Below are 57,671 nucleotides of genomic sequence, written 5' to 3' on the forward strand. Positions count from 1 at the left end.
GACCGCGCACACCATCTGACCTACTTCATCTCCGCGAAAGGCACCCGGATTAGCCGGACCAGATGATCGATCCTCGTGCCCTCGGCTTCCTCGCCGAAACATCGCGCGAGCGCCTCAACAAGCAGTTGCCTCAACTTCTCGTCACCAATTCTTGAAATGTCCCCATTCACAGGAGCCAGCAGGACAATCGCTTCTCGAATGACATCAGTATATTCATCCTCATTGCCTGGGTAAACCAGATCCATCGGATCGGAATCATTTAGGCTCTTAGCAAGGACGGAATAGGTTTGCGGAAATCTTCGCTGCAAGATGTCCTGCACAAGCTTCTCCTCGGACTCTCCGAGGCTCCAGAACGACTCACTCAAGGTCTCTTCTTCTTGCGCGGTCATCGACGCTCCAGAATTGTTTTGAATACTGCATTTCCATTCGGCTTTATCTGGTAGGCGGCGTATCCTTTCTTGCCGAGCGGGACCAATACCCGATCAGCGCGCGCAGTGTCTGGAATCGTTCCTTCGGGAAATCCCGAGTTCTCGATCTGCTTGCCCAGATCACGGACCGCATCGCGCGCTTCACGAATCGCGGTAAAGCCAGCCCGTTCAGCGCGAGTCAGATCGACGTGCCCCATGTTACTGTTCACGACCTTCGATGGCGTGTCACCCACTCCGGGAACACCGCAGGGCCCATCCTGGTTGTGAACCAAGACCGACGTCTTGCCTGCTTGTACGTAGTAGGTGTGAATGTCTGCGACTGTCAGGTTATAGGCCCGCGCCTGATGCGCGCTTCGGAGTGCAAGCCCGCTGACCCGGACCGTTTGCCCGGTAGCGCTCAGTACCTTCTCGCCCGGCGCAAGTTCGCCTGCGCCTTCGAATCGGGCATCAGTGACCGACCAGAATGGGTGGTCCTCCGTCGTCGTGACCTTCCCACCGTCGACGAGAAGATCTGTCAGTGTGTCGTCGTGTACCCACACCTGCAATACCGTTTTAGCCGCCCGCTCGCCAGTCTTGGGATCTGTGGCGAGGACCTTGTCTCCGGGTTTGATGTCTTTGATGTTTCGGCGCGTGCCGTCGGCCATCAGGACCGCGGTTGCGCCTGCGAAACTGCGGCACAAGGTCTTCGCTGCTGCTGTCGCTGCGCCCTCGGCCGCTTGTTCGCCTGCGTGCGCTGCCGAGTTGCGGGCGGTTGTTGAGAGGAGGGAGGCGCCGCCCTTGGTGCCGATGAGGGCCTCGCCGATCACGAAGGCGACTCGGCCGGCTGCTTGGGTCTTCTCGCCTGCTGCCCAGTCTTGTTTGATGGGCGCCACCATGGCGTCCCACAGGGACTTGGGGTCACGGACAACCGTTTTGACCATGTTGGCCTGCCCTGAGCAGTCCAACAGCGGAAAGCACTGAAAGCTCATCTGGCTGGCGGCCAGCAGGCCCTTAATGGTGTCGAGACCGCCTGCGCCAATGCCGGCTTGGTAGTCAAGGAAGGCGTTCTTGCCGCGGTCGAGGTTGTGGGTGATCTTCTTGACGTGCTTGTTGAGCGCACCGCGCCAACCACCGGAGTTGTTGTTGTCGCCACCATCGCCACCGTTACTGCCGCCGTTGTCGCCGCCGGTGGTACCGCGGTCGTTCTTGGTTTCGGCAGGCGGTTTGGTGGAAGGCGGGAAGGACAACCCGCCGCCGCCCCTTCACCGCCGCTGTGATGATTGATCATTCCGGTCGGGTCGGAGACGGTGCTCGGATTGTTGTTACCGTAGGTGTAACCGGAGCACTTGAGGCGGGTCGGAGTTCTCCCTCAGCCCGTCGACACTGATGAATCGGCCGAATGGGGCCCCACCAGACGACCGAGAAGGCTCAGCGCCGAGCGGCTACTTCCCGTGTCGGCACTGGCCGGACCGACCATGCCCGCACCGCGATTCCGGACCGTCATTCGACATCTCCATCACGCCGTCCTGATGGTTACGGTCGGGCCATAGTCATCACTACCGTCACTAGACTCAACGACGAAGTCACGACCGGGGAATTGCGAAGCGGCCGCCACCTTCCAAGAAATAGCCATCTGCTGAGCAAGCTGCACCAAGGCCACGCTCTCTGTCTCGGACTTCGGCTTGAAGAGATCCCATAGATGAATGTGATTTACTACCCCCTCGACAGCTTTCCTATCGCCTTCGAATCTCTCAATCCAAGCATCAATGCCGCCCGTATCGAACACGAATTCCAGGACGACGCAGCCATTGTACTCGATAAAATCCGGCGACAGAAGCGTTGCGACCGAGCAGGCTTCAGCTATAGAAACATTCGCCAACACAAAGGTCCTGAATCCAAAGTCGCCGAAGTCAGCAACCCAATCGTCAACCTGCGGCAGGCCACTCAAGTTCATGTGCGCTCCAATCTTCTCAGAACGTATGCTACGCGATCCAACTGCCCTCAACAGTCAACACGCGGGAGATCGTCAGAACCTGCCGGGTGGGCAATGGGGTCTTGCTTGGGGAAGATCTGGCCCCTCGGATTGACATTCCGCGTAAATTTTTGGACATGCGGGGTGGGAACTCCCCTATGGCTGGCGCCGACGAGGTCGACTCGCCTGAGAATGATTCCGTCAGCATCGTAGACTGCGTAATTGCTCAGTGCACCATTCTGATTGCGGTAGAGAATCCCATTCCGCGGCCCTCCAGAATCGAACTCTCCGCCGAGCGGAAAGTCACCACCCGACCACAATTCTGCCGCACTGAGATCAATGCCAGTGCCATCTGCATTGTGAACTAGTACCGACCCTCGACCCGCGACGACAAAGTAGGTATGGATTCCCGCGACCGTCAAGTTGTAGGCCTGCGCTTGATGTGCGCTGCGAGGAACGAGCCTCGAGACCAGAACAGGACGACCATTAGCGTCGAGAAGTTTCTCACCTGCCGATAATTCGTCCGCGCGCTCGAAGCGGCCATCAGTCACCGACCAGAACGGATGGTCCTCGGTGGTCACGACCTTTCCACCATCGACCACGAGGTCCATGAGAGTGTCGTCATGTACCCATACGTGAAGAACTGTCTTCGCAGCTCGTTCACCAGTCTCAGGGTCGGTGGCGAGGACCTTGTCTCCGGGTTTGATGTCTTTGATGTTTCGGCGCGTGCCGTCGGCCATCAGGACCGCGGTTGCGCCTGCGAAACTGCGGCACAAGGTCTTCGCTGCTGCTGTCGCTGCGCCCTCGGCCGCTTGTTCGCCTGCGTGCGCTGCCGAGTTGCGGGCGGTTGTTGAGAGGAGGGAGGCGCCGCCCTTGGTGCCGATGAGGGCCTCGCCGATCACGAAGGCGACTCGGCCGGCTGCTTGGGTCTTCTCGCCTGCTGCCCAGTCTTGTTTGATGGGCGCCACCATGGCGTCCCACAGGGACTTGGGGTCACGGACAACCGTTTTGACCATGTTGGCCTGCCCTGAGCAGTCCAACAGCGGAAAGCACTGAAAGCTCATCTGGCTGGCGGCCAGCAGGCCCTTAATGGTGTCGAGACCGCCTGCGCCAATGCCGGCTTGGTAGTCAAGGAAGGCGTTCTTGCCGCGGTCGAGGTTGTGGGTGATCTTCTTGACGTGCTTGTTGAGCGCACCGCGCCAACCACCGGAGTTGTTGTTGTCGCCACCATCGCCACCGTTACTGCCGCCGTTGTCGCCGCCGGTGTCACCGTCGTTGGTACCCCTGTCGTTCTTGGTTTCGGCAGGCGGCTTGGTGGTGCTGCCGCACGGACCTGAACAGCCGACGCCGCCGCCTTTGTCTTCACGTTCCAGGAGACCGGTGGGGTCGGAGACCGTCGCAGGATTGTTGGACCCGTACGTGTATCCGAGCATTTGGTGCGGGTCGGAGGTGTCCATCACGGCATCGACGCTGATGAAGCGGCCGATGCCTGGGTCGTACTCGCGGGCTCCGATGTGAGTCAGACCCGTGAGCTTGTCTTCGGGTTTGCCTAGGAAGCCGTGCTCGTTCGGCCAGGTGACCGGTTCGGCGCCGCGGCGTTCGCCGAACGGGGTTGTGTAGCGCTTGGTGACGGCAAGCGTCCTGGAGTCGACCGCGACGCTCGAGGTGCCGTGATGGTCGGGGACCAACCACTTGAGGTCGGTGGCGCTCGCCCGAACCGCGATGACCTGGTTGTTGATCGAGTATTCGCGCTTCGAGGTGACGGCCCTCGTGGCCGTGTCGAGCGTCAGCTCCAGGGAACCTACGTACAGGGTCGTCTCACCTGGGCTCTTGCGCAGTATGAGGCCGCCGTCGGCGTCGTAGATGTACGACGTGTCGCCCGCGACGTTCTCGAGCTTCTGCAGCTTGTTCTCGGCGTCCCAGGTCAGTGCCTGAACGCCATTGTCGGGGTCGGGACGCTGGGTGGTGTTTCCACTTGCGTCATAGGCGTAGCTTGCAGTCGGTCTCGGCACCGCTCCGGTCGTGGTGACGGACTTCAGCGAATGCGGCTGTGCCGAGTTGTAGGCGTAGGTCTCCGTCGTGTTGCCCGCGGAGGTGTGATCGGTCTCGGTCTGTCGCAGACCGCTGGGAGTGTAGGTCCACGACTGCCAGTACGGCGCTGGTCCGCCGAGCCCGGCCACGGACGGCGCAGCGGCGCAGTCCGCGTTCCTGGGTGACCAGGCGTCGGTCAGTCGGGCGTGCCCGTCGTACTTGTAGCACTGGGCGTCGCCGTCGACCTTGTTGTCGTCCTTCAGGAGGTTGCCGGCCTGGTCGTAGGCGTAGTGATGGTTGGAGAACGTCTCGACATCGCCGGACGAACTCGACAGGAGCCGACGCGTCCCTTGTTCGAACTGATTGATGATGTCCATGTTCTCCGCGTTGCCGAGCTCATAGCGTTGCGGGTCACCGACATCGGTGTACTGAACCTCGTTCGTGTAGGTCGCGTCGCCGCTCTTCATCGAGAGCGGCTGCCCGAGATCGTTGTACGTGTAGTACAGCTTCTCTGTGCTCAGCGTGCCGCGACCGGGAACAGCAGTGAAGTCGACCGTCTCCGCATCAGGTCGGTAGTTGGTCGCTGTCGTGTAGGTCCCGGCGAGCTCCGGCCCTTCGGACGCCGGGATCACCAGGTGAGTCTCTTGCGGCTTGTAGAGCGCATTCCGATCGACGATCCGGGACCTGTACGCCGGACCTGTCCTGCCGTCCGTGTATCGAGTGCTCTGGAAGAGCTGGCCGAGATTGCCGGACAAGTCGTAGTCCCAACTCAGCCGCAGATTCGCGTCGACCTTCGACCCCTCGTGAACACTCACCTTGCGGTCAAGATTGTCGTAGCTGGTGATCAGCTTCGTCTGATTCGCGTTGGTCAGTGCGACAAGCCGATCGGCATTGTCGTACTCGTAGGCGGTGGCGCCCGAATCAGGGTCGGTCGACCTGATCTTGCGACCGACGAGGTCATACTCGTACGTCCAGGTCGCCCCTGCGGTGGTCAGCTTCGAGACCTTGCCACTCGGGTCGTAGTCGTACTTGCTGGAGATGAAGTCCGGCGTCACGGCCGAACCGTTGTACTCGCGCCGCTCGATCACCCAACCGCGCGAGTCCTTGATCTCGGCTGTGGCCGGAGCGCCCTTCGGCGGCAGGGTGGTGACGGTGTCACCGCCGTAGAGCATTCGCGTCGACCACTGGGGAACGGCTGCCGATGCATAGGTGGATTCGGTCGTGCGCCCCACCCCGTCGTAGGTCAGCAGGGTCTGATTGGGAACCGCCGTGTCGAGGACCACGGCAAGGCTGCCCGAGGGCGCGGCGGAGTTCCACAGGTCGTTGTTGTGAAGGACAGGTAGGCCACGAGTGTTGTACTTCGTCTCACTGATCAGCCGCCCGCCGTTAGGAGCGACCGACTGAACCTGACGGCTGCGGAGGAGCGAGTCGTAGATGGCGTAGCCGGAGAGGTAACCGTCCGCCGAGGTCTTCAGGTCGTCGGTACGCACGTACGAAGGAGCTGTTGCGGAGAGGCTGTAGGCGTACCGCATGTTGGGGAGCTTCTCGGCCGCCTTGGACTGGTTCGGCAGCCAGACAGCCGTCACTCTTCCGAGAGCGTCGTACTCCAGGTCGGTGACCTTCTTGTTCGGGTCAGTCTCCTGCTCCTTGCTGCCCCATTCCGGGCGGTAGGTGGTCTTGGTCACGAGCATGGGACTGTTGGGGTTGCCTGGGTTGATCGGGGGCGACGAGGTTGTCGTCTCCCGCAGAGCTCCGGCACCAGTCGGCGTGTAGACAGTCTGCGATGTCCGCCCCAGCGCGTCCTTTACCGCTGTCGGTCTGCCGAGTGAGTCATAAGTAGTCGTAGCAATGGTCTGATAGGTCGGCGCCCCGGCCGAGGTGTAGCCCGTCGCCCGCTCAACTGAGCGAAGCTCGCCCTTGATCGGTGCCTGGCCGAACGAGCCTTCGTCGTAGATCTTTCGCTGGTCCGAGATGAACCTGGTCTGGGACGGGTTGGCAGACCCAGCGTCGCAGCGGCCCTTCGAGACAACGGCCCGCGAAACCAGGCTTCGCAGGCCGGTCGCCGCATTCTTCGCGTAGGAGGTGACAGTGCACAACGGATCAGACTTGCCCGGCTCGCCGAGGTCCTCGGAGGTGACCGGAAGACCGGTGTCGTGGTCGAACGTCGTCGTTGCTTTGTGCACCATGTTCGGACGGCCAGCGTCGCGTGGCATCCGGACCGTCACGGCGGATGGCCTGACGAGGTTCGCGCGCCGAATGATTCTCTTCGCAACCGGAACGGTGATCAGGTCGACTGTCTGCTCCGCGGTCTCGTGGGCCCAGTAATCGGTCAGCGAGCCGGAGATCTCGGTGTTGCTGTTGATCGCCGCGTAGGTGATCGCTTCCCGGACCAGACCGGCAAGCTCCGGCGCGTCAACCTGCGAACCTCCTTGGGTATCGGGAATCGATACCGACTTGCGGGCGCCGTCGGCATTCGACCAGTCACCGTCCATGCCGCGGAAGTACGACGTCACTGTTCTCGACTTCGGGCCTTCGGCCGCGGGATCACCGGAGCTGGTCGTGACGGTCCGGAAACCTCGCCAATCGGACCAGTTACGTTCCTTCGGCGGAACCAGCGGGTTCTCCTGGTAGTGCCAGGCACCGCCACCGCCGTAGGTGTAATTGGTCACGACCGGATCGGCGCCGCCGGTGACGTCGTTGACCCTGATCTGTGTGACGACATGCCGGTGGAACCAATCGTCCATCTCCGGCGACTGCGGCGGTTGCCACCGCACCGGGTAGCAGCGCATCGCATTACTCGCCGCAGAGGCCGGCATGTGGCCGGGACTGGTCTTCGTCTCGGCAACACACTCCGGCTGGGCGTAGTTCACCGTGATCTGGGCACCGGTCTCGGTCCAGATCGTCCCGACCCGAAGCTTCCGTAGCGGGGAGATGCCGTCGAGGTCGGAGTCGACCCGGTTCGGAAGGCCGAACTCCTTGAAGCTGATCGTCAATGGGGTCGCGGCTGTTCCCGGTGCCCGTCCGGTGTGCGTCACGGATTTCAGCCACAAGGCACTTCCCGACACCTCGTCGCCGGAGGCCAGGAAGTCTTGAGTCAACTTCCAGTGGTCGACTTCCTGGTAGAGGGCCCCCTTGAACACCTTGGTGGTGACCTGTTCGAGTCGACGGCGGGAGAAGAACGACGGTCCCACCTTGGTGCAGGTCGCTCCGGCTGCACAGATCTGGTCGAACGGCACGTCGGGCCAGCGGTGCTTCGTGGTGCTGGTCAGCGATGCACAGTCCTGCAAGCACCGCTCCTGGGTGGTGAACACCACCTGCATCGGCGCATTCAATGACATGGCCGCCGCACGCTGCCCGTACAGAATCTTCGTCGGGTACCCACCACGGATATAAGGCTTCGAAGCTGAGGTCGCGCCGTTCTTCGCGTAGTAGTTGGTTTCCTTCTCGTACCACAGCGACATCGAGTTGCCGTGCGTGTCTTCGACGTAGTCGAGGTTCCAGCGCCAGGCCTGGTTGTCACAGAACGAACTGGCGAAGCCCGCTGTGGAGTTGCACGGTTCGTCTTTGTCGTCTCCGGCGACCGGAGCCGTCCAGACCGAGTTCGTCACCGGGTCGTTGGCCCCCGGCAGGACATGCTCGCGGCCGAAGTAGTACTTAGTCCCGTCGAGCGTGGTGACCACCCACGACTCTTTGTCGTTGTCACCGTTCGCGGTCGGGTTGACGACCTTCTCGATCTTCGAGCCGTCGTCGTTCTTGAGCCGCCAGCCGTTGTCGCCCTTGACGAGCTCACCGCCTTGCCCGTTGAGTGCGAGCGTCGCGTTCTCGTACTTCCAGCACAAGTCGTACTTGCCGGTCTGGCCGTCGTCGTTGCACGACGCGTACTTGCGTTCGATGTAGGACTGGCTCAGGTCGAAGCCCTCACCGATCCACGAAGGCTGGTTGTTCGACGCCGCAGTACGACCGTCGACGGACTGCGCCGAATAGTCGATCGAAAGGCTCGGAGCCGGACCAGCTGGCGCCGGTGGCACCCGCAGCGGGTAGTTCCAGGTGAAGTCACCACTGTTCCGCCCGGCCGACCAGGATGCGGCAGGCGACAGCGCAGTGGCCGAGTAATCACCGGTGCTCGAAGCGGATGCCGCCGTCACAGCCATTACTCGCTCGTCGGTTCCGAGTGCGACCGGCGCGGTGAGCGTCTTGTGCTCTTGGTGATTGACCGAGCCGGCGACGGGGCGGGGAGCCGAACAGCCCGCCTTCGCTGGCGTCGTGAGGGCGCATTTGGGTAGTGAGACAAGCTGGAGTCGCGATGCCCAATCGCCGCCGCCGGCGTGTGCAAAACCTGAATAGTCGACCGTCAGCTCGGCCGGCGATTCCCCCGACTGCCCGTCCGCACGGGCGACGGTGAGCAGGAACCCCGATACATCAGCAGCGTCCGCCTTCGAACGGTCGAGAACCTTCAGACGCGCGGTGGCCGGCGTCAGGGCGCCAACCTTGGTCCGGTCGGCATGAGCGCTCAATCGAACAACACCATTGGATACAGGCGTCTTCAGGACGCCCGAGACCCCGGAGAGCCGCACTGTTCGATCGCTCGGCTCCGGCCAGGTCGGCGGCACCGGCGCCGGCCCGGTGCGCATCGCCGCTGCTCGATCCTCCTCGGACTTCTTCGCCGCGGCCGGGTCCATCGACTGGACCTTCGCATCTTGCCGGTCGGCGAGCCCAGGCAGCGCGGAGCCCTGCGAGTCGGCTCGCGCGCTGGTGTCTTGGGCGGTCAGGACCGTCGTCAGCAACGCGGCTGCCGAGATCACGAAAACAGAACCTCTGAGTCGTTTCGACATATCGGTCTCCTCTCAGCCGGCCGTCGCCGAACAGCTCTCGCTGCCAAGCTCGGGGAATTCTCTGCAGACCGCACTGTCCGTCAGCGGACCGACGTACATCCGGAGGTCGTCGACGAGACCGGCGAACTCGGTCTCGGCCGCACGGCCTTTTCCGACGACCGTGCTCCCCTGTCGGTACGGCGAGGTGTGGTCGCGGTCCGATTCGGCCTTCGGCTTGTTGTTCACCGTGAGGGTGATCCGGCCCAGACGATCCTGGTTCGCCCAACCAGGCAGGTTGGCGTCGTAGGTTGCCACAAGAAGCTGCCATTCAGTCGACACGACCTCATGAAGCGCCTTCGAAATCGCAGGTGGGTCTTCGCCAGCTCCGTCGGCACGCGCTCGGGTGAACTTCCACTGGCCTTGGAAGCCGTCGTCACCCGGATCCCACTCCAGCCGCCAGGCGTCGCGATCGCCGCCTGCCTGGCGGGCGACCACAGCGGGCTCCGAAGGGTCGGAGAGTTTGACCCAGACAGCCACAGAGAACGTCGTCCCGGCGTCCACGACCGGACGCGGCAACGAGAGTGCCTCGCCGGCGGATCCGCTGAACCGGAGTACTCTGCCGCGATCGTCATCCTCGACAAACGCCGTGGATTGATCCCCAGTCGCACCGAATCCGGACATCACCATGTTGGCGCCGTAGACCGACTCCTCGGTGCGCCACACCTGATCGGCCCCTTGCGAGGCCCCGTCGAGCCGCCACCGGGCAGCTTGGCTTACGACGGTCGCTGAATCTGCCTGGACATTCGTCAGGCCCATCACAGCCGCCTCGCCCATTGCACGGTTCCAGATCTGGACCCGATCGATCGAACCCGGGAACCAGTTCTTGAACACGTCGTTGTACTGGCCCCTGCCGACGCTGATCGGTCCGGTAGCTTTCCAGGCCTTGTCCGGCGATATCGCGACATCACCCTGTGTCTGGAGGCGCCCATTGACGTAAAGCTGCATCCGATCGGTCGCACTGTCGTAGACACCCGTTAGATGAGTCCAGGCACCAAGCACCGCAGGCTCGTCGGATGAAACCTTCACAATCACCGGATTCAACGCGTCCGTGGCCATCCGTTGGAACACCCATTGCTTGGCCGCGGCCGAATAGGTGAGCTGGAAAGCACTCGCGATGTTGCCCGCAGCACCGACGACGACCGCATCGGCAGGTGTCCACAGACGAGCCCAGGCGGACACGGTGAAGCTCTTCGACGTATCAACAGTCGCTGTCGGAGTCTCGGCATAGTCGTCGACACCGTCGAAGCGAATGGACTTTCCATCGCGCCCGGCGTCGTCGAACGCTCCACCGCCGTACACAGTCAGCGGATGTGCAGGCATGGCCTTGTCGACAGCTGTCGTTCCAGCACCATCGTCGAATGACCAGTCACTTACCGGTGGCGAAGCACTCTGGACGTTGATCAGAAAGACTGCGGGCCTGCCGACGTGTCCCGCGGGATCGTAGCTGAGCACAGTCAGCATGTTCCTGTTTCCCTGTGGTGGAATCAGAACCTTCGTGACTGTATGTCCGCTGACAGAGCGACGTGGCTCGCCGTCGAACCAGTACTCATGGCGGACCACATCTGTGGCGTTCCCTTTGAAGGTGAAGCTGACGCCGGCACCGAACGGGGCGGTTTCAGGACAGGTGGGCGCCATATGGCAGTTGTCTATGACGGTGGCGCCATACTTTGCCGTGACGTCCGGCGGAGGTGGGGCCTTGCGATCGACCCTGAAGTAGCACGAGCCTCGGTAGCCGGAGTAAAGGGTCTCCAGGCCGGGGATCGGGTACACCGTTCGGGCTCGGAAGTGGTAGGTCGCGCCCTCGAGGAAGATGTTGGCCGCCTCCGTGTTCGGGATCGAGATCTTTTGGACGGTGCCTGGGAGGTCGGGGCCGAGCCTCCTGGACCAGTGCAGGCGGCCGGTACTGCTGAAGATCTCGAGGTCGGAATAGAGGCGGGCGTTGGGCTCATTGACGCGGCCCTGGAGGATCGGCTCGACGGCGAACTGGAGGCTGAATGAGCCGACGTTCACCGGAGCTGCCGCGGTGTCGCAGCCGGTGGCGGGGTCGGTGAGGCCGAGCTGGCGGGGAACATCCGGCGGTGTCACGTACGAGACGCGAAGGATGCTGTCCGACTTGAACTGCTTCCAGGCCAGGCCGTCGGTTTCGTTGGTGGCACTGAGACGGAAGGTCGCGGTGCCGTACCCCCTGGCGGCGGTGTCGGCGATTGCTCCGGTCACCGCGAATTCGACATAGCCGTCTGGGCAGGCCGAGCTGTAGCCCTTGGCGAAGGTCTTTCTCGTCGCCTCCATCTGGACACCTGGCTGGTTGTTCCAGGTCGTGCGCGTCGTGATCGTGGTGGTGCGGCTGACCGTGACCGATCTCTCTGCACAACTCGCAGAGTGCGTCTCATAGGTCTTCATGATCGCTTCGGTGATCTTCTTGCCGCGGAACTGGGCGGTGTCGTACTGGAAGAACGAGCGGACGATCTTGTTCTGTTCGTAGGACTCGTAGCCGACACCGAGGCTGTGGCTGGTCTTGAAGAACGAGGTGGTCGGGTAGAGCTCCCAAGCGGCAGCCCAGGATTGACGGCCGACGGGCTTCGTTTCCGGGTCCAGAACAACTGGGTAGACAGTCGATGAGGCTGTCAGGAGGGCTGCGTTGGGGACCATGGTCAGGCCGTTCGCATCCCCACGGAGTTCCATCTCGGCCGAGTGGGCGCCGGCGGGACCTTCCTCAACGAGCTGAGCTGACTGACGCGGTACGGCGATCTTTCCTTGCGGAGTCGATTTCGCCGAGTCCCACATGATCGCGTCGCCTGCTGTCAGGACCAGGCGGCCGTCGGCGGCGACGTATGCCGGACCTTCGGGGCGGTTCGTCCGCAGTGACAGGCCTGCGGTCACGACGGGGAAGTGGATCGACTTCAGCGCGGGGTTGGTCGCGGCTTCGCGGGTCTTGACGACCAGGTTGTAGCTGAAACCTTCGGAGGTGGCGTCCAGGACCAGGTCGACGCCCTGCAGAACCTCGGCGTACGTCGCGGTCGATCCGGCCAGAGTCGGACGCGGGAGGGTCCAGGGCGAGTTCAGTGTCCAGGTTCCTTCCTTGACGCCCATCTTCCCGATCCGGCCGGCTCCGCCACCGGAGAGCGAGATCTCGGACGCTGCGGCCTTGGGCCCGACCGACCCGTCGGCGCGGAACTCCAGCGTGGTGTCGATCGCACGCCAGGCACCGTCGCGCTTGACCCGAACCGGACCGTTCGACACCTCGGCGGTAAAGGAACCATCTGGATTGGCGAACGTCAGCGATGTCTCCGTCGTCCGGTCGGCAACCTCGACCGGCGCGTTGCCAGCGACAGCGAACCTGGCCGCCTCATCGGCATCGCGGCCGACCTTGGGCACCGGCGGCGGCGCGGCAACCGCCGGAAGCACGTGCAGATTAGTTGTCAGCACGGCCAATGCCGCCAATACGACTACTGAAGTCCGGCCGCGCCATAGGCATGCCGAAGCAGCACGAGATCCCCGCCTCACGTTCCCCACCCCACTGTCAGTTACATCATCCCGAGGCTGGTCACCCTAGGTCGTCCGGGTGAACACCAACAGCGACAACCCATACAAACGACCCATACAACTGGGGTTAGTCGCGGGTGTTCGGGTCGTCGTAGTCGGTGCAGACCTACGCTGGTCCGCTGGCCGGTGTAGATGCGGACGACGACGGTTCCCGGCATCCTGGCGTATCCAGGCGGTTCTCCACCGGGGCGCCTCGGAAGGTGGCGGTCACTGTCGGAGAAGCCGGCGGGGCGCGCCAGCCTGCCTCCGGGAACGGAGCGTGTCTACGAAGTTGCACCAAGCTGCAGCGGCGGAGCCGTTGTCGGCAGTAGTTCCATCCTTGCGGCGATGTCAGCCGCCGCCGTTCTCGCCTGATCGTCAGTCAGTGTGCCCTCTGCTGGTTCTCCGGTACCTACCCAGTAGTCGTCGGACAGGTAGTGCTCGGCCGAGGTCTTGTAGAAGGGCAGGCACACGGTCATGAATTCATGGGCCGTGAGCCTGCCTTCAGCGACGGCCTGGGCTAGAACGTGGAGTGCTTGCATGGTTGCCATTGCGGGTGTCCCTTCCCCCGAGCAGGGGTCCTTCGGCGCGATAGATTGCGGCTATGGGACGGGACGTGCGGGTTGTGTATCGGAAGTTCGACGAGAGTTTGCATTGGCATCAGTGGATGGAGTTTCTTGGGGAGGATGAGTACGGGGTTTGGCTGGGTGGGCGGGTGGGGGCGGTTTCGCAGCGGGGGCATGAGCTGAGGGTGACGGCGGAGGAGGCTCATGTGCAGTTGTTTCCGCGGGGGAAGTGGTTCACGGCGATTTTCAATGATGCGCCGCGGATGACGGAGATTTACTGCGATGTCACTACGCCGGTGGAGTTCTCGGACGATCGGGTGACGATGATCGATCTGGATCTTGATGTGATCAAGCGGCGGGACGGGACTGTGCTGGTGGATGACGAGGACGAGTTCGCCGAGCATCAGGTGAAGTACGGGTATCCGGCCGGGATTGTTGAGCAGGCGCAGGCTTCTTGTGACTGGCTGGTGAAGGCGGTGGCTGATGATGAGCCGTTCACCAGCGTCTACAAGACCTACTTGGATATGGTGCGGTAGCTGACGGTTGTGTTCTTCAGGAGGAGGGCGCCGGGGAGTGGGGCGCGTTGGCCGGCGAACATGTCTGCTACTGGGGAGACCGTGAGGTAGAGGTTCTGGCCGGCTGGTACGTCGACCGCGATCGCGGGGAGTTCGATGGTACGGCGGATGCCGTGGGCTGCTCGTTTTTCGCGCAGTGGCATGGTGTTGTGCTGGATGACGCGGGCGGTCAGGGGGCTGGTGCCAACGCTCAGGGCGAGGAACGCTGGAGTACGCGGCACGATGGTGTAGACGTTGGCGGAGACGCGTGGGGTGCCGGCGACGGTGAGCGGGCCGGCGGCGATCTTCACGTTGACGGGGACGCCGACGCCGGTCGGGGTGGCGATCTTGCCCAGTCGGCGCGAGGTGTTTGCAACCAAACTACGTTGCGTCAGGCAACGACCGTCGGCGGTGGAGAGGTGGTACTCGCCGAAGCCGGTGAGGCCGGTCGACTCCCCCAATAACCGAAGGCGAAGGAAGCGCAGGGCCAGGTCGGCGAAGTTCGGGGAGCCGAGGGCGATCGAGCACGGGTCGCCGGCGGTGCCGTAGCCGGGCGGTACGACGGAAGGCAGTGCGTGGCCGCCGTTGTAGCCGACGAGGAGCGAGCGGGCCCGGGCGCGTGGGGTGAGGGCCCGGTCGAAGATGGACAGGCCCTCGTTGAGGTTGAACAGGTTGTCGGTGATGCCCTGCTCGAGAAGGACCGGTATGTCGAGTTTGCGGCCCTGGGCGACGTGCCACGCCGGCCCGTTGTGGGCGAAGAAGCGGTCGAGCTCCCGGCCCGCCTTGCCCGTGGGCCAGGCCCCGGTCGCGACCAGGGTGAGAAAGGCCTTGCCGATCGACGGCGGCAGGTTCTTGCCGCCGGTCGCGTAGAGGCTGGTCAGCCACATCGTCCGCGCGGTCTCGGAGGGTGCGAGGGAGCGCTTGAGATCCCACCAGGTGATCTCGGGTGCGAGTGCGTCGAAACGGGTCCGGCCCGAGTCGCGGAGCTCCGTGAACGCGCCGGCGAGCTGGTAGCCGCCGCCGTACGAGCCGCCGATGGCACCGATCAGCGGGTCACCCGGTCGTTGCTTGGTCACCCAATCCAGGCCCGCGACAAAGTCGATCAGCTTGACGACGTCGCGGCCCTCGTAGTCGGGGTTCATCACGTGTGCGACGCCGGTGCTCTCGCCGAAGCTGCGCTGGTCGAAGCTCAGTACGCCGAAGCCCGCGTCCAGGTGCGCCCGGAACTGCCGGATGTCCGTGGTCCGCGAACCACCCCAGCCGTGGCTGCTGAAGATCAGCGGCACGGTGTGGGTCGCCGAGGCCACGGCGGGTTTGAAGAGCGAGTAGCAGATCCGCACCGGCACCGAAGTCCCCGGCTCGGGGACCGACGGGACACAGCCGGTGGTCACGGTGTCCTCGGCGACAGCAGCTACGGCAGGGGCTGGGGCCAGCAGGCCGCCCAGCAAGAGGACAGCGGCGGCAAGTCGCATGTGATCACTCCCCGTGGTGGACGGATCTCGCTTCGCACACGCTAGACGACAGTGGCCACCGTCGCCAGTACGAACTGAGACACTGTGCTCCGTGCATATCGCGATCGAGATCGTTGCCCTCGTCGCCGTGGTCGCGGGCGGGGCCGCGCTGGCTCGGCGGATCGGGTTGTCGGCTCCCCTGCTGCTCGTGGTGATCGGGGTCGCCGCGTCCTATCTGCCCTTCGTCCCGCGGGTCGAGCTGGAGCCCGAGGTGGTACTGATCGGGTTCCTGCCCCCGCTGCTGTACTCCGCGGCGATCAAGACCAGCCTGGTCGACTTCACCAAGCACCGCCGGTCGATCGGCCTCCTATCGGTCGGGCTCGTCGCCTTCACCGCGGTCGGTGTCGGCCTGGTCGCCTGGTGGCTGCTCAACCTCGTGGCCGACTCCCAGGGCTACGAACCGCTCCCACTGTGGGCCGCGTTCGCGATCGGCGCGGTCATCGCGCCGCCGGACGCGGTCGCCGCGACCGCGATCGCCAAACGGGTGGGTCTCCCCCGGCGCGTGGTCACGATCCTCGAGGGCGAGAGCCTGGTCAACGACGCGACCGCGCTCGTCATCCTCCGTACGGCGATCGGCGCGGCACTGGTCGTCCCGACCGTGCTCCACGTCGGCCTCGACTTCCTCCGCGCGGCCGGTGGTGGCGTCGCGATCGGCCTGGTGGTGGCGATCGTGCTGGCCAAGATCCGCAAGCGGTTCACCGACCCGGTGCTGGACACCACGCTCAGCCTGACCGCGCCGTTCATCGCGTACGTCGCGGCCGAGAACCACACCATCCACGCGTCCGGCGTACTGGCCGTGGTCGTCTGCGGCCTGATCCTCGGGCACAAGGCGCCGATCATCCAGTCGGCCAAGTCGCGGATCTCGGAGCGGACCAACTGGCGCACCTTCCAGTTCCTGCTCGAGAACACGGTCTTCCTGCTGATCGGCCTGCAGACCCGGTGGATCCTCGACGATCTCGCCGAGAGCCCGCTGCCGGCCTGGCTGATCGCCACCTCGACGGTCGCGGTCTTCCTGGCCACCATCCTGCTCCGGCCGATCTGGGTCATCCCGACCACCTACCTGTCCCGCCGGATCCTCGGCCGGTCCCGTCCTGGCCCGGTCTCGTTCAGTGCGCTGATCGTCGTCTGCTGGGCCGGCATGCGCGGCGTGGTCACACTGGCCGCGGTCTTCACCCTGCCGGAGGACACCCCGCACCGCGAGGTCCTCGTCTTCATGGCCCTGGCCGTCACCGGTGGCACGCTGCTCCTGCAGGGCTCGACACTCCCCTGGCTGGTACGGCGTTTGCAGCTGCCCGGACCGGATCCCGCAGAGGACGCGCTGCAGGAGGCCGCCGTACTGCAAGGTGCGCATCGGGCCGCGATCGAGAAGCTCGACGAGATCAGTAGGCCGGATGATCCCGAGGCCGTTCTCGCGCTTCTGCGCCAGCGTGGGGAGTCACGCGCGCTGGCCGCGTGGGAGCGGCTGGGGCGTCCGGAAACCGAGTACGAGACGCCGAGCGAGGCGTACCGGCGGTTGCGGATGGCGATGCTGGAGGCCGAGCGGGCCCACATCCTCAAGGTCCGCGACGGCGGCCTGGTCGCCGATGAGGTCCTGCAGCGCGCGCAGTCCGTGCTCGACATCGAAGAGTCGCTGCTGGATCGCGACGAGGACGACGACGTCGGCGGCCGCTCCGAGGACCTGCGTCCGCCGGCCTCGGCTACTGGCGACTGCGCGCACCTCATCGACGCGCCTGCGGTGGTCACTCCGAACACGCCTGAGGGTTGTGAGGAGTGTCTGGCCGAGGGCGGTTCCTGGGTGCATCTGCGGTTGTGTCTGGAGTGCGGCCATGTCGGCTGCTGTGATTCTTCGGAGATGAAGCATGGGAGCAAGCACTACGACGAGACCAAGCACCCGGTGATGCGCAGCTTCGAACCCGGTGAGAACTGGCGTTGGTGCTTCGTGGACGAGAAGCTCGGCTGATGGCGGACTGTCTGTTCTGCTCGATCATCGCCGGTACGACGCCGGCGCACATCGTCCTGGACACACCGGACATCGTCGGCTTCCTCGACATCCGGCCGGTGTTCAAGGGGCACACGCTGATCGTGCCGCGTGAGCACGTGCCGACGATGGTCGAGCTGACCGATGAGCTGTCCGTGCCGCTGTTCGGTGCGGCGCGGTCGGTCGCCGCGGCGGTCCGGACGGCGTATGGCGCGCAGGGGTCGTTTGTTGCCGTCAACAACGTTGTGTCCCAGTCCGTCCCCCATCTCCACGTGCACGTCGTGCCGCGGACGAAGGGGGACGGACTACGCGGATTCTTCTGGCCGCGGACGAAGTACGCCGACGATGCCGAAGCCGCCGAGTACGCCGCCAAGCTGCGGAACGTGCTCTAGGGGCGAGCGGTCTCCCACGCAACGGTGTCCTCGAAGGCCAACGCGCGCGCAGCAGCCGGGGTCGGCGGGGTTTCGGCGGTGAGGTGGAGACCCGGCTTGCGGTCCTCGATCGTGAACTGGGCCCGCGTGTACGCCGCAGCCTCGTGGTCCCGGACCGTCCGCAGCGTGCGGAAGTCGGCGACCATCGACTCGCGTGTGATCGTCGTGTTCACGTAACCGCGCAGGTTGTTCTGGAACCGCAGGTGCGGATTCCACTGCAGCCACGGGTGCGCCGTCGTACCGGAGTCGGCGCCGTCGCCACCGGTTGAGATCGACGAGCAGACGAGCTCCGATCCGACCGCCGGTGCCGCCGGGTCGTCGTAGTTCAGCTTCAGATCCGAAGCCCAGTGGGCGTGCACATCACCAGTCAGTACGACGGCATTGCGCACCCGAGCGTCGACCCAGCCGCGGGTGATCCGGTCGCGGGAGGCGACGTACCCGTCCCAGGAGTCCATCGACGTCACCTTCAGCGGGCCCTGGTTGTTGTCGCGCTGCGCGAAGAACACCTGCTGCCCGAGGATGTCCCAGCGGGCCTCGGACCGGCGGAAGCCGTCGATCAGCCACTTCTCCTGCCGCTCCCCCGTGATGGACCGCTTCGGATCCACCGCCGCCGGGCAGTCCTTGTAGCCGTCACCGCAGCCCTGGTCGTCGCGGTACTGCCGGGTGTCGAGCATGTGGAACGTTGCCAGCTCACCCCACTTCACCCGCCGGAAGAGCTGCATGTCGATCCCGCGCGGCTTCGACGACGCGCGCAGCGGCATGTTCTCGTAGTACGCCTGGAAGGCCGCGGCCCGACGGTCCAGGAACCCTTTCTCGGGCTTCTCCGGGATCTCGTCGGCCCAGTTGTTGTCGAGCTCGTGGTCGTCCCAGACGACCAGCCAGGGCGCGACCGCGTGCGCGGCCTGCAGATCCGGGTCGGACTTGTACTGCGCGTGCCGCTGCCGGTACGACGCCAGGTCCGTGGTCTCGGGGCCGTCGTGATCACGGACATTCCCGCCGGGCGCGACGTACGTGTTCTTCGTGTACTCGTACTGGTAGTCGCCCAGGTGCAGCACCAGGTCCGGCCGGTCCTCGGCCAGCCGCCGGTACGCCGTGAAGTAGCCGTGCTCGAACTGCGAACACGAGACGAACGACATCGACAGCTCGTGCGGTGTGGTCCCGCGAGCCGGAGAGGTCAGCGTGCGGCCGGTCGCCGACACGTAGCCCTCGGCACGGAACCGGTAGTAGTACTCCCGGCCCGGCTGCAGACCCTGGACGGTCACATGGACCGCGTGGGCGTGCTCCGGCCGCGCGAACGCAACACCGGCCCGGACCGTGTGGTGGAAGCGCCGGTCGGTCGCTACCTGCCATTGAACGGCGTACGCACGCTTCGGCATCCCGCCGAGTCCGTCCGGCGCGGTCGGGTCGACAGCGAGCCGGGTCCACAGCACGAACCCGTCGGGCCACGGGTCACCGCTCGCGATACCGAGCGTGAACGGATCCTGCCGGACGGGCGTCGCCGCCGCGGTGGCCGGAGCGGTCAGGCCGGCGACCACCGCGCTGGACGCCAGACCGGCTTTCAGGACTGATCTTCGCGAAGTCTCCATGCGGCGAACGCTTCCCACCGAGGACTGCCAGTGGTTGACCACCAGATGGCCAGTGCGTGACAGAAATTGACTCAAGACGTATTTAAGGCTGGCTGAAGATGCTCCGGCACGATGTGACCGCGGTCAAACCTGACCGCTGACGAGGGGGTCGTCATGGGGTGGATCCGGTGCGGGCTGTTCGCTGCGGGACTGCTGATCGTCGCGTCCTGTACGACGGGGACGGGCAGCACGCCGACCGAGACACCAAGTGGTGAGTCACGGCGCGTGATCGTCACCCTGGCCGGTTCGTTCCGGCCCGAGGGTGACCTGGGGGATCAGGCGCGTCGTGCGCAACGCACCGCGATCAGGGCCGCACAGGACGCCGTACTGGCCGAGGTCCCAACGGCACAGGTGATCCGGCGGTACGAGGCCGTACCGCAACTGGCCTTGGTCGTCGACGCGACCGCCCTCGAACGGCTGCAGCACTCACCGCGAGTCGCGGCTGTGCAGGAGGACACCGCGCAGCAGCCCAGCTGAGCGGCATCACAACAATGGGGGAACCACGATGTATGTCCGAAGACTGTTCGTTGCCCTGGCCCTGGCCGGTCTGGCAGCGAGCATCACGCAACTCCCGGCGCAAGCCGCGTCCGATCCGACCACACCCACTGAACAGGCGCTGATCGACAAGGCGGATCGCGAAGGCAGCACGCGCGTGATCGTCAAGGTCGACCAGATCGCCGACAAACAAGCGGTTCTCGACAACATCGACCAGGGTACGGCGGAGCAGAACCGGACCTACCGGTCGTTCCCGCTGCTCGCTCTCGACGCCGACAAGGCGGCGCTGAGTGAGCTGGCCGCCGACCCGAACGTCGTGTCGATCCAGGAGGACAAGGTCGGGTCGCCCACCCTGGGCGGGAGTATCCCGTTCATCCGGGCCAACACGGTGCACCAGCTCGGGTTCACGGGCGCCGGGCAGACCGTTGCGATCCTTGACACCGGCATCGACCGGGATCACCCGTACTTCGGCAGCCGGATCGTGTCCGAGGCCTGCTACTCCAGCACGAACGGCGCCAACGAGGTCTCGCTCTGCCCGAACGGCACGGCCAGTCAGACCGGCGCCGGATCCGCCGATGCCGAGACGGCGAACTGCCTCGACGGTACGAACAACATCTGCGACCACGGCACGCATGTCGCCGGGATCGCCGCCGGCGCGTCGGCCGGGGTGACCGGTGCTCCGGGCAACGGTGTGGCTCCGGGCGCGAACATCATCGCGATCCAGATCTACCACCGCAGCAACACCGGCTGCGACGGCAACCCGCCGTGCGTCCGGTTCTACACGTCGGACTTCATCGCCGGTATGCAGCGCGTCTACGACCTGCGCAACACCTTCACCATCGCTTCGGCGAACCTCAGCGGCGGTGACGACACCAACCAGGCGACGGCCTGCGACGGTAACGCCTCGAAGGCATCGATCGACCTGCTGCTCTCGGTCGGCATCACGACGACCATCTCGGCGGGCAACGAGTCGCACCAGAACGGTGTCGGCGCACCCGCGTGTGTCTCGACCGCAGTCACGGTCGGCGCGATCGGAGTCAATGGCAGCGGCAACGAGGTCGATAGTCCCGCCGGCTACTCGAACCGTGGTCCGCGGCTCGACCTGTTCGCTCCCGGTACGTCGGTGCGCTCATCGATCCCGGACGACACCTGGGCCAACTTCGACGGTACGTCGATGGCAGCTCCGCATGTGGCCGGGGCGTTCGCGGCCCTGCGGCACGCCTACCCGAACGCCACCGCAGCCACCCTGCTCGGGTATCTGCGGGACACCGGGGTCAACATCACCTACGCGACCAGCCCGACGACCAACGCGACCACACCGCGGATCGACCTGCTGGGCTCCCTGCAGCAGGGCAACAACCCGCCGACCATCAGCGCCGACCACAACACCGTGACGGTCAACGAGGGTACGACGGCCAGCAACGCCGGCGGCTTCGGTGATCCCGAAGGTCGGCCGGTCGCGCTGTCCGCTTCCAGCGGGAACGTCGCCAACGTCGGTGGCGGTCGCTGGTCCTGGACTGCCAGCACCAGTGACGGTCCCACGCAGAGTCGCGATGTCACCATCACCGCGACCGACGACAAGGGCGAGACCGCGACCACGACGTTCCGGCTGAACGTCAACAACGTTGCTCCCAGCATCGTCATCGCGCCCGGACAGCCGGGTTCGACGACGGAAGGCGCGTCGTACGGGGTCAACGCGACGTACTCGGATCCGGGCACTCTGGACACCCACACGGCCCAGATCGAATGGGGTGACGGTACGACGACGGGTGTGCCGGCCACGCTCGGCCAGGTCGGCGGCAGCCACACGTACGCCGACAACGGCAACTACACCGTCAAGGTCACCGTGACCGATGACGACGGTGGCACGAGCTCGGCGTCGTTCCCGGTGGTGGTCAGCAACGTGGCTCCGGTCGTGACGATCGATCCGGCGCAGGTGAAGACGATCACCGAGGGCTCGACGTTGGCTGCGAAGGCGTCGTTCGTGGATCCCGGTTCGGCTGACACGCACACGGCGAGCATCGACTGGGGCTTCGGCGCTCCGACCGCTGGTTCGCTGCTGGGGACGACCGTCACCGGAAGCCGGGCGTACGGCGACAACGGCTCGTTCACTGTCGGGGTCAAGGTGACCGACGACGACGGTGGCAGCGGTACGGCGACCTTCCCGGTGCAGGTGACGAACGTGGCACCGACCGCGGTGATCGACGAATCCGGGGCGACGGTGGTGAACGGCGTACCGACGTTCATCGCGCACAGCGGGCAGCCGGTGACGTTCAAGGGCCGGTCGACCGACCCGGGCAGCGACGACCTCGCGCTCAGCTGGAGCTGGGGTGACGGACCGCCCGCGCCGGACGTGACGACGAACTACCTGGTCAACCCGCCGGGATCCGACCAGACACCGAGCCCGTCGCTGCAGCCACGCGATGTGACCGACACCAAGGCGCACACGTTCGGATCGGCCTGTAACTACGACGTGGGCCTCGGCGCACGCGACGACGACGGCGGTTCGAGTGCGGACTCGGCCAAGGTCATCGTGCAGGGCAACGCGCACCTGACCCGGATCGCACCGCTGTGGTACCTGCAGACCCGTCCCGGGCTGCGGATCCCGCCGGTCGACCTGCCGGTGAGCACGATCAACTGCTACCTGCAGGTGGCGCAGCACATGAGCCCGGTCTTCTCCGAGGCGCGTGACGTCTCGACGATGGCGAAGGCACATGCCGTCCTCAACATCCAGTTGCTGAACCCGAAGGCCGAGTTCGACCGGCAGGCGTTGACCGCCTGGCTCAACTTCGCCGACGGTTCGTTCGACCTCGGCAGCGGGGTGGACACCAACCTGGATCTGCAGCCGGACAGCACGTTCGGTGCAGTGATGGCGCAGGCCGAGGCGATCCGCCTCAACCCGGCGTCGACCAACCACCAGATCCGGCAGCAGATCCTGCTGCTGGAGAAGCTCAACACCTTAGGGTTCTAACTCAATGGGCGGTCCAGCCTCTCACTGAGTTTGACCAAGGCACGCTCAACGGCGACCCGGACTGTCTGGTCCGGGTCGCCTGCCAGCGCCTCGACCGCTTCCGCATGCTCGTACTCCCCCGCTGCACCGATAGCCCGTACGGCGGCCGCGCGCACCCGCGGCAACTCGTGCTCCAGCATCGGGAGCAGCGCATCGACCAACTGGCCGAGCTCTCGCTGCGCAGTGATCCGGGCGACGTGCTCACGCACTCGCCAGGCCGGATCGTCCGCCACCGCCAGCAGCGCATCCACCACGTCGTCCCGCCAGACGTAGAGAAACACTCGCGCGGCCCAGACCCGGATCCAGTAGTAGTTGACTGGGTCGACCGGCTGACTCCAGCCACCCGGATTCGCCGAGCCGGTCAAGGCGACCAGCTTCGGCAGGTCTTCGCCGTACGCCGCTTCGCCAGGGATCTCGCCTATCAGGAACGCGACCGCCCAGTCGATCACCGTGTCCTCGCCGTGCGCGGCAACAGCTGCCTGCACAACCTCACGCGGATGGTCCGGAGTCATGCGCCCAGTAAATCCCGTCGCACCGACAATTCCCGCGACCGGTCGGCCCTCTGTCAGGTCAGCAGCTGGGCCCAGTCGTCGAGTTCGCGCAGGATGCGCGGCAGGTGCTCGGCGGCGTCGAGGAGTGAGCGGGTGCAGAAGGCAACCTGCTCCGCGCTCTCGTCGCGGTGCCCCAGCGCGACCCACAGGCACCAGGCGGTGAAGCTGAGGTGCCCGATGAGCAGGCCTGCGAAGGCGGTCGGGTCGGCAGGCCCGGCCGGGCCACCGGCGTCGCGGTAGGACCCGATCAGCGCGCGGATGATCCGGGGGTCGCCGCCCGCGATGCTCTGCTCGTCGGGAGCGGCCAGCCGGACGGCGTTGTTCGCCGCGTCCCACCAGGAGACGTCGGCCGTCGCCGACTCCCAGTCGATCAGCACCAGCCCGCTCGGGGTGGCGAGAATGTTGGCCCGGGCGGCGTCCCCGTGCGTCATCCGCAGTGGCGGACGATTCCGCAGCGCGTCGGCGATCAGGTCGGCCGAGTCCTCGGCCACCCCGAGTACGGCACGAGCAGCCCGGCCCAGCGCCGGGTCGGCCTTCCCCTCGGCCTCGCGGACCCAGTCGCGCCACTCGTCCAACGGGAAGACTTCCGAGGCATCGGCGTCCGGGTCGCCCGCGACATCCAACCGCGCGATCCCGGCCAGCACGCCGCCGAGCCAAGTAGCCAGCTCCTCGTCGGGAACGCGGACTTCCCTCAGATCCCGGCCGTCGACCCACTCGGTCACCCGGACGAGGTCCCCGCCCGGCGGCGCGTACCAGAAGCCCACGCTCGGCTCGGGCGGCTGGACGGGGTGCGGCATCGGGATGCCGGCAGCTGCGGCGGCGCTCTCCAGCCGGTGCACGGTCCAGGCCTTCCTACGCTGCCATTCGGACAGGTCGGCGCGGTCGGCGGAGCCGAGGCGGTCGTACTTCACCACCCAGCGCCCACTCGTCGTCGACACAACTCGAGTGACGGCGGGGCGGTCCCCGTTGGCCAGCGGGCGGTCCTCGAGGACGGCTCCGAGGCCGAACGCGTCGGCGACCTGCTCGGCGTTGATCGGCATCCGGGGAGTGTGCCACGCGCCGTACCGTCGGGGCGACGCTATTTCGACCCACCAGAAATGACCTGAGACGCGGCGCATACTGCCGGACATGGACAAGGTATGACGTCTCCCCCGAGTCCGCCCGTCCCGATACCGATCAGGGTGCGGCCGACGGCCGAGGACGAGTTCCGGGAGCTTTTCGAGCAGAACTTTCGGGAGCTGCTCGGCTATGCGCTGCGTCGCTGCGGCTCCCCCGACGACGCCGCGGACGTCGTGGCCGACACCATGCTGGTTGCCTGGCGCCGGTTCGATGAGGTGCCGGCCGACGGTACGGCGAGGCTCTGGCTGTACGGCGTCGCCCGCCGGGTGCTCGCGAATCACCGGCGCGGGGTGCAGCGGCGGGACCGGCTCGGTGAGCGACTGCGGGTGGAACTGCAGGACGTCGTACCGGACCACGCCGGCGAGGTCGAGGCGAACGCCGTACTGATGGCTGCCCTGGACGGGCTGAGTGACAACGATCGTGAGCTGTTGATGCTCACCACGTGGGAGAACCTCGAGCCGCAGGAGGCGGCCGTGGTGCTCGACGTACCGGCCCGGGTGGTTCGGACCCGGTTGCACCGGGCCCGCGGGCGGTTGCGGAAGCGATTGGGAGACGCGTTCGCCGATCACGGACATGAACGGGATGACAGAACATTGCGACCAGCTCAGGAGGAGCGATGAACGACCGCGAACTCGACCGGCTGGTCGCAGGGGCCAACCCGTTCGGCGACGACAGCGTCCGGCACCTGCCGACCGACCGCGCCGAGTCCGAACTGCTGGAGGAGATCTTGACCACCACCGAACCCGCCACCCGGCTGCGGCCGAGCCGGCGCCGCCGGATCGCTCTCGGCGCCGCCGCCGCGGTCGCCATCGCGGCAGCCGTCGCCGTCGTGGGCTCCGTACTGCCCAAGGACAGTCCGGTCGCGCCGTTCGTGGCCCCGCAGCCGGCGTACGCCGCGGAGCTCCGTGCGATCGCCGAGGCCAACGAGCGGATCCTGATCGACGACCCGGCCTGGAAGATCAGCGAGGTCACCGAGCTCACCAAGGATTCGGGTGATCTGGAGTTCGCCAACGGAGACAAGACCTTCGAACTCACCTGGTACCCGGCCAAGCAGTACAAGTCCCGCTTCGACGGCTGGGCCCATGACGCGATCAGCCGCACCGAGGTCCAGGTGCTCGGGCAGAAGGGCACGCTGTTCCGCCACGCCGCGCCGCCCCCTGGAGGCCCGACTCCGGCCACGGAAGTGGGCAGCAACGGCGAGCAGCACTACCGCCCCATCATCTTCATGCTGCCCCCGAAGGGCGCGACGTACGTCCAGTTCCGCGCCGATCTCGGCTCCGAGGAGGCGTACCGGGAGATCCTCGGCAAGCTGAAGAAGGTCGACGTCAACACCTGGCTCGGCGCGATGCCCGAGTCGGTCGTTAAGCCGGAGAAGCTTCGGGCGGCGGTCGACGGCATGCTCGCCCAGGTCACGGTACCGAAGGGCTTCAACAAGGCGCCGCTGTACAAGGAGACCGTGATCGGGCGGTACCAACTCGGCGCTCGAGTGACCGCCGCGGCGTCCTGTGCGTGGCTCGACCAGTGGGCCGCCGCGACGAAGTCCGGTGACAAGGCCAAGGCAGCCGAGGCTGTGAAGGCCATGCAGGGCAGCAAGTCCTGGAAGATCCTGCACGAGATGAAGGCCGAGGGCTGGTTCCACGAGTCCGTCTGGAGCTACGCCGACGAGATCGCCGGCAAGGTCAAGCCGGGGTCCAAGACCGGCAAACCCGCCTACGGCTACGAGGAAGGCCTCGACTGCAAGCGATTCCGCTAAACGAAAAAGGGCCGACCGGATTGCAGTCCGGTCGGCCCTTCCGTTTGATCAGTTGGCGATCAGGGAGCGCAGCACGTATTGCAGGATGCCGCCGTTGCGGTAGTAGTCCGCCTCACCTGGGGTGTCGATGCGGACGACCGCGTCGAACTCCTTGACCTCGCCCGCCGGCGACGTCGCGGTGACGTGGACGGTGCGCGGGATCGAACCGTCGTTCAGCGCGGTGACGCCGCTGATGTCGAAGGTCTCCTCGCCGGTCAGGCCGAGCGACTCCGCGTTCTCACCCTCGGGATACTGCAGCGGCAGCACGCCCATACCGATCAGGTTCGACCGGTGGATGCGCTCGAAGGACTCCGTGATCACGGCCCGCGCGCCGAGGAGCGCCGTACCCTTGGCTGCCCAGTCGCGCGACGAACCCGAGCCGTACTCCTTGCCGGCCAGGATGACGAGCGGGATGCCGGCCTCGGCGTACGCCTCGGAGGCTTCGTAGATGCTCGTCACCGGGGCGTCGGCCTTGGTGAAGTCGCGGGTGAAACCGCCCTCGGTGCCCGGTGCGATCTGGTTGCGCAGCCGGATGTTCGCGAACGTGCCGCGGATCATCACCTCGTGGTTACCGCGCCGCGAACCGTAGGAGTTGAAGTCCTTGCGGTCGATGTTGTGCTCGGCCAGGTACTTACCCGCCGGGCTGTCGGCCTTGATCGCACCGGCCGGGGAGATGTGGTCGGTCGTCACCGAGTCGCCGAGCTTGGCGAGCACGCGGGCCCCGGCGATGTCGGTCACCGGCGACGGCTCGTGCGCCATCCCGTCGAAGTACGGAGGCTTCCGCACGTAGGTCGACTCGGCGTCCCACGCGAAGGTCTTGCCCTCCGGCGTCGGCAGCGACTGCCAGCGCTCGTCACCGGCGAACACGTCGGCGTAGTCCTTGGTGAACATCTCCTTGGTGATCGAGCTCGCGATCACGCTCTCGACATCGGCCGCGGTCGGCCAGATGTCGCGCAGGAACACGTCGTTGCCGTCCGTGTCCTTGCCCAGGGCTTCGTTCTCGAAGTCGAAGTCCATGGTGCCGGCCAGCGCGTACGCGATCACCAGCGGCGGGCTCGCCAGGTAGTTCATCTTCACGTCCGGGTTGATCCGGCCCTCGAAGTTGCGGTTGCCGGACAGCACCGACACCACCGCCAGATCGGCCGCCTGGACGCCGGCCGATACGGCCTCCGGGAGCGGGCCGGAGTTCCCGATACAGGTCGTGCAGCCGTAACCGACCAGGTGGAAGCCGAGCTTCTCCAGGTACGGCGTGACGCCCGCCTTCTCGTAGTAGTCGGTGACGACCTTCGACCCGGGGGCCAGCGAGGTCTTCACCCACGGCTTGGAGGCGAGACCCTTGTCGACCGCGTTCTTGGCCAGCAGCGCGGCCGCCATCATCACCGACGGGTTCGACGTGTTGGTGCAGGAGGTGATGGAGGCGATCACGACGTGGCCGTGGTCGAGCTCGATCTCCTGGCCGTCGAGGGTGATCTTGGTCTTCTTGGTCGCGCGATCGTTGCTGGGGGCAACGTCATGCGGGTTGTCGTCGACGTTGCCGTGCCCGTTCGGCGCGTCGCTGGCCGGGAAACTCCCGGTCTCCGACGGGTCGACCTCGAGCTCCTCGGTGGCGTAGTCGACGAGCACACCGCGGAAGGACTCCTTGGCCTCGCTCAGCGCGACCCGGTCCTGTGGGCGCTTCGGCCCGGCGATCGACGGTACGACGGTCGACAGGTCCAGCTCGAGGTACTCCGAGAAGCGCGGCTCGACGGCCGGGTTGTGCCACAGCCCCTGCTCCTTGGCGTACGCCTCGACGAGCGCGACCTCGTCGTCGCCGCGGCCGGTCAGGCGCAGGTACTCCAGCGTGATGTCGTCGATCGGGAAGATCGCACAGGTCGAGCCGAACTCCGGGCTCATGTTGCCGATGGTGGCGCGGTTGGCCAGCGGCACCACGGTCACACCGTCGCCGTAGAACTCGACGAACTTGCCGACCACACCGTGCTTGCGCAGCATCTGGGTGATCGTCAGCACGACATCGGTCGCGGTCGCGCCGGCCGGAACCGAACCGGTCAGCTTGAAGCCGACCACCTTCGGGATCAGCATGCTGACCGGCTGGCCGAGCATCGCGGCCTCGGCCTCGATACCGCCGACGCCCCAGCCCAGGACGCCGAGGCCGTTCACCATCGTGGTGTGGCTGTCGGTGCCGACGCAGGTGTCCGGGTACGCCTGGCCGTTGCGGACCATGACGGTCCGGGCCAGGTGCTCGATGTTCACCTGGTGCACGATGCCGGTGCCCGGCGGGACGACCTTGAACTCGTCGAACGCGGTCTGGCCCCAGCGCAGGAACTGGTACCGCTCGCGGTTGCGCTCGTACTCCAGCTCGACGTTGCGCTCGAAGGCGTCCTGGCGGCCGAAGACGTCGATGATGACGGAGTGGTCGATGACCAGCTCGGCCGGCGCCAGCGGGTTGATCCTGGTCGGGTCACCCCCGAGCTCGGCGACCGCCTCGCGCATCGTGGCCAGGTCGACCACACACGGCACCCCGGTGAAGTCCTGCATGATCACCCGGGCGGGGGTGAACTGGATCTCCGTGTCCGGAGCCGCGTTCTGGTCCCAGTTGCCGAGTTTGCGGATGTGGTCGGCGGTGATGTTCGCGCCGTCCTCGGTGCGCAGCAGGTTCTCCAGCAGCACCTTGAGGGAGTAGGGCAGCGTCTCCGCCCCCTCGATACCCGCCAACCTGAAGATCTCGTACGACTGTCCGTTGACCTCGAGTGCCCCCTGGGCACCGAAGCTGTCGACGCTCGCCATCAACCTGCTCCTCTATCCGGTCCAGTTCCGCTGGGGCCCATCCTCCCGGGCCCCCGGCCCGGCCACGAGGTCAGGTAAACCTAACCTGGTGGCAGGGAAGTCTCTCGACATCAAGATACACGACATCGAGTCACTTTCGAAGTTCTACGAGACCTGGGGAAGAACGTCCGACGCGATCAGGTCGAGGTGGTCGAGATCCTGCAGATCCATGATCTGCAGGTAGTACCGGTCGCTGCCGAGTTCGGCGAACCGGCCGAGCTGGTCGACCACCTGATCCGGTGTGCCGCCGACGCCGTGCGCCTTCAACTCGTCCAGCGACCAGCCGACGGCATCCGCGCGCCGCTTCACCTCGGCGTCGTCCTTCCCGACGACGACGCGATGCGCGACCGACAGGGCAAGCGTGTCGGTCGCGCGGCCGATCGCCGTACAGGCTGCTTGGACACGGTCGAACAACACCTTCGTGTCCTCGACGGACTTGAAGCCGGCGTTGAACTCGGTGGCGTACTTCGCGGTGAGCTCCGGCGTGCGCTTCTTGCCGGCGCCACCGACGATGATCGGCGGATGCGGCTGCTGCACCGGCTTCGGCAGCGCCGGAGAGTCCTTCAGCTGGTACTGCTTGCCGTTGAAGTCGTACTTCTCCCCCGCCGGCGTGTCCCACAGCCCGGTGATCACCTCGAGCTGCTCTTCCAGCAGGTCGAAGCGGCCGGGCGTGTCCGGGAAGTCGAGCCCGTACGCCGTGTGCTCCGCCTCGAACCAACCCGCACCGAGCCCGAGCTCCGCCCGCCCGCCGCTCATCTGGTCGACCTGAGCGACCGTGATCGCCAGGACGCCGGGATGCCGGAAGGTCACCGGGCTGACGAGCGTGCCGAGCTTGATGCGCTGGGTCTCACGGGCCAGCCCGGCGAGCGTGATCCAGGAATCGGTCGGGCCCGGCAGGCCGTCCCCGTCACCCATCACGAGGTAGTGGTCGGAGCGGAAGAACGCGTCGAAACCGTTCTCCTCGGTCTTCCGGGCGACGGCGAGGAGGTCGTCGTACGAGGCGCCTTGCTGGGGTTCGGTGAAGATCCTGAGAAGCATGCGGACAACGCTATCTCGCGTTGGTGTACAGCTTCTCCACGTACGACGGCTGCCACTGCGGAGCACGCGCTGCCAGGCGACGGGCCAGGTTGCCGACGTCCAGTCGCGACTCGACCGGGGTGTCCCACCAGTCGGGAACCTGGTCGTACCAACGGTCGATCCGCAGCGTGCGGCCGGCCGCGTCGAACCGCGCGAACAGCCAGCCGCCGTGCTCGCCCTGCGCCTCGGTCAGCCAGAGGTCACCGAGCAGGCCGCTGAGTTTGTCGGCAGCGAACTCGGGGTCGTCGACCTCGGGAGGCTCCAGATCGAACCGGTACGACGGCGCCTCCGGATCGAGCACCTGCACCTGAATCGTGAACCCCGAAGGGACGATCGCGGTCCGCGCCCGGCACCAGGCGTGGAGCGCATCGAACGCCGGTGACCTTCGTGGCCGTGGTCGCGTCTGCTCGCGCTCGGCCCGCATCGCCTCCTCGAGCGAGCCCGGCACCAACTCGACGCCGGGCCCATCGGACCCGACCAGCCCGAGGCCCGGGATCGACATCCCACCCGCACTAGCCAACGCCCCCAGCACCGCGGCCGGCTCCGGCGCGTGAGCGGCTTCGTCCTCGTACTGCTCATCCTCGAACACCGCCGGGATCACCCCGGTCGGCTCATCCGCATCCTCCGGCCACTCCTCGTCGTACTGCGGGTGACCGTTCTGAGCGTGTGCCTCCGGCGCGTACTGCTCCTGCGCTTCAGCAGGCATGCCGGCAGCAGCCTCAGGCGCACGAGTCAGCGCATCCGACGCAGCAGTCGGCTGCCACGGCCCACGCTCACCGCCCTCCTCAGACGCAACCGGACTCGGCTGCCCATCCGGCCACGGCGAAGGCTCACTCGGCTCAGGCACCGGCCCCGGCTCAGGCGGCGGCACCGGCCCCGGCTGCGGATCAGGCTCCCCCGGCGGCACCGGCTGCGGAACCGGCTCCGGCTCCGGCCGAGGCATCGGCTCAGGCGTGGGATACGGAGTCGGATCGGGGCCCGGGTACGGCGTCGGGTCGGGCCCGGGGTACGGCGTGGGGTCGGGCCCGGGGTACGGCGTCGGGTTCGGCCCGGGGTACGGATTCGGCTCAGGCGTCGGGTACGGCGTCGGATCCGGAGCGGGATAAGGCGTGGGATCCGGACGCGGGTACGGCGTCGGGTCGGGCCCGGGGTACGGCGTGGGGTCGGGTCCGGGGTACGACGACGGATCCGGGTCGGACTGCGGCGAGGGACCGGGACCGGGATACGGCGATGGATCCGGACCGGGCTGCGACGCGGGATCGGGACCGGGGTACGACGACGGATCCGGGTCGGGCTGCGGCGAGGGACCGGGACCGGGCGACGGCGTGGGATCCGGAGCGGGCGTCGGCTCCGGTGTCGGATGCGGGTACGGATCCGGCTGCGGCTCGGGCGTCGGACGGGGGTACGGATCCGGGCCGGGGGCGGGATACGGGTCAGGGCCCGGTGCCGGGCGCGGATCGGGAGACGGATGAGGCGTCGGCGCAGGCTGCGGATCCGTGGGCTGCGGCCACGGACCCGGACTCGGCTGCGGCCACGGCTCCGGGTGAGGCTCGACCTGAGCTTCAGGGTATTCATCCGTCGAGGCTTCGACGATCACAGGGATCTCAGCGGTCTCGTCGTCCAGCTCAACGTCCTGGTCACCGTGCGGCTGACGCAGGCCGGCCCCGGCGGATGCGTCTGTCGCCGGTGCGAACGGGCTTCCACCGGTGCCCTCACCTACGAACGGGCGTCCCTCGGAGGGCTCGCCTGCTAACGGGCTTCCACCGGCACGCTCGCCTGTGAACGGACTTCCGTCGGTGCCCTCACCTGCGAACGGGCGTCCCTCGGAGGGCTCGCCTGCTAACGGGCTTCCGGCGGTGGGCTCGCCTGTGAATGGGCTCGGCTCAGTGGGCTCGGCGGGGTGCTGGGCGAAGGGGTTTGGCTGCGGAGCGCTCGGGTGGGCGGGATTCGGGGTGAACTGGTCGGACGGCGTACGGCCTGGCTCGGTGGGACGCGGGGTGGCGTCGACAGCACCGGCGTTGGCGGTGGGGCTCGGCGGTTGGCGGTCGCCTTGGTGTGGTGCGAAGGGGCTGGCGGCGGTTGCGAGCGGTTCCGGGGCGGTGGGGTCGGCCGGCTGAGGCGGGCTGGCGGGGTCGGCTGCTGGGAGGGCGAACGGAGACGGGCCGGTGAACGAGGCCGGGTCGTCGTCGAGGACGGCGGCGATCTCGGCGGTCGGTGCTTCGTCGTCGTCGGCAAATGCAGGAGCCGGGCTGCTGGGTTCGGAGCTCGCGTGGTCCAGAGCGGAGGTGGTCGAGTACTCGGCGGCCGGCGTACCAGGCGTGCCAGAACCTGCAGAGTTCGTCGGGCCGGGGGCTGCCGGGTTTGCGGCGCTGGGAGCCGCCGGAGCACTGGGGGCAGACGTGTTGGCGGACGGCGGCGCCTCGACCCACTCGCCGTTGACCCAGGCAGGTCCGTCCCATCCGTTGGTCGCCTGACCGGCCTGCGGCACCGAACCATCCGCCTGCCCAGACACAGGAGCGAACGGCGACCGCTCGGCGGTCGCATCCATGTCGGCAGGCTCAGAAACAGACGCTGAGCGAGCTGCCGTCGCGCCCGGATCGAACGGCGAATACGCCGCCGTCGCGTCAGGGTCGGATGCCGGAGCGAACGGCGAGCCGGCCGCGACCCCATCCGGACTCGACGCGGAGGCGAACGGCGAGTGCGCCGCATCCTCCGAGACTGGAGCAGATCCTGAGCGGGCTGCCGCCGCGTCCGCGCCTGGAGCAAACGGGGAGTGCGCAACTGTCGCCTCGGGGTCCGAAGCGGGAGCGAACGGCGAGCGGGCAGGCGCAGCATCCGGGGTCGACGGAGGTGCGAACGGGGAGTGCGCAGCTGTTGCGTCTGGGGCCGAGGTGGGAGCGAACGGCGAGCCTGCTGCCGCCGCATCCGGGGTTGGCGCGGGAGCGAACGGCGAGGGGGCAGCCGTCGCCTCCGGGGTCGGGGGGACGGGCGGATGGGCAGCTGTTGCGTCTGGGTCTGCGGCGGGCGGGAACGGGGTGTGGGGGGCGAGGGCTGGGCGTTCGGCGGTTGCGTCTAGGTCGGACAGTGGCGGCGCGAAGGGGGACTGGGCTGCGGGTGCGCCCTCCGAGGGGGCGGCGGTGTCTTGGAAGGGGTTGTATTCGTTGGTGGCTTCGGAGTCGGACCAGGCGGGTTGTTCGGCGGTTTCCCAGTCCTGGTCAGGGGTGGGGGTTGCGGGGGTGTCGGCGAAGAGGCTGGCGTAGAAGTCGTCGCCTTCGTGGCGGCCGTCGCCTACGCGTGGGGGTTCGGAGGAGGGCAGGCGGTTGTACGGGAGGCCGTTGTCGGGGACGTCCGTCGGGACGTAGGAGCCGAGCGCGGGAGCGGCGGGCTGGGCGGGCGGGGGTGGCGGGTCGTCCTGTTTGCGGCGGCGGAGCCAGCCCTGCTTCTTGCCGACGACGCCGTACTCGTCGGGCTTCGGTGTGTCGTCACGACCGAAGGGGACCTGCTGGTACGCGGCCGGCTGACCGGACTCGAGCGGAATACCTCCGGTGTCGGTGGCGATCGGCTGCCCGGTGAACGGGCTGATACCCGGCGGCACGACGAAGGATTCCTCGTCGTCCGCTGCCCGTCCGTCGTCGCGTGCTCCAGTCACGCCAGGCTCAACGACCGAACCCACACCCGCGTCAGGCCCGGACGGAAACTTTTCCGGGACTGCAAGATTCGGCACCCCGGCCGGCGCCGCACCGGGCGTGAACTCCCGGGCCGCCGCCACCCCGACCGGGATGTTCGGCTGCACCGGAGACCGCGGGTCGATGGTGAATGCCGCGAAGAACGCGGTCAGCGCCTCCGGCGTGATGGCTCCGCCGGTCCGGATCAGGGCGATACCGGCCGGGAGCAACTCGTCGAGACCGCCGAGGTAGTCGGCCCACTCGGCGACCCACTCGATCATCTCCCGGGCGGAGTCCTCCTCGGAGGTGATCCAGCCGCCGATCTGCAGGAAGCCGTCCGGCACCGGCTCCCACGGGTCACCCTCGTACGCCGCGCGCCCCCAGGTGCCGTTGAACGCGCCGTAGACGAACCCCAGCTCCCCCGCCGAGAGCCGCTGCCGTACCTCGGGCTGGCCGATCCAGTCGGGCGATCCGGCCAGCAGGTCCGAGCCTGCGGTCTGGCTGTGCTGGGTCTGGTAGCCGAACAGGACGGCCCGGCCTTCTCCCAGGCGCTGGAGGCGCAGGATGGAGCCCGTCTCGTCCTGGTGGTAGTACCCGCCGGCATCGGCGTACCACCGCCGGTCGAAACCGGTGGCGTGGGACACGGCGGCCAGCGCGCTCCAGCGAGCGCGCAACTCCTCCGGGTCGTCGAGATCAACGAGCGGCATTCAGGTCTCCAGCGCATTGGAATCCAGACCCAGCACGCTACCCGAGGGGTAGGACACTCACCACTCAGCTGTCCACAGGCTGCAACACGGCGACGCACTCGATGTGGTGCGTCATCCCGAACAAGTCGAACGCCCGCAGTGACGCGATCCCGTACCCGAGCCGCCCAAAGGTCTTCAGATCCCGCGCCAACGCCGCCGGGTCACACGCCACATATGCGATCCGCCGCGGCGAGAGCGCGGCAATTCGCCGTACGACGTCCTTCCCGGCACCTGTCCGTGGCGGATCCAGCACGACCAGGTCGACGTGCTCGAGTCCCTGCCCGGCCGCGGTGTTGAGCACCCGGTCCACGTCACCAGCCTCGAGTGTCACGCTCGGCAGGTCGTGCAGGTTGCGCCGCGCGTTCTTGACCGCGTCCTTGTCACCCTCCACCGCCAGCACCGTGCACCCAGCCTCGGCCAGGAAGGCCGCAAACAGCCCCACACCGGAGTACAGGTCCAGAGCCGACTCCCCGGCCACAGGCTCCAGTCCGCTCATCACAGCGTCCACCAGCGTCTCCGGCGCGGCCGGGTGCACCTGCCAGAAGCCTCCGGCCTCCACCCGGAACCGCCGGTTCCGCACGACCTCCACGACCCGACCAGCCGGCGTCGAGTCCGTCAGTACGGCGGTCTTGCCCTCAGACGACACCACCGCCTGCACGGACGTCGCTCCCGGCCACCGCTGCCCCAGCACGTCCGGAGTCCCCGGATGAGCGATCAGGCACTTGTCGATCGGGATCAGCTCGTGGGAACGGTGTGCACGCATCCCCGGCCGGCCGTCGACAACGGCGTACCGCTGTCGTGTCCGCCAGCCGAGCCCTTCATCCCCTGGTGACTCCATCACCACGGTCCGCTCGATCCCACCGATCCGCCGGAGCGTGTCGGAGACCACGGTGGCCTTCAGACGGCGCTGCTCGACGATGTTGGCGTGCTGGAAGTCGCAGCCACCGCACAACCCAGGACCGGCGTACGGGCACGGCGGCTCGATCCGCTGCGGTGACGGCGTCAGCACCTGTACGGCGTCAGCCCGCAGGTACTTCGCGGTCTGCTCGGTGATCCGGGCATGCACCAGCTCACCCGGGAGCGCGTGGCGGACGAAGACGACCTGTCCTTCGTACCTGGCCACGCAGTGGCCGCCGTGCGCCACTGGTCCTACTTCGACCTCAACTACCGTACCGACGATGCTCTCGGCTGTGTCCTCGGCTGTCACCGATCTCCTGACGACTTGCGGGCCCCGCGGCGTACCTGTCCGGCCACTCGTTCCTCCCGGTCCTGCCGCTCCTCCGCAGCCTGCGACGAGATCAGCTGGTAAGGAACGGACGTAACCATGACACCAGGTGTGAACAAGAGCCGCCCCTTGAGCCGCAGTGCGCTCTGGTTGTGCAGGGCGTGTTCCCACCAGTGACCGACCACGTATTCGGGGATGTAGACCATCACCACGTCCCGCGGCGACTGCCTACGGATGTCCCGCACGTACTGCAGGATCGGCCGGGTGATCTCCCGGTACGGCGACGCGAGGCGCTTCAGCGGGATCGGGATCCCCATCCGGTCCCACTCCGCCTGGAGTACGTCGGACTCGGCGCGGTCGACGTCCACCGTGACCGCCTCGACCGTGTACGGCCGGGCCGCCTTGGCGAAGGCCAGCGCCCGCAGGGTCGGCTTGTGCAGCTTGGAGACCAGCACGATGGCGTGCACCCGGGAGGGCAGCATCAGGGTCTCGTCACCCTCGACAGCGGTCTGCTTACCGACCGTGTCGTAGTGCCGGCGGATCCCCTTCATCAGCAGGAACAGGACGGCCATCGCGATGATCGCGATGTAGGCACCGTGGGTGAACTTGGTGATCAGCACGATCACCAGGACGACTGCGGTCATCGTGAGACCGACCGTGTTGATCACCCGGGACCGCATCATCTGCCGGCGCTTGCCGCCGTCGGACTCGGTCTTGAGGTGCCGGGTCCAGTGCCGGATCATGCCGAACTGGCTGAGTGTGAAGCTGACGAACACGCCGACGATGTAGAGCTGGATCAGCTTGGTGACCTCGGCGTCGAAGGCGACGATCAGCCCGATCGCGCAGAGCGCCAGCACGATGATGCCGTTGCTGTAGGCCAGCCGGTCACCGCGGGTGTGCAGCTGCCGCGGCAGGAAGCCGTCCCGGGCCAGGATCGACCCGAGGACCGGGAAGCCGTTGAAGGCCGTGTTCGCGGCCAGCACCAGGATCAGCATGGTCGCGCCGATCACCAGGTAGAAACCAGGTGAGAAGTTCGAGAACACCGAGTCGGCGATCTGGGCGATCACGGTCTTCTGGGCGTAGCCGCTACCGACCGGCTGGCCATCCGGTCCCAGCAGCTGGGTCGCGGGGTCCTCGGCGAACCGCAGCCGGATCTTGTCGGCCAGGAACAGGATGCTCATCAGCATCGTGACCGCGATCGTGCCGAGCAGCAGCAGCGTGGTCGCCGCGTTCTTGCTCTTCGGCTTCCGGAACGCCGGTACGCCGTTGCTGATCGCCTCGACACCGGTCAGCGCGGCACACCCGGAGGAGAACGCCCGGGCCAGCAGGAACACCGCCGCGAGCCCGCTGAACACCTCGTGCCCCGGCTCGGGCCGGACCTCGAACTGAGCGCTCTCAGCCATCGGCAGTTCGCCGAACGCATACCGGATGACGCCCCAGAGCGACATGCCGATCACCGCGGCCATGAAGATGTACGTCGGGGTTGCGAAGAACGCCCCGGACTCCCGGACACCGCGCAGGTTCATCGCGGTCAGCAGCAGCACCAGCCCGACCCCGAGCGGCACCTCGTGGCCGGCCAGGAACGGGAGCGCGGACTTCGCGTTCTGCACCCCCGACGAGATCGACACGGCCACGGTCAGCACGTAGTCGACCATCAGCGCGCTGGCCACGGTCAGACCGGCCGTCGGGCCGATGTTGACCGTGGCCACCTCGTAGTCGCCACCACCGGACGGGTAGGCGTGCACGTTCTGCCGGTAGGACGCGACCACGACGAGCATCACGAACGCGACCAGCAGGCCGATCTTCCAGGAGAAGCTGTAGGCGGCCAGACCGGCCAGGGACAGGGTCAGGAAGATCTCGTCAGGTGCGTAGGCGACCGAGGACAGAGCGTCACTGGCGAACACCGGAAGGGCGAGCCGCTTGGGCAAAAGCGTCTCACCCAGCTGGGTGCTGCGCAGTTTGCGACCGAGCAGCAGCCGTTTACCGATATCGCCGAGAGCGGGAGTCACACGGGAGATGTTAGAGGGACCCGGGTACTCCTGTAGCGTCTAGCCCTGCCGAACCGACCAGTGTGCCCCGACGGGGCAAGGAGTGATCAGCGAGTGCACGTCGTCATCATGGGGTGCGGCCGCGTCGGGTCGACGCTGGCGAGAAACCTCGAGAAGCGCGGCCATACGGTCGCGATCATCGACCAGTCCGCCGACTCCTTCCGCCGGCTGAGCCCGAACTTCACCGGCCGCACGGTCACCGGGATGGGCTTCGACCGCGAGGTGCTCATCGACGCCGGGATCGAGGAGGCCGAGGCCTTCGCCGCGGTCTCCAACGGCGACAACTCGAACATCCTGGCCGCGCGCGTCGCCCGGGAGAACTTCGGGATCGGCAACGTGGTGGCCCGGATCTACGACCCGGGCCGCGCCGAGGTCTACCAGCGGCTCGGTATCCCCACCGTCGGCACGGTCCGCTGGACGGTCGACCAGATGATGCGCCGGCTGCTGCCCGAGGGTTCGGAGCCGGAGTGGCGCGACCCGTCCGGCACGGTCCGGCTCGCCGAGGTGCACGTGCACTCGGCGTGGGTCGGCCGGCTCGCGTTCGACATCGAGAAGGCCACCGGTGCGCGGGTCGCGTTCCTGACCCGGCTCGGCGAGGGCGTGCTGCCCAAGGCCGACACGGTCATCCAGGAGGGCGACCTGGTCCACGTCGTGATGCTGGAGCGGGACGCCGCCGCGATCGAGTCCCAGCTCGGCACCAAGCCTGAGGAGCTGTGATGCGGGTAGCCATCGCCGGGGCCGGCCAGGTCGGCCGGTCGATCGCCAGCGAACTGCTGGACAACGGCCACGAGGTCCTGCTGATCGACAAGGACCCGCGCGCGATCAAGGCCGAGTCGGTCCCCCGCGCCGAGTGGCTGCTGGCCGACGCCTGCGAGCTCTCCTCCCTGGAGGAGGCCGCCCTGCAGCGCTGCCAGGTCGCCATCGCCAGCACCGGCGACGACAAGGTCAACCTCGTCGTCTCCCTGCTCGCCAAGACCGAGTTCGGCGTCCCCCGAACCGTTGCCCGGGTCAACCACCCCCGCAACGAGTGGATGTTCAACGAGGCCTGGGGCGTCGACGTCTCTGTCTCCACCCCCCGCATCATGTCCGCCCTGGTGGAAGAAGCCGTCTCCGTAGGCGACCTGGTCCGCCTGTTCACCTTCCGCCAAGGCGACGCCAACCTCGTGGAACTCACCCTCCCCGAGGACTCCCCCATGATCGGTCTCCGCGTCGGCGACATCGACTGGCCCCTCGACACCGCCCTGGTCGTCATCCTCCGCGAAGGCCGAGTCCTCCGCCCGGACCCCGACGGCACCCTCGAACTCAACGACGAACTCCTCTTCGTCGCCGCCGACGAAACCGAAGAACAACTGGAAGACATGCTCTCGCCCCACCACCACCGAGGCCGAGACCGCTCCTCCTAGGTCCGGAAAACCCAAAGGCGTCCAGCAATCAGCTGGACGCCTTTGTCGCGATCTAGCTCTCGCGAGCAGGTTCCTCGGTCTTCTTTTCTTCGGCTGAGACCGGCGGAGGCGGCTGGGTGCCCTTGAGGAGGTGGGTGAAGTTCTCCTTCACTTCTTCCCACTTGTCTTCGGACATGGAGCCTCGGAGCACGGCGTAGGCGGCCCAGAGGGTCAGGGCGTAGAAGGGGAGGCCGAGGGCGATCTTGGCTACGCCCAGGGCGCTCACGTTGTCGGTGAGGTAGAGCGGGACCATGACGGCCAGGCGGATGCCTACCTGGGCGGTGAAGACCATGGTGACCCGGGTGAGGGCGCGGTTGAGCTCGGCGTCCTTCCGCCAGGCCAGCCAGGTTTGCGTGATCGCACCGTACAGGAGGCCGAACAGCGGATACCGGGTGATCAGCGTGATCGCGTAGAGCAGGAAGAAGCCCGAGTTCAGCAGGATGCCGGGCAGGAAGACGTCTTCGGCCTGGCCGGTGCGGGAGGCGGTGAAGGCGGAGATGCCGACACCTATGAAGCCGCCGATCACGTTGGCGATCGGTTTGCGCTGGATCAGGCGGATCACGCCGACCACGGCCGCGGCCGAGATCGCGACGATCAGGGCGAGTTTCAGGTCGTGGTCGCTGAAGGCGTAGACCACGGTGAACGCGATCCAGGGCAGGCCGATGTCGACCAGCATGCCGACCCAGCCGAGAACCTGCTTCGTGGTGCTCTTCGGGGCCTTGACGTCGGTGTCAGCCATGGGCGGCCGTCGGGCGGAGCTCGTAGCGCGGGTTGAACATCACCCGGTCGCCGTCGACGACACCGATCCGGCCGGAGGCGGTGAGCTCCGAGCCCGGGTGGATGCCGGCGATCTTGCGCCGGCCCAGCCAGACCAGCTTCACGGTGCCGGTGCCGTCGTACAACTCACCCTCCAAGGCCGGTACGCCGCCGCGCGGGCTGAACGTGATGGTCCGCAACGTGCCGTACAGCGTGACGACCTCGCGGTCGCGGCAGCCGGTGATGGACCGCGCGCCACAGTCGTGCGCGTAGTCGCGAAGGACCTCTGCATCCTGCTGGTCCCGGTCCCCGGCCAGCCCGCGGAAGGCCCGCCGGAACAGGCCGGCGGGTTTGTCGCTACCCATAGTCGTGATTGTAGTCCGGGTTAAGCCTGCTCCGTGCCTTCTACCGGCTGGGCACCTTCGGGCAGGCGCAGCGGCAGGGACTCACGCACGGCCATCGGCTCGTCACCGCGGACGACGATCACCTCACGCAGCGTCTGCTCGAGCGGCGTCGCGGCCTCCGGCTCGACCGCGGCGCGGCCGAGGATGGTGGCGCGCAGCAGCCAGCGCGGGCCGTCGATACCGACGACACGGGAGGTCTGGCTGTAGATCTTGCCGTCCGGGTCCTCGACCGGTACGACGAGCACCAGGTCGGTACCGAACGAGCTCTCACTCTCGGTCGCGGTGCCGCCCATCCGGGTCGCCTCGCCGGCGATCTCCTGCCGGACCTCGTCCCAGATCCCGCTGCGCTTCGGCGCGGCGAAGGCGCGCAGCTCCAGCGCCGACTCCTCGACCACCAGCAGGATCGCCTGCACCTCACCGGACTGCTCGTCGACCTGCAGCCGCAGCTCCATCCCCGGCAGGCCGCTGATGACGAGGGCACCGAGGTCGATCCGGTCCTCGGCCTCGAGCAGCTCCGGGTCCACCTCGGTCGAGTCGAACGGGCCCTCGGCACGCGGATCCGCCGTACCGGTGCCCGCCTCGTCGGTCTCGGTCTCGAGGTCTTCGTTCTTGCCCTTACGGCGGAAGATCACAGCTCTTGCCTACTTCCTAGATCGATTCCTACGGCGGCCGTAGTCTGACGCATCTCTGGTGTCACCCGGCGCACCGCCTTCAGCGTGTCACATTCCCGAAGCCGCCCGTCGAGCCGTGCCCGCCGACGCCCCGGTCCGAGCCGGGCAGCGTGGTCACCTCGACGAACTTCGCCTTCTCCACCTGCTGAACGACCAGCTGCGCGATTCTGTCCCCGCGCCTCAGCGTCACCTCGGCGTGCGGGTCGAGATTGATCAGGCAGACCTTGATCTCGCCCCGGTAGCCCGCATCCACGGTGCCCGGCGCGTTCACGATCGACACCCCGTGTTTCGCGGCCAGACCGGACCGCGGGTGCACGAGGCCGACGTACCCGTCTTGCAAGGCGATCGCGATGCCGGTGCCGACCAGGCCGCGCTCGCCGGGTTTGAGGGTGATGTCGGAGACCGCCACCAGGTCCGCGCCGGCGTCGCCGGGATGCGCGTACGCCGGGATCGGCAGGTCAGGGTCGAGTCGCTGGATGAGAACCTCGGTCACGAGAGGCGACCCTACCGACGCGCTACAGAGCACTGCATGCCAGGCTGGTCCCGTGGGTGAATACAGGGAGAAGCTGAGCGTGCCGGTGTCCTGGTGGATCATCTCCGCCGCTGCGGTTGTGACGCTGTTCGCCATCACTGCCGTCCCGGCCGGACTGCTCGCCGGCGTGATCGTCGGCGCCGTCGCGCTACTGGCGCTGCTCGCCCTCCTGATCCGGTACGGCGGCGCCCGGGTCGAGGTGGATGCGGAACGCCTCCGCGCCGGCAGAGCGGTCATCGAGCGGGCGCATCTCGGCGCAGCCGAGGCCCTGACCGGCGAGGATGCCAGGAACGCCTTCGGCCGCGACTGCGACCCGCAGGCCTACCTGCTGCTGCGAAGCTACGCCCGCGGCGCGGTCCGGGTCGCAATCACCGATCCGGGCGACCCAGCGCCGTACTGGGTGCTCGCCACGCGGCACCCGGAACGATTGGCGGCCGCTCTGAGCGGGCACAGCGTGACAAGATCCTGACTGTCAGGCAATTCGTTAGGAGGGCACGTCGTGGTCGGAGCCAAGATCGGCTGGAAGCTGGTGCAGACCGCCTTCGCGGTCGCAGTCGGTATCGCCGCCAGCAAGGCCGTCAGTACCGCCTGGAAGGTCGGCTCGGGCGGTAAGCCGCCGAAGAAGGGCCAGGGCGGGTACCTCGAGGTGGCCGCGTGGGCGGCGGCCAGTGCGGCGGCCGCTGCGGTGGCGACGGTGTTCGCCGAGCGGCAGGCGGCGTCGTACTACCTGAGGTCGACCGGGCACGCCCCGCCCGGCTGGGAGCAGGACTCAACGGTCCGCAGCGGGCTCGTGAAGAGCATCGACAAGGACTGATTCAGACACGACGACGGGACCATCCTCGCTGAGGACGGTCCCGTTGTCGTTCGAACGAAGAAGAGGGCGCTGGGTCAGGCTGCGCAGTCGCGGCAGATCAGCTGCCCGTTCTTCGTCTCTGCGAGCTGGCTGCGGTGGTGAACCAGGAAGCAGCTCGAACACGTGAACTCGTCGGCCTGGCGTGGCAGCACCCGCACTGCCAGCTCTTCGTGACTCAGGTCGGCACCGGGCAGCTCGAAGCTCTCGGCTGCCTCCGCCTCGTCCTCGTCGACCTTGCCGGAGTTCTTGTCGTGACGGCGAGTCTTCAGTTCCTCGATCGACTCTTCGGAAGCGTCTTCGTCCGTCTTGCGCGGGGCGTCGTAATCAGTCGCCATGGTGTTCCCTGCCCTCTTCGTACCCGTGGTGTTGCCTTGCTGAGCCCTTGAACGGGTGGAGCGGCCGAGAAATTCCGCGCTGAAGGACAGCGCCGAACGTTTCGTCCCCCGAAACCCTTGACAGCCAGGCCGGGAGCGGCAACTTCCGCTCCCGAGGACGGGATTGTGCCCTATCGAAGGCCCTTCGCGCGCGCCGGGGTCCAACTTGTGACCCGCGTGTCGCACTTATTGTCAGTACCGAACAATTGAATGCTCATTACTGCGCAGTTCGAGCAGAAACGAACACTCAAGTGCAACTAGGCGCGCAATGGGTCCGCGCCCGCCAGCAGGTCGTGGAAGGGGCCGAAAAGCTCCGGAGCGGCGGCGATCGACATCTCCGGCGAGACCGGCTCCCCGTGCATCCCGCCGACCTTCGCGCCGGCCTCGGAAGCGATCAGGGCGCCGGCGCCGTAGTCCCACGGGTTCAGGCCGCGCTCGTAGACCGCGTCCAGCCGGCCGCAGGCGACGTAGCACAGGTCGATCGCGCCGACCCCGATCCGGCGGATGTCACGCACCTTGGCGATCAGGTGCGAAATCACCTCAGCCTGGACCTGGCGGCGTACCGGGTCGTACCCGAAGCCGGTGCCGACCAGCGCCTTCGCCAGCTCGGAGCAGTCCGAGGAGCGGATCGGCTTGCCGTCGAGGAACGCGCCCCCGCCGAGAGTCGCCGTGAACACCTCGCCCTTCGGCGCGTCCACGACCACCCCGGCGACCGTCGTACCGTCGACCTCGACCGCGATCGAGACGGCGTACGTCGGGTGGTCGTAGAGGTAGTTGACCGTGCCGTCGATCGGGTCGACCACCCAGCGCACCCCGCTGGTGCCGACCACGTCGTCACCCTCCTCACCGAGGAACGAGTCGTCCGGCCGGGCCTGCAGCACCCGGGCCCGGATCAGCTCCTCGGACTCGCGGTCGACCGCGGTGACCACGTCGGTGATGGTGCTCTTGGTGTCGGCGACCGTGATGGTCCCCCGGCGCCGCTCGACGATCAGGGCCGCCGCTTCCTCGGCGACCGCAACGGCGAGCTTCAAGAGGTCCTGGGGGTTCATGCAGATTCCTTCACAGTCGGTCGAGCCGGACGGCGCAGCGCCGGACAGCAGTCGTGGCGGCAGTCGTCCCAGGCTGCGCCGAGCTTGCCGACGCACGGCCGCTCCGGCTGCTCACCGCGCTCGGCGGCGGCCCGCTCGACGACCAGGTCGCGCAGCATGGTGACGAACCGCTCGTCGGTCCCGGGGGTCGCAGCCCGGGCCATCGGCAGCCGGAGCTTCTCGGCCGTCGCGGCCGCCTCGGTGTCGAGGTCGTAGATGACCTCCATGTGGTCGCTGACGAACCCGATCGGTACGACGGCCACTCCCGGCACCCCCTCGGCTGCCAGGGCCTCCAGATGGTCGTTCACGTCCGGCTCGAGCCACGGCACCTGCGGCGGGCCGGACCGCGAGCAGTACACGAGGTCGGTACGCCGGGTCTGCCCGGTACGGCGCTCCAGCTCCGCATCGATCTCCGCAGCCACGTCCAGGTGCCAGTCGACGTACCCGTTGCCATCCGGACCGCTGGTGTCGTTCATCGCATTCGGGATCGAGTGGGTGACGTACGCGATCGCACTGCCCTCGGGCAGCGTGCTCAGCGCGTCGGCGGTCGCCTCGACGAACGAGCCGACGAAGCCCGGGTGGTTCGCGTAGTGGCGCAGCTTGTCGAGACGTGGCGCGTTCGGTACGTCGCGGGCCGCGTCCTCGAGGTTCTCCCGGTACTGCCGGCAGCCCGAGTAGGACGGGTAGGCGGCCGTCACGATCACCACCGCCCGCTGGATACCGTCGGCCGCCATCTCCCGCAGGGTGTCGGTCAGGTACGGCGCCCAGTTCCGGTTGCCCCAGTAGACCGGCAGCTCCGGACCGAACGCCTCCCGCAGTGCGGCGAGCAATGCGCGGTTCTGGTCGTTGATCGGGCTCTTGCCGCCGAACGCGTAGTAGTGCTCGCCGACTTCCTTCAGCCGCTCGTCCGGGATGCCCCGGCCCCGGGTCACGTTCTGCAGGAAGGGCAGCACGTCTTCGGGCTTCTCAGGTCCTCCGAAGGACAGCAGGAGGACGGCGTCGTACGGGGCAGCATCTGTGGTACCGACGGGCATACATCCAGTCTCTCAGCCCGATGGGAACGGTGGTGCGCGGGGCGGTAGGTCGATGTCAGGACTTACTGCGCGAGCGGATAAGGTGCAACTGCCATGCTGAAGCCTTACGTGCACCTGATGCGCCGTCCCGGCGCCGGCGCGTTCTTCAGTGCCGGGGTGCTCGGCCGGATGCCGATCTCGATGACCGGACTCGGTGTCGTCATCCTGATCGCCCGCGAGAGCGGCTCCTACGGCCTGGCCGGCGCAGTCTCCGGCGTGGCCGTCGTCGCCGGTGCGGTGACCGGACCGATCCAGGGCCGGCTGGTCGATCGCTTCGGCCAGCGGATGCTCCTGATCGTCGGCTCGGTGCTCTGCACGGTCGGCCTCGCCGGACTGCTGGTCGCGGTTCGCGCGGACGCACCGACCTGGGCGCTCTACGCGCTCGCGTTCGTTGCCGGTGGCACCCGTCCGCAGGTCGGCTCGTTCGTCCGGGCCCGCTGGACGCATCTGCTCGGCCGCGGCCGGGCGCTGCAGACCGCGTTCGCGCTGGAGGCAGTCGGCGACGAGGTCGTCTTCATCATCGGTCCGGTCGTGGTCACCTTCCTCGCGACCGAGATCAGCCCGTACGCCGGGCTCGCCACGGCCGGCGTACTCGGTCTGCTCGGTGGTCTGTGGCTCGCGTTCCTGCGCGGCTCGGACCCGCCCGGCCGGGGCAAGGCGAACGGCAAGGAGCAGGCGCCGATGCCGTGGGTGTCGATCGCACTGCTCAGCCTGATCGGTCTGGGCCTCGGTGCGACCCTCGGCGGTGCTGAGGTGATCACGGTCGCCTTCGCGACGCTCAAGGGCCAGGCCAGCATGGCCGGCGTCGTACTGGCCGTCTGGGCCTTCGGCAGCCTGCTGGCCGGCCTCTGGTACGGCTCCGTGCATTGGCGCGCTCCGGTCGAGCGCCGGCTGCTGATCGGAACCATCGTGCTCGCGATCAGCCTGGCCCCACTCCCCTGGGTCGACAGCGTCTGGCTACTCGGTGTCGTCCTGTTCTGCTGCGGTATGACGATCGCCCCGACCATGGTCGCGGTCACCGCCTGCGTCGAGGAATGGGTCCCGCCCGAGCGCCTCACCGAAGCCATCACCTGGACCGTCACCGGCATCCTCCTCGGCGTGGCCCCCGGCAACGCCGCCGCCGGCCACGCAGTAGACGTCTGGGGCCCCTCAGACGCCTACTGGGTCCCCGTAGCCGTAGGCATCGCCTGTGCCCTCATAGCCGCCGCCTCCATCACCTTCGCCCGCCCCAAAACCACCTTCGCCCACAACTAGTGGGTTCGCGGTAGCGGTGCGTTCCAGCCGCGGCGGATGGCGAGGAGGCGGATGGTGAAGCAGGTGAGGACGGCGGCGTACGAGACCCAGAGGGCGTGGTAGTCGAGGGCTGCCGCGACCACCACGATGGTGGCCCCGAGGAAGGCCGGGGTGGCGTAGATCTCCCGGCGGAGTACAACGGGGACCCGGCCGCTCAGCAGGTCCCGGATGACACCACCGCCGATGCCGGAGATCGTGCCGAGCAGCGCGGCCGACAGCGGCGACAGGCCGTACGAAACAGCCTTCAGAGCACCGGTCACGCAGAACAGCCCGAGGCCGGCCGCGTCGAAGATGTTCACCAGACGCTCGAGGCGTTCGATCCCCGGATGCAGGAAGAAGGTGACCAACCCCGCGACGATCGGTACCACGAGATAGCGCCAGTCCTTCAGCGCGGCCGGTGGCGTCGCACCGATCAGTACGTCGCGAATGAATCCACCGCCGAGCCCGGTCACCAACGCCAGCACCTGGATCCCGAACACATCCAGCTGCTTGCGAACCCCGACCAGCGCGCCGGTGATCCCGAACACGAAGATCCCGACCAGATCCAGCACGTGCAAAGCCACAGTCGCACGGTATTCCAGTTCCCCCCGGCAGGCCGCGCGGACACCCTGAGGCACCCGCGCGGTCGCTCAGATCAGCAGGGCCGAACCGTGTAAACCGGGGTCAGGTCTCTGACGTTGTGCGGCTCCTGCCCCGCTGTCCCGAACGAGTACAGATGGTTGCCGCTGGCGCCGTACATGCTGACGATTGCGCCGCCGGTCTGGTTGTTCTTGAGCCCTCCCTGGCCGTACGCGTTCGATAGCCGGTAGGTGGTGCACGCCAGCATGTCGAAGACGCGCCAGTTGCCACCCGGCTCGTTCCACACGGCCAGGCAGGCCCGGCCGGATCGGCAGTTGTAGTTGTAGAAGTCGTACTGGCCAACGTAGGTGGCGCGTTCCGGCGCCGGCGACATCCCCGGCGTACCGGCCGCGACCGCGGCGGGCTGCGCGGCGACCGCCGGAGCTTCCTTCGCCACGGCCTGCGACCCACCGGCCAGCGCCATGCCCAGCGCCGCCAGTGTGATGCCGATCATGCGTCCCTTGTGCATATACCCCAACCCTTCGAAGCAGCTCGAACGAGAAATTTCGCAGTGATGCTAAGCGGTGACAGGGCTGCTCCGCTCGACCTTTCGATCTGGGTTTCAAGGTGTCCGGATTAAACCCCGCGCGGTACCGGGCACCGGCGCTCTATCGTCTGTGAGCATGAGCGGGCCACCGGATGTCGATTACCGTGCCACCTCCCTGCGACCGACCTGGGACGCACTGCCGGAGGAGCTCAAGCACGCGCTGTCCGTTGCCCTGGGCACCGAAATCGTCGCCGCCTCGCCCTCGGTCACCTCCGGCTTCACCGGCGGCTTCGCGGCCCCGGTCCGCCTCGCCGACGGCCGGCGGGTCTTCGTCAAGGCCTCCGACAACACCCTGCACTCGTACGACGCCTATCAGCGGGAAGCCGACGTGGTCCCGCAGCTCCCGGCTGCCACCCAGGCCCCTGCGATCATCACCACGGCCCGGACCGACGACTGGTTCGCGGTGGTGTCGGAGTGGGTGGACGCACGGATGCCGGGCGCGCCGTGGACGGCCGCGGACTTCGCGGTGGTGACGGCGAGGTGCGAGGCGATGGCCGACGCGCTCGCCCCCAACCCGATCGCCGGACTGGACACGTTCCTGAAGGATCTGGAGTCCGGGGAGTCTGCGTTGCTCGTACCCGAGCAGATCCTGGCCGGGGACCGCCCGGTGCCGCGCGGGCTGCAGGACTGGGTCCCGCGGGTAATACCCGAGCTGGCCGACCTCATGAAGGCCGTACCGGAGGCACTGTCCGGCGACGCGGCCGCGCACACCGACCTGCGACCGGACAACCTGCTGATCGACACCACCGGCACCTGCTGGACGGTCGATTGGAACTGGCTGTCACTCGGCCCACGCTGGCTGGACTGGGTCGGCCTGCTCCCGGTCGCACAGCACCACGGCATCGACACCGGTACGGCGATCCGCAGCAGCCCGCTGACTGCCGACGTACCGGCTGATGACCTCGACTGCTTCATCGCGGTGATCGCGGCGTACATGCTGAAGAACCCCGACAACCCACCCCCGATCGGCACCACCCAGGTACTGCGCGAGCACCAGCGCTTCTACGCGTGGACCTTCCTGGACTGGCTGGCGACCCGACGTGGCTGGACCACCTAACCTCATAGCTATGACCAAAGCTCCGACCAGCCGGTTCAAGGTCGAGGTGCTCGACGGCGAGCGCACCTCGCGGCGTGAGGACGTCGTCGTCACCGAGGAGCCGCTCGAGCTCCGGCTCGAGTGGCCGGGCCGGCCGCCGGAGCCGCTCGTCGTCACGATGCGGACCCCGGGATCCGACTTCGAGCTCGCGGCCGGGTTCTGTCTCGGCGAGGGGTTCGCGGTCCGCCCGGGCGCGATCCGGACCGTTGCCTACTGCACCGACAACAAGCTGACCCGCGAGCAGCAGTTCAACACCGTCACGGTCGCCTTCGACGGCCCGCCGGACCGCGAACCACCCCAGCGGTACGGCGTCACCTCGGCCGCCTGCGGAGTCTGCGGCCAGCAGTCCCTCGACGAACTCGCCGAGCGCGACTACGACCCGGTCGACCCCGTCGAGGTCGATATCGACGTCGTACGGCGGCTGCCGGACCTGCTCCGCGAAGCCCAGCCCACGTTCTCCCGTACCGGCGGTCTGCACGCGGCCGGACTGTTCACCACGGACGGCCGCAAGGTCGTGGTCCGCGAGGATGTCGGCCGGCACAACGCGGTCGACAAGGTGGTCGGGTGGACCCTGCTCAACCAGCAACCGCGCAAGGGCCTGGTGCTCGCGGTCAGTGGTCGCGTCGGCTACGAGATCGTCCAGAAGGCGGTCGCGGCCGGTCTCGGGATGATCGTCGCGGTGGGCGCTCCGTCGAGCCTGGCGGTTGATCTCGCCCGGCAGTTCGGTGTGACCGTGGCCGGGTTCGCGCGGGGCGAGCGGTGTGTGATCTACAGCAACCCGGAGCGGATCATCCGTCCAGCTTGATGAAGGTCGCCTTCGGGACGTACTCGTAGCGGTCCGGCATACAGGTCAGGATGATGACCTGCCCATGGTCCCCGGCTCGGCCGAGTAACGCGCCCATGTCGCGCAGCCGGGCCTTGTCGGACCAACCGAGTGCGTCGTCGAAGATCACCGGCACACTGCCGTCGCCGGTACTGACGAGGTGGCTGATCGCGAGCCGCGTGATGATGGCGAGCTGCTCCTGCGCACCTGTCGACAGTGCCTCGATCGGCAGCCGCACGCCGTCCAGCTCGCGCTCGGCGACCGCCAGGTCGTCATCCAGCCAGATCTTGAACGACGGCCCGTAGACACTGCGTCCCAGGGCCTCGATGCGCGTCTGCAGCGGCTCCGAGTACTTCGTCTGTGCAGCAGCCCGATGCCGCCCCAACGTCTCGTAGACCCGCCGTGCGGCCTCGGCCCGCCGCTGCAGGCTCTCGTGCTCCGAACGGATAGCGGCCAGCTCCAGCTCGGCCACATCCCGCCGGGTCGCCATACCGTCGCGCCCGGACTGCTCCAACCGGCCCTCGGTCGTCCGCAACGCGTCGCGCAAGGTGTCCCGCTCCCCCTGCATCCGCGTCGCCACCGCCAGCGCGTCGGCCAGCTCACCGGCCACCTGATCCGCACCGGCCGCATCGGCCTGCTCCTGGACCGCGGTCAGCTCCTCAAGCACCGCCTCGACCTCGGCCATGGCTTCCGCCTCGGCCGCCGTCACCGCGTCGTCGTCGAGCACCGCCCGCGCCGCCTTGAGAGCGTCAACCGCCGCAGCCAGCCGCTCCCCGGCAATCTCGGACCGGGCCCGCGCCTGCTGCGCCTCAGATCGATCCTCGTCCGCAGCCTTCCGCGCCTGCGCCGCCGCGAACTCGGCCTCCGTCAGCAACCGCTCGACACCAGCCAACTCGGCACGCGCATCATCCAGCTGGCGCTGCGCACCGGTCAGATCGTCCGGCGGCGGTGCGGGGAGTTCGAAGTCGTCGAAGAGCGTGTCGAGTGGCGAGGCAAACTCCTCGAACAGCGACATCTGCCCCGGCACGCCCTCGACGGCCGCCTGCTTCGACCCACTCTGCTCGTCCTCGTCATCGGCACCGATCCCGAGCCGCGCGGTCAGCACCGCGATCCGCTCCCCCGGGTCGCCCGCGGACGTCAAAGACTTCTCGGTACGACGAGCCTCCTGCAGCTCGGCCGACGCCGTATCGGCCCGCCGCAACTGCTCACGCGCAGCCGCGACGTCCTTCACGCCGGCCTTCTTCAGCAACTCCTTCTCGCGCCGGACCGCGTCGTCGACCCGGGACCGCAGGGTCGCCGCCTCACCACCCGCGCGCACCGTGACCTCGAGCTGGCCCGGCACGCCGACGACCAGCTCACCCGAGACCAGCAGCTCGGCCGTCTCGTCGAACCCGAGCTCCTTCGGAACCCGCCCAGCGGATGCCTCCACGCCCTTCCCCGACAACTCGACCGGCTCCGCGCCGAGCCGCCGTACGACGACCTCCGGTACGCCGGCCGCCAGCGCCGCGCGCGCCTCGACCACCGCGGCGCGGGCGTCCTCGAGCGCCGCGAACAGTCCGTCGTCGACCTTGATCTTGTCCAGGATCGCCGCGGCCGTCACGATCCGGGCGCGGACGTCGATCAGCTCGGTCTGCTGCCCGACCAGCCGCTCCAGCTCGGCCTGATCGACCAGCTGGCTGACCCGCCGCTCCGCGTCCTGCACATCGGTACGGCGGATGTCCTTGAGCTCGATCACCTCCGCCAGCGCCGCCTCGGCCGCCTGCACGGTCTCGGCCGCGGCCTTGGCGACGGTGTCGGCATCGGTACGGCGTTCGGCCAGCTCGGCATCGATCTTGGTGAACCGCTCGACCTCGTCGAGAAGGCGCTCCCGCTCTTCCCGGGTCCGGGTGTGGTTCACCAACCGGGCGCGCGCGGTCTCGGCCTTCGAGCGGACGGTGTCGCGGCGAAGCAGGATCTCGTCGGTCGCCTGCTTGCGCTCGCGGACCTCCTCGACCGTGGTCAGGTGATCGGCCAGCCGACTGTCGACGTCCGCGAGGTCGAGCGTCAGCCGCTCGGCGCGGCGGATGTCCTGCTGGACCTCCTCCATCGCCTTCAAGGCCTGCGCCGCCTGCAGCTCAGCCGCCGCGACCGCCTTCTCCGACTTCGCGTAGTCACCGGTCGCCCGGCCGCCGCGCGTCCAGTACCGGAGGTACTCGTGCTCGACCGCACTCACCAACGGCATCGACGCGCCATCGACCGGCGTACCGGACTCGGCGGTGACCGCGGTGATCAGCGGCTCGGCGTCGGCCGGGGTCGGCAGGATCAGCGACTGCCCCTGACTCACCATCAACGTCTGCCACAGCACCGGATCGACGTACTCGTGGAAGAGCCGCTCGGCCTCGTTGTGCGCCTCGCGCCCGGTCCACGCCGTACGGCGGCCGGTGGAATCGACCACGGCGAGCTCGGTCGACCGGTTCTTCAGCCAGCGCTTGGTGTAGGTGAGCTCGCGCCCGCCCAGGGTCAGCTCGGCGGTCACCTCGGGAGCGACGTCCTGGCCGACCGGCTGGATGTCGCGGATCCGGGTCGACTTGGAGTCGTCGGGCAGGTCGAAGATCAGCCCGAACGCCTCGACCAGACTGGACTTGCCGACCTCGTTGTCACCGACCACGACCGTCGTCCCGAGAGCGGGCAGCCGAACAGTACGGTCCTTGACGCCGCGGAAGTTCCGCAGCGTCAGAGAGTGCAGCCTCATCCCGCGTCCCGCGCCAATCGGTGCATCAGCGACAGCGCGGCACCCGCGCCCTCGTCCCCACCGGCCAGCGCCTGGCGCAACTCCTCCATCGCAGCCCGGGCCGGACCACTCAGCTGCAACGCATCCAGATCCGCCGCGTCCGGTGCCGGCCGGACGGTCCAGAACTTCGCCCACTTCTCGACGCTGGCGAACGCCTCACCCTGTACGTCGACAATCGTGTCGAGGCGGCTGAGCAACGGAAGGCTCAGCGACCCGTCCCCGGCCAGCCGCACGTACGTGCGCTCCTTGTCGGGCAGCTCCGCGAACCAGTCCTCGAGCGCGGTCAGCGACTCCTCGTCGAACAACTCCACGTGGTGATCCACCATGTGCCAGGCGCCGACCCGGATCGGCTCAACCTCGATGTCGCTCTGGCTGACGGTCACCCTCAGCACGTTGCCCGGGTCGGTCTCCTCCGGAGTGGTGACCTCCTGGGTGCCCGAGAACCAGATCCGCTCGGTCACCTTGGTCGTCGAGTGACGGTCGCCGAGGCCGACGTACTGAACCTTGTTGGCGGCCACCGCGGCCTCGAGGGCCGCCTGGTCGATCGGCGGCACCTCGGACATGCCGCCGCTGAGGCTGGTGAGCTGGCCGTGCACGAGCAGGATCCGCGTCGTACCGGGTGGTGCTGGTTCGAGGTGTGCGTAGGCGGCCGCTGCTGGGTCGGACGTCGGGCGGCGCGACCGCCAGGGTGCACCGACAACCTCGACGCCCGGCACGATCTCGATCGGTGTCGTGTCAGTCAGCACGGTGACGTGCTCCGGCGCATGCGCCTGCCACTGACTCGACGTCCACAACGACCCGGGCTCGAGCGCATCATGGTTCCCCGGCAACAGCACCACCGGCACCGGAATCCGCTTCAGCGCCTCACACGCCCGCAGGATCGTCTGCCGCTCCACCTGGTTGTGCTCGAACACATCCCCCGTCACCACCACGAACGCGGCCCCGGTCCGCTCCGCAACCTCCCCGATCCGCGCGACAGCATCGAGCCGGGCCTGCCCCCACCGGGCCTGACCGTCCGGCCCCAGGAACCGGCGCAGCATTCCCAGCTGCCAGTCCGAACTGTGCAGAAACGTGATCGAGTCGTCCATTGCGCTGAGAACGCTAACCCGACCAGCCACCCCCGCCCAACCCAACACACCTCCAACCCCCACACCGCCCACACTCCGGACACCAAATCCCCCTCAGCTGGCGTCCGGTTGGTGGGGCGGCGGCACGAAGGACAGGAGGTAGCCGGTGTCAGGAGGCTTCCGGGCGACTTGCTGAGCGTGCGATGGGTCGAACGAACCGCACACCTCCTGTCGTTAGCGTCGCAAGGTGGACCGCATCCGTCGCCTGGGGCACGGGGGAAATGGTTGGTGGGGGCTCGAGGGGGTGGGAGGGTGGCGGGGTGGAGACGGAGCGGTTGCGGTTGCGGCGATTCGGGGCGGACGATGTCGAGTTGCTCGTGGAGCTCGATTCGGATCTGGAGGTGATGCGGTTTCTGACCGGGGAGGCGACACCTCGGGAGGTGATCGTGCGGGAGGTGTTGCCGGGGATGCTCAGGGTGTACGGCGAGCATCCGGGACTGGGGACTTTTGCGGCCGAGGAGAAGGACGGCGGGGCGTTCGTGGGGTGGTTCGGGTTGCAGCCGACTGCCCGGCCCGCCACCGTCGACGTCGGGTACCGGCTGAACCGGGGAGCCTGGGGCAAGGGGTATGCGACCGAGGGGACGCGGATGCTGATCGATTACGCGTTCACCGAGCTCAAGGTGGATCGGGTTGTCGCCGACACGATGGCGGTCAACCACAGGTCGCGGGCCGTGATGCGGCGCAGCGGACTCAGGTTCACCCGACTCTGGCATGAGCACTTCGACGATCCGTTGCCGGGGACCGAGTTCGGTGAGGTCGAGTACGCGATCGACCGCCGGACCTGGGAAGCTGGGGATCGTGCCTGACGACCAACGCCCGTACGCCGTCCTCGACATCGACGCGACCTTGTCCGACACGAGCCGGCGGATCCACTATCTGGAGCGCAAGCCGAAGGACTGGGACTCGTTCTTCGCGGAGGCCAAGAACGATGCGGTGCTGGACGAAGGGCTGGCCGTCGCGACGACGCTGGCGGCCGACCACGAGATCGTCTACCTGACCGGCCGCCCAGAACGCCTCCGCCGCGACACGCTCAAGTGGCTGAAGGACAACGGCTTCCCCGAGGGCACGGTCTACATGCGGCGGAACACCGACCGCCGGGCCGGTGCGCAGATGAAACTCGACCGGCTGAAGCGACTGTCGGAAGAGCGGCCGATCGCCGTACTGGTCGACGACGACGTCAAGGTGTGCGCGGTCGCCGAGAAGGCCGGCTACACCGTGATGAGGGCCGACTGGGGACTCGATGCCGAGACCCAGCCGACCCTCTTCGAGGCCCAGGAGAAAGAGGGCCGGACTTAGCCCAGGACTACTTGCTGAGACCCATGATCAGCGTGTTCGGGTACGGCGGGTAGCCCGGCAGGTAGAAGTTCTGCACCTTCGAGCCGTGCAGGAACGCGTTGCGCGCGTACAGCAGCGGGACGAGCGGCGCGTCGTTCATGATCTGCTTGTCCAGCGCGGCCCAGGCAGCGGCTGCCTTGGCCTTGTCGGGCTCGGCGGTTGCCGCGGCGATGGCGGAGTCGACGGCAGGGTTTGAGTAACGCGAGATGTTGTAGCCACCCTTGCCGATCTCCGAGGAGGCGAAGAGGGGCTGGATGTTTCCGAGGGCGCTCGGGAAGTCGGGGAGCCAACTGGCTTCGGCGAGGTCGTAGTCACCCTTGTCGGCGGTGATCAGGTCGTAGAAGGCCTGGGTCTGGTACGGCTTGATCGTCACCTTGATGCCTGCCCGCTGGAGACCCTGCTGAACGGCTTGGGCCACTTCGAGCCGCTGGTCGTCCGCCGCGAGGACGAGATCGAGTTGCTTGACACCGGCCGCGGCCAGCATCTGCTTCGCCTTCTCGGGATCGCCCTGTGGCTGCGTCGGGTACGCGTCGTACTTCGAGTACCCCTCGATGCCCGGGGTGATCAATGTCGTGGCGATCTCGCCGCCGAACTCCGGTCCCCCGTCGGCCACCTGGATCGCCTGCTTGTCGACGGCGTACTGGATCGCCTTGCGCACCTCGGGGTTCGCCAACGCGGGCCGCTTGTTGTTCATCGCCAGGTACTCGAGCGCACCGGACGGCGAGGTGGCGACGCGGGCCTTGACGGCCGGGTTGCCGGTCACCGTCGGGATCAGCGCGGCCGGGATGCTGACGCCGGTCGCCGCGGCGAACTTGTCGTCACCCGCGTCCTGGATCAGGCGCTGGTTGACCGTGTTGGCCTCCAGGCCCATCTGCCAGACGAAGGCGTCCGGCAGGCCGGTGCGGGCCGGGTCGCTGGCCTTGTCCCAGTTCGGGTTGCGCTCCAGCTCGAGCTTCGAGCCCGGCTGGTACGACTTGACCTGGTACGGACCGCTGGCCATCGGCTTCTCGCCGTAGTGGGCCGGGTCGGTGTCGGCCTTCTGCGGGACCGGCGAGAAGGCCGGCATGCTGGCGATCCACGGCCAGTCGCCGAACGGCTTGTTCAGCTTGAAGATGATCGTGGTGTCGTCCGGCGTCTCCACCGTCGAGAGGTGCGCGCCCTTGTACGGGCCTTCGTACTTCTGGCCGTCCGGGAGCAGCAGCGACTTGTGGTAGCCCAGCCCGCCGGACAGCGCCGGGGCGAACGAGCGCTCGATACCGTACTTGATGTCGGCGGCAACGATCGTCGAACCGTCGGCGTACTTCAGGCCCGGCTTGAGCTTGTACGTCCAGGTCTTGCCGCCGTCACTGACCTGACCGGTGTCGGTGGCCAGGTCCGGGACCAGCTCGGTGGCCTTGTCCGGCGAGGTCTTCCAGGCCGTCAGCCCGCGCAGGATCAGGTGGATCGCGCTCGTCCCGAGGTTCTGGCTCTTGGCCGGGTCGAAGTTGATCTCCTTGCTGGTGCTCAGGAACTGCAGGGTGCCGCCCGCCTCGGCGGCCGCCGAGGAGCCACCGCTCGGACCGGACTTGTCGTTGGCGTTGCAGGCGGTGGCCGCCAACGCCAGGACGGCCGCGACCGCGACCGCTCGGGTGATGTGTTTCATCGTGTCCTCTCAGGAGGGTGGGGGCTCGGGGAAGTAGCAGGCGGCGCGATGCTCAGTCTGGCCGTTGACGACCTCTAATGCAGGTCGAGAAGTGGCACAAACGTCTTCGGCCTTGTAACAGCGGGTCCGGAACGGGCATCCCGACGGCGGCGAGATCGGTGTCGGTACGTCGCCCGTCAGCACGATGCGGTCCCGCGTCACCCCGGGTTCGGGGACGGGCACCGCGGAGAGCAAGGCCTTCGTGTAGGGGTGGGCCGGTGCCGCGTAGACCTGGTCGGACGGTCCTTCCTCGACGATCGTGCCGAGGTACATGACCGCGACCCGGCTCGCCACCTGCCGGACGACGGCCAGGTCGTGCGCGACGACGACGTACGAAAGACCGAGCTCGTCGCGCAGGTCGGCGAGCAGGTTCAGCACCTGGGCCTGCACGGAGACGTCGAGTGCCGAGACGGGCTCGTCGCAGATCAGCAGGTCGGGGCTGACCGCGAGCGCCCGGGCGATGCCGATCCGCTGCCGCTGACCGCCGGAGAACTCGTGCGGATACCGCTCCAGGTGCTCCTCGGACAGACCGACCTTGTGCAGCAACTCGATCAGCTGGCTCCGGGTCGGCCGGGTCCCTTGTGCGCGGAACGGCGTACTGAGGATGGTGCCGACCGACTGTCGCGGGTTCAGCGAGGCCTGCGGGTCCTGGAAGACCATCTGGACGGTACGGCGAACCGGCCGCAACCGCCGGCCGCGGAGCCGGGTGACGTCCTTGCCGCCGATCTCGACCCGGCCGGACGTCGGATCCAGCAGCCGGGTCGCAACCCGTGCCAACGTGGACTTCCCCGAACCGGATTCGCCGACGAGCCCGACCGTCTCGCCCTTACGGACAACGAAGCTGACCCCGTCGACCGCCTTGACCGTCTGGGCCGCGCGCCACGGAGCCCCGCGCAGCCCGAAGTGCTTCCGGACAGTGTCGAGCCGCAGCAACTCCTCGGCACTCTGCTCGCTCATGACACCACCTCCGGCCGGCGCCCCAGATGGCAGGCGGCCTCGTGGTCGCCCTCCCCTGGTCGCGGCGTGAGCTCGGGCCGCTCGGTGATGCAGCGCTCGCCGACCCGCTCGGTGTACGCACACCGCGGCTGGAACGGACAGCCGGTCTTGATCGACCCCGGCGACGGCGGCGACCCGGGAATCGTGGTCAGCCGCGGCTTCGGCGGTACGTC

General features: G+C 67.5%; 45 protein-coding genes (1 of these 45 only partly in view). 16 read left to right on the forward strand and 29 right to left on the reverse strand.

Features of this window, described 5'->3' with window-relative positions; all coding sequences use genetic code 11:
* Window positions 1–20: 20 nt before the first annotated feature.
* The 6 genes from ACFCV3_RS19585 to ACFCV3_RS19610 form a co-directional block, all read right to left on the reverse strand.
* The gene (locus ACFCV3_RS19585; protein WP_376031645.1) at window positions 21–389 is read right to left on the reverse strand and encodes a hypothetical protein; all 369 of its coding nucleotides are present in this window, start codon (window positions 387–389) and stop codon (window positions 21–23) included.
* Entirely contained in the window at window positions 386–1,654 is a 1,269-nt protein-coding gene (locus ACFCV3_RS19590; RefSeq protein WP_376031647.1) for a polymorphic toxin-type HINT domain-containing protein, read from the reverse strand. Before ACFCV3_RS19590 ends, ACFCV3_RS19585 begins: the two co-directional genes overlap by 4 nt.
* Before the next feature lie 269 nt (window positions 1,655–1,923).
* Window positions 1,924–2,361, reverse strand: a complete 438-nt coding sequence (locus tag ACFCV3_RS19595) for a hypothetical protein (RefSeq protein WP_376031649.1) — start codon at window positions 2,359–2,361, stop codon at window positions 1,924–1,926.
* Window positions 2,362–2,408: 47 nt separating this feature from the next.
* Window positions 2,409–9,242 carry a polymorphic toxin-type HINT domain-containing protein gene (locus ACFCV3_RS19600; RefSeq protein ID WP_376031651.1) on the reverse strand — a complete coding sequence of 2,278 codons (6,834 nt, stop codon included), beginning with the start codon at window positions 9,240–9,242 and terminating at the stop codon, window positions 2,409–2,411.
* Between the two features lie 12 nt (window positions 9,243–9,254).
* Entirely contained in the window at window positions 9,255–12,722 is a 3,468-nt protein-coding gene (locus ACFCV3_RS19605) for a LamG-like jellyroll fold domain-containing protein (protein ID WP_376031653.1), read from the reverse strand.
* 365 nt (window positions 12,723–13,087) lie between these two features.
* Window positions 13,088–13,354: a hypothetical protein gene (locus ACFCV3_RS19610; protein WP_376031655.1), complete on the reverse strand. Its 267-nt coding sequence runs from the start codon at window positions 13,352–13,354 to the stop codon at window positions 13,088–13,090.
* 53 nt (window positions 13,355–13,407) lie between these two features.
* On the opposite strand from ACFCV3_RS19610, the gene ACFCV3_RS19615 reads away from it, so the two are divergent.
* Complete coding sequence (locus ACFCV3_RS19615; protein WP_376031657.1) at window positions 13,408–13,905, forward strand: DUF402 domain-containing protein; 498 nt, start codon at window positions 13,408–13,410, stop codon at window positions 13,903–13,905.
* On the opposite strand, the gene ACFCV3_RS19620 is transcribed toward ACFCV3_RS19615, so the two are convergent.
* A complete protein-coding gene (locus ACFCV3_RS19620) occupies window positions 13,884–15,395 on the reverse strand; it encodes a CocE/NonD family hydrolase (protein WP_376031659.1) in 1,512 nt (503 codons plus the stop codon). The genes ACFCV3_RS19615 and ACFCV3_RS19620 overlap by 22 nt on opposite strands.
* Before the next feature lie 91 nt (window positions 15,396–15,486).
* Here ACFCV3_RS19620 and ACFCV3_RS19625 point away from each other — a divergent pair, with 91 nt between their 5' ends.
* Together ACFCV3_RS19625 and ACFCV3_RS19630 are read left to right on the forward strand one after the other, a co-directional pair.
* A complete protein-coding gene (locus ACFCV3_RS19625; protein WP_376031661.1) occupies window positions 15,487–17,394 on the forward strand; it encodes a Na+/H+ antiporter in 1,908 nt (635 codons plus the stop codon).
* Entirely contained in the window at window positions 17,394–17,804 is a 411-nt protein-coding gene (locus ACFCV3_RS19630) for an HIT family protein (RefSeq protein ID WP_376031663.1), read from the forward strand. Before ACFCV3_RS19625 ends, ACFCV3_RS19630 begins: the two co-directional genes overlap by 1 nt.
* Here ACFCV3_RS19630 and ACFCV3_RS19635 read toward each other — a convergent pair.
* Window positions 17,801–19,429, reverse strand: a complete 1,629-nt coding sequence (locus ACFCV3_RS19635) for an alkaline phosphatase D family protein (protein WP_376031665.1) — start codon at window positions 19,427–19,429, stop codon at window positions 17,801–17,803. The two genes, ACFCV3_RS19630 and ACFCV3_RS19635, sit on opposite strands and share 4 nt — an antisense overlap.
* A gap of 153 nt (window positions 19,430–19,582) precedes the next feature.
* Between ACFCV3_RS19635 and ACFCV3_RS19640 the strand changes: the two genes are divergently transcribed.
* The gene (locus ACFCV3_RS19640; protein ID WP_376031667.1) at window positions 19,583–19,945 is read left to right on the forward strand and encodes a hypothetical protein; all 363 of its coding nucleotides are present in this window, start codon (window positions 19,583–19,585) and stop codon (window positions 19,943–19,945) included.
* A 28-nt stretch (window positions 19,946–19,973) separates the two neighbouring features.
* Window positions 19,974–22,934, forward strand: coding sequence for a S8 family serine peptidase (locus ACFCV3_RS19645; RefSeq protein WP_376031669.1), 2,961 nt, complete (start codon window positions 19,974–19,976; stop codon window positions 22,932–22,934).
* On the opposite strand, the gene ACFCV3_RS19650 is transcribed toward ACFCV3_RS19645, so the two are convergent.
* Together ACFCV3_RS19650 and ACFCV3_RS19655 are read right to left on the reverse strand one after the other, a co-directional pair.
* Complete coding sequence (locus tag ACFCV3_RS19650; RefSeq protein ID WP_376031671.1) at window positions 22,931–23,485, reverse strand: HEAT repeat domain-containing protein; 555 nt, start codon at window positions 23,483–23,485, stop codon at window positions 22,931–22,933. The genes ACFCV3_RS19645 and ACFCV3_RS19650 overlap by 4 nt on opposite strands.
* Window positions 23,486–23,538: 53 nt before the next feature.
* Complete coding sequence (locus ACFCV3_RS19655; RefSeq protein WP_376031673.1) at window positions 23,539–24,564, reverse strand: phosphotransferase enzyme family protein; 1,026 nt, start codon at window positions 24,562–24,564, stop codon at window positions 23,539–23,541.
* Window positions 24,565–24,663: 99 nt separating this feature from the next.
* Here ACFCV3_RS19655 and ACFCV3_RS19660 point away from each other — a divergent pair, with 99 nt between their 5' ends.
* Together ACFCV3_RS19660 and ACFCV3_RS19665 are read left to right on the forward strand one after the other, a co-directional pair.
* On the forward strand, window positions 24,664–25,263 hold the full coding sequence (locus ACFCV3_RS19660) for an RNA polymerase sigma factor (protein ID WP_376031675.1): 600 nt from the start codon (window positions 24,664–24,666) through the stop codon (window positions 25,261–25,263).
* The gene (locus ACFCV3_RS19665) at window positions 25,260–26,396 is read left to right on the forward strand and encodes a hypothetical protein (RefSeq protein WP_376031677.1); all 1,137 of its coding nucleotides are present in this window, start codon (window positions 25,260–25,262) and stop codon (window positions 26,394–26,396) included. The genes ACFCV3_RS19660 and ACFCV3_RS19665 overlap by 4 nt, the downstream gene beginning before the upstream one ends.
* Window positions 26,397–26,444: 48 nt before the next feature.
* Here ACFCV3_RS19665 and acnA read toward each other — a convergent pair whose 3' ends face one another.
* From acnA to ACFCV3_RS19690, 5 genes are all read right to left on the reverse strand, one after another.
* On the reverse strand, window positions 26,445–29,219 hold the full coding sequence (gene acnA, locus ACFCV3_RS19670) for an aconitate hydratase AcnA (protein WP_376031679.1): 2,775 nt from the start codon (window positions 29,217–29,219) through the stop codon (window positions 26,445–26,447).
* A 144-nt stretch (window positions 29,220–29,363) separates the two neighbouring features.
* On the reverse strand, window positions 29,364–30,296 hold the full coding sequence (locus ACFCV3_RS19675) for an LLM class F420-dependent oxidoreductase (protein ID WP_376031681.1): 933 nt from the start codon (window positions 30,294–30,296) through the stop codon (window positions 29,364–29,366).
* Between the two features lie 10 nt (window positions 30,297–30,306).
* On the reverse strand, window positions 30,307–34,707 hold the full coding sequence (locus ACFCV3_RS19680) for a hypothetical protein (RefSeq protein WP_376031683.1): 4,401 nt from the start codon (window positions 34,705–34,707) through the stop codon (window positions 30,307–30,309).
* A gap of 64 nt (window positions 34,708–34,771) precedes the next feature.
* Window positions 34,772–35,953: a class I SAM-dependent RNA methyltransferase gene (locus tag ACFCV3_RS19685; protein ID WP_376031685.1), complete on the reverse strand. Its 1,182-nt coding sequence runs from the start codon at window positions 35,951–35,953 to the stop codon at window positions 34,772–34,774.
* Window positions 35,950–37,980: an APC family permease gene (locus ACFCV3_RS19690; RefSeq protein WP_376031687.1), complete on the reverse strand. Its 2,031-nt coding sequence runs from the start codon at window positions 37,978–37,980 to the stop codon at window positions 35,950–35,952. Before ACFCV3_RS19690 ends, ACFCV3_RS19685 begins: the two co-directional genes overlap by 4 nt.
* 93 nt (window positions 37,981–38,073) lie before the next feature.
* On the opposite strand from ACFCV3_RS19690, the gene ACFCV3_RS19695 reads away from it, so the two are divergent.
* Both ACFCV3_RS19695 and ACFCV3_RS19700 read left to right on the forward strand, forming a co-directional pair.
* Window positions 38,074–38,736, forward strand: coding sequence for a potassium channel family protein (locus ACFCV3_RS19695; protein ID WP_376031688.1), 663 nt, complete (start codon window positions 38,074–38,076; stop codon window positions 38,734–38,736).
* On the forward strand, window positions 38,736–39,422 hold the full coding sequence (locus ACFCV3_RS19700; protein WP_376031690.1) for a potassium channel family protein: 687 nt from the start codon (window positions 38,736–38,738) through the stop codon (window positions 39,420–39,422). Before ACFCV3_RS19695 ends, ACFCV3_RS19700 begins: the two co-directional genes overlap by 1 nt.
* 52 nt (window positions 39,423–39,474) lie before the next feature.
* Here ACFCV3_RS19700 and ACFCV3_RS19705 read toward each other — a convergent pair whose 3' ends face one another.
* From ACFCV3_RS19705 to dut, 4 genes are all read right to left on the reverse strand, one after another.
* The gene (locus ACFCV3_RS19705; RefSeq protein ID WP_376031692.1) at window positions 39,475–40,200 is read right to left on the reverse strand and encodes a DUF3159 domain-containing protein; all 726 of its coding nucleotides are present in this window, start codon (window positions 40,198–40,200) and stop codon (window positions 39,475–39,477) included.
* Window positions 40,193–40,582 carry an OB-fold nucleic acid binding domain-containing protein gene (locus tag ACFCV3_RS19710; RefSeq protein WP_132169673.1) on the reverse strand — a complete coding sequence of 130 codons (390 nt, stop codon included), beginning with the start codon at window positions 40,580–40,582 and terminating at the stop codon, window positions 40,193–40,195. The genes ACFCV3_RS19705 and ACFCV3_RS19710 overlap by 8 nt, the downstream gene beginning before the upstream one ends.
* A gap of 20 nt (window positions 40,583–40,602) precedes the next feature.
* The gene (locus ACFCV3_RS19715; RefSeq protein ID WP_376031694.1) at window positions 40,603–41,253 is read right to left on the reverse strand and encodes a DUF3710 domain-containing protein; all 651 of its coding nucleotides are present in this window, start codon (window positions 41,251–41,253) and stop codon (window positions 40,603–40,605) included.
* Window positions 41,254–41,332: 79 nt separating this feature from the next.
* Window positions 41,333–41,785 carry a dUTP diphosphatase gene (gene dut / locus ACFCV3_RS19720; protein ID WP_376031696.1) on the reverse strand — a complete coding sequence of 151 codons (453 nt, stop codon included), beginning with the start codon at window positions 41,783–41,785 and terminating at the stop codon, window positions 41,333–41,335.
* A gap of 52 nt (window positions 41,786–41,837) precedes the next feature.
* Between dut and ACFCV3_RS19725 the strand changes: the two genes are divergently transcribed.
* The gene (locus ACFCV3_RS19725; RefSeq protein WP_376031698.1) at window positions 41,838–42,293 is read left to right on the forward strand and encodes a DUF3093 domain-containing protein; all 456 of its coding nucleotides are present in this window, start codon (window positions 41,838–41,840) and stop codon (window positions 42,291–42,293) included.
* Between the two features lie 30 nt (window positions 42,294–42,323).
* Entirely contained in the window at window positions 42,324–42,638 is a 315-nt protein-coding gene (locus tag ACFCV3_RS19730; RefSeq protein WP_376031700.1) for a DUF4235 domain-containing protein, read from the forward strand.
* Between the two features lie 74 nt (window positions 42,639–42,712).
* On the opposite strand, the gene ACFCV3_RS19735 is transcribed toward ACFCV3_RS19730, so the two are convergent.
* The 3 genes from ACFCV3_RS19735 to ACFCV3_RS19745 form a co-directional block, all read right to left on the reverse strand.
* Window positions 42,713–43,012, reverse strand: coding sequence for a DUF4193 domain-containing protein (locus ACFCV3_RS19735; protein ID WP_130379292.1), 300 nt, complete (start codon window positions 43,010–43,012; stop codon window positions 42,713–42,715).
* A gap of 296 nt (window positions 43,013–43,308) precedes the next feature.
* Complete coding sequence (locus ACFCV3_RS19740; RefSeq protein ID WP_376031703.1) at window positions 43,309–44,100, reverse strand: inositol monophosphatase family protein; 792 nt, start codon at window positions 44,098–44,100, stop codon at window positions 43,309–43,311.
* Window positions 44,097–45,173 carry a ferrochelatase gene (locus tag ACFCV3_RS19745; protein ID WP_376031704.1) on the reverse strand — a complete coding sequence of 359 codons (1,077 nt, stop codon included), beginning with the start codon at window positions 45,171–45,173 and terminating at the stop codon, window positions 44,097–44,099. Before ACFCV3_RS19745 ends, ACFCV3_RS19740 begins: the two co-directional genes overlap by 4 nt.
* 93 nt (window positions 45,174–45,266) lie before the next feature.
* Here ACFCV3_RS19745 and ACFCV3_RS19750 point away from each other — a divergent pair, with 93 nt between their 5' ends.
* A complete protein-coding gene (locus ACFCV3_RS19750; protein WP_376031706.1) occupies window positions 45,267–46,466 on the forward strand; it encodes an MFS transporter in 1,200 nt (399 codons plus the stop codon).
* On the opposite strand, the gene ACFCV3_RS19755 is transcribed toward ACFCV3_RS19750, so the two are convergent.
* Both ACFCV3_RS19755 and ACFCV3_RS19760 read right to left on the reverse strand, forming a co-directional pair.
* Window positions 46,463–47,068: a trimeric intracellular cation channel family protein gene (locus ACFCV3_RS19755; RefSeq protein WP_376031708.1), complete on the reverse strand. Its 606-nt coding sequence runs from the start codon at window positions 47,066–47,068 to the stop codon at window positions 46,463–46,465. The genes ACFCV3_RS19750 and ACFCV3_RS19755 overlap by 4 nt on opposite strands.
* A gap of 71 nt (window positions 47,069–47,139) precedes the next feature.
* Complete coding sequence (locus ACFCV3_RS19760; RefSeq protein ID WP_376031710.1) at window positions 47,140–47,592, reverse strand: hypothetical protein; 453 nt, start codon at window positions 47,590–47,592, stop codon at window positions 47,140–47,142.
* Between the two features lie 154 nt (window positions 47,593–47,746).
* Here ACFCV3_RS19760 and ACFCV3_RS19765 point away from each other — a divergent pair, with 154 nt between their 5' ends.
* Both ACFCV3_RS19765 and fdhD read left to right on the forward strand, forming a co-directional pair.
* Window positions 47,747–48,727 carry a phosphotransferase family protein gene (locus tag ACFCV3_RS19765; protein WP_376031712.1) on the forward strand — a complete coding sequence of 327 codons (981 nt, stop codon included), beginning with the start codon at window positions 47,747–47,749 and terminating at the stop codon, window positions 48,725–48,727.
* Between the two features lie 10 nt (window positions 48,728–48,737).
* On the forward strand, window positions 48,738–49,571 hold the full coding sequence (fdhD, locus tag ACFCV3_RS19770) for a formate dehydrogenase accessory sulfurtransferase FdhD (RefSeq protein WP_376031714.1): 834 nt from the start codon (window positions 48,738–48,740) through the stop codon (window positions 49,569–49,571).
* Here fdhD and ACFCV3_RS19775 read toward each other — a convergent pair.
* Window positions 49,555–52,320: an AAA family ATPase gene (locus ACFCV3_RS19775; RefSeq protein ID WP_376031716.1), complete on the reverse strand. Its 2,766-nt coding sequence runs from the start codon at window positions 52,318–52,320 to the stop codon at window positions 49,555–49,557. The two genes, fdhD and ACFCV3_RS19775, sit on opposite strands and share 17 nt — an antisense overlap.
* Window positions 52,317–53,447, reverse strand: a complete 1,131-nt coding sequence (locus tag ACFCV3_RS19780) for an exonuclease SbcCD subunit D (RefSeq protein WP_376031717.1) — start codon at window positions 53,445–53,447, stop codon at window positions 52,317–52,319. Before ACFCV3_RS19780 ends, ACFCV3_RS19775 begins: the two co-directional genes overlap by 4 nt.
* 299 nt (window positions 53,448–53,746) lie before the next feature.
* Here ACFCV3_RS19780 and ACFCV3_RS19785 point away from each other — a divergent pair, with 299 nt between their 5' ends.
* Both ACFCV3_RS19785 and ACFCV3_RS19790 read left to right on the forward strand, forming a co-directional pair.
* Window positions 53,747–54,292 carry a GNAT family N-acetyltransferase gene (locus tag ACFCV3_RS19785; protein ID WP_376031719.1) on the forward strand — a complete coding sequence of 182 codons (546 nt, stop codon included), beginning with the start codon at window positions 53,747–53,749 and terminating at the stop codon, window positions 54,290–54,292.
* Window positions 54,285–54,782 carry an HAD family acid phosphatase gene (locus ACFCV3_RS19790; RefSeq protein ID WP_376031721.1) on the forward strand — a complete coding sequence of 166 codons (498 nt, stop codon included), beginning with the start codon at window positions 54,285–54,287 and terminating at the stop codon, window positions 54,780–54,782. Before ACFCV3_RS19785 ends, ACFCV3_RS19790 begins: the two co-directional genes overlap by 8 nt.
* Window positions 54,783–54,789: 7 nt before the next feature.
* Here ACFCV3_RS19790 and ACFCV3_RS19795 read toward each other — a convergent pair whose 3' ends face one another.
* The 3 genes in view from ACFCV3_RS19795 to ACFCV3_RS19805 are tightly spaced (at most 9 nt apart) and all read right to left on the reverse strand, a layout consistent with a single transcriptional unit that may run on beyond the window.
* The gene (locus ACFCV3_RS19795; RefSeq protein WP_376031723.1) at window positions 54,790–56,463 is read right to left on the reverse strand and encodes an ABC transporter substrate-binding protein; all 1,674 of its coding nucleotides are present in this window, start codon (window positions 56,461–56,463) and stop codon (window positions 54,790–54,792) included.
* 9 nt (window positions 56,464–56,472) lie between these two features.
* Window positions 56,473–57,459: an ABC transporter ATP-binding protein gene (locus tag ACFCV3_RS19800; RefSeq protein WP_376031725.1), complete on the reverse strand. Its 987-nt coding sequence runs from the start codon at window positions 57,457–57,459 to the stop codon at window positions 56,473–56,475.
* On the reverse strand, window positions 57,456–57,671 hold the final stretch of the coding sequence (locus ACFCV3_RS19805; RefSeq protein WP_376031727.1) for an ABC transporter ATP-binding protein. It continues 783 nt past the right edge of the window; only the last 216 of its 999 coding nucleotides appear in the window; the start codon falls outside the window, past its right edge; its stop codon occupies window positions 57,456–57,458. Before ACFCV3_RS19805 ends, ACFCV3_RS19800 begins: the two co-directional genes overlap by 4 nt.

The sequence above is a fragment of the Kribbella sp. NPDC056345 genome, assembly GCF_042262745.1.
Classification (GTDB): domain Bacteria; phylum Actinomycetota; class Actinomycetes; order Propionibacteriales; family Kribbellaceae; genus Kribbella.

What these genes read in the sequence shown, in the direction of transcription:
- ACFCV3_RS19680 (WP_376031683.1), bottom strand. Translation starts at nt 34,707, where the DNA reads ATGCCGCTCGTTGATCTCGACGACCCGGAGGAGTTGCGCGCTCGCTGG.
- ACFCV3_RS19780 (WP_376031717.1), bottom strand. Translation starts at nt 53,447, where the DNA reads ATGGACGACTCGATCACGTTTCTGCACAGTTCGGACTGGCAGCTGGGA.
- ACFCV3_RS19620 (WP_376031659.1), bottom strand. Translation starts at nt 15,395, where the DNA reads ATGCGACTTGCCGCCGCTGTCCTCTTGCTGGGCGGCCTGCTGGCCCCA.
- ACFCV3_RS19765 (WP_376031712.1), top strand. Translation starts at nt 47,747, where the DNA reads ATGAGCGGGCCACCGGATGTCGATTACCGTGCCACCTCCCTGCGACCG.
- ACFCV3_RS19655 (WP_376031673.1), bottom strand. Translation starts at nt 24,564, where the DNA reads ATGCCGATCAACGCCGAGCAGGTCGCCGACGCGTTCGGCCTCGGAGCC.
- ACFCV3_RS19585 (WP_376031645.1), bottom strand. Translation starts at nt 389, where the DNA reads ATGACCGCGCAAGAAGAAGAGACCTTGAGTGAGTCGTTCTGGAGCCTC.
- fdhD (WP_376031714.1), top strand. Translation starts at nt 48,738, where the DNA reads ATGACCAAAGCTCCGACCAGCCGGTTCAAGGTCGAGGTGCTCGACGGC.
- ACFCV3_RS19700 (WP_376031690.1), top strand. Translation starts at nt 38,736, where the DNA reads ATGCGGGTAGCCATCGCCGGGGCCGGCCAGGTCGGCCGGTCGATCGCC.
- ACFCV3_RS19640 (WP_376031667.1), top strand. Translation starts at nt 19,583, where the DNA reads ATGGGGTGGATCCGGTGCGGGCTGTTCGCTGCGGGACTGCTGATCGTC.
- ACFCV3_RS19630 (WP_376031663.1), top strand. Translation starts at nt 17,394, where the DNA reads ATGGCGGACTGTCTGTTCTGCTCGATCATCGCCGGTACGACGCCGGCG.
- ACFCV3_RS19795 (WP_376031723.1), bottom strand. Translation starts at nt 56,463, where the DNA reads ATGAAACACATCACCCGAGCGGTCGCGGTCGCGGCCGTCCTGGCGTTG.
- ACFCV3_RS19705 (WP_376031692.1), bottom strand. Translation starts at nt 40,200, where the DNA reads ATGGCTGACACCGACGTCAAGGCCCCGAAGAGCACCACGAAGCAGGTT.
- ACFCV3_RS19750 (WP_376031706.1), top strand. Translation starts at nt 45,267, where the DNA reads ATGCTGAAGCCTTACGTGCACCTGATGCGCCGTCCCGGCGCCGGCGCG.
- ACFCV3_RS19775 (WP_376031716.1), bottom strand. Translation starts at nt 52,320, where the DNA reads ATGAGGCTGCACTCTCTGACGCTGCGGAACTTCCGCGGCGTCAAGGAC.
- ACFCV3_RS19610 (WP_376031655.1), bottom strand. Translation starts at nt 13,354, where the DNA reads ATGGCAACCATGCAAGCACTCCACGTTCTAGCCCAGGCCGTCGCTGAA.
- acnA (WP_376031679.1), bottom strand. Translation starts at nt 29,219, where the DNA reads ATGGCGAGCGTCGACAGCTTCGGTGCCCAGGGGGCACTCGAGGTCAAC.
- ACFCV3_RS19665 (WP_376031677.1), top strand. Translation starts at nt 25,260, where the DNA reads ATGAACGACCGCGAACTCGACCGGCTGGTCGCAGGGGCCAACCCGTTC.
- ACFCV3_RS19660 (WP_376031675.1), top strand. Translation starts at nt 24,664, where the DNA reads ATGACGTCTCCCCCGAGTCCGCCCGTCCCGATACCGATCAGGGTGCGG.
- ACFCV3_RS19740 (WP_376031703.1), bottom strand. Translation starts at nt 44,100, where the DNA reads ATGAACCCCCAGGACCTCTTGAAGCTCGCCGTTGCGGTCGCCGAGGAA.
- ACFCV3_RS19615 (WP_376031657.1), top strand. Translation starts at nt 13,408, where the DNA reads ATGGGACGGGACGTGCGGGTTGTGTATCGGAAGTTCGACGAGAGTTTG.
- ACFCV3_RS19650 (WP_376031671.1), bottom strand. Translation starts at nt 23,485, where the DNA reads ATGACTCCGGACCATCCGCGTGAGGTTGTGCAGGCAGCTGTTGCCGCG.
- ACFCV3_RS19645 (WP_376031669.1), top strand. Translation starts at nt 19,974, where the DNA reads ATGTATGTCCGAAGACTGTTCGTTGCCCTGGCCCTGGCCGGTCTGGCA.
- ACFCV3_RS19800 (WP_376031725.1), bottom strand. Translation starts at nt 57,459, where the DNA reads ATGAGCGAGCAGAGTGCCGAGGAGTTGCTGCGGCTCGACACTGTCCGG.
- ACFCV3_RS19760 (WP_376031710.1), bottom strand. Translation starts at nt 47,592, where the DNA reads ATGCACAAGGGACGCATGATCGGCATCACACTGGCGGCGCTGGGCATG.
- ACFCV3_RS19600 (WP_376031651.1), bottom strand. Translation starts at nt 9,242, where the DNA reads ATGTCGAAACGACTCAGAGGTTCTGTTTTCGTGATCTCGGCAGCCGCG.
- ACFCV3_RS19710 (WP_132169673.1), bottom strand. Translation starts at nt 40,582, where the DNA reads ATGGGTAGCGACAAACCCGCCGGCCTGTTCCGGCGGGCCTTCCGCGGG.
- ACFCV3_RS19735 (WP_130379292.1), bottom strand. Translation starts at nt 43,012, where the DNA reads ATGGCGACTGATTACGACGCCCCGCGCAAGACGGACGAAGACGCTTCC.
- ACFCV3_RS19595 (WP_376031649.1), bottom strand. Translation starts at nt 2,361, where the DNA reads ATGAACTTGAGTGGCCTGCCGCAGGTTGACGATTGGGTTGCTGACTTC.
- ACFCV3_RS19745 (WP_376031704.1), bottom strand. Translation starts at nt 45,173, where the DNA reads ATGCCCGTCGGTACCACAGATGCTGCCCCGTACGACGCCGTCCTCCTG.
- ACFCV3_RS19635 (WP_376031665.1), bottom strand. Translation starts at nt 19,429, where the DNA reads ATGGAGACTTCGCGAAGATCAGTCCTGAAAGCCGGTCTGGCGTCCAGC.
- ACFCV3_RS19675 (WP_376031681.1), bottom strand. Translation starts at nt 30,296, where the DNA reads ATGCTTCTCAGGATCTTCACCGAACCCCAGCAAGGCGCCTCGTACGAC.